Annotated in this window: 47 protein-coding genes and 3 pseudogenes; 22 read left to right on the forward strand and 28 right to left on the reverse strand. The window is 67.5% G+C overall.

The annotated features are described in order from the left end of the window. Positions 1-749: Fic family protein (locus CVA01_RS13175; RefSeq protein WP_244938312.1), on the forward strand; the 749-nt coding region annotated here is incomplete at its 5' end. Positions 750-1,065: 316 nt separating this feature from the next. Here CVA01_RS13175 and CVA01_RS13180 read toward each other — a convergent pair. Beyond that, positions 1,066-2,544, reverse strand: a complete 1,479-nt coding sequence (locus CVA01_RS13180) for a dicarboxylate/amino acid:cation symporter (RefSeq protein ID WP_141331339.1) — start codon at positions 2,542-2,544, stop codon at positions 1,066-1,068. A gap of 249 nt (positions 2,545-2,793) precedes the next feature. Here CVA01_RS13180 and CVA01_RS13185 point away from each other — a divergent pair, with 249 nt between their 5' ends. Next, entirely contained in the window at positions 2,794-3,597 is an 804-nt protein-coding gene (locus CVA01_RS13185) for a CPBP family intramembrane glutamic endopeptidase (RefSeq protein ID WP_174775647.1), read from the forward strand. 48 nt (positions 3,598-3,645) lie between these two features. On the opposite strand, the gene CVA01_RS13190 is transcribed toward CVA01_RS13185, so the two are convergent. The 3 genes from CVA01_RS13190 to CVA01_RS13200 are packed head-to-tail and all read right to left on the reverse strand — an operon-like array spanning position 3,646 to position 6,582. After that, positions 3,646-4,662 carry a GmrSD restriction endonuclease domain-containing protein gene (locus CVA01_RS13190; RefSeq protein ID WP_244938313.1) on the reverse strand — a complete coding sequence of 339 codons (1,017 nt, stop codon included), beginning with the start codon at positions 4,660-4,662 and terminating at the stop codon, positions 3,646-3,648. Then, positions 4,655-6,019 (reverse strand): glycosyltransferase 87 family protein, encoded by a 1,365-nt coding sequence (locus CVA01_RS13195; RefSeq protein ID WP_141331341.1) that lies wholly within the window; start codon positions 6,017-6,019, stop codon positions 4,655-4,657. Before CVA01_RS13195 ends, CVA01_RS13190 begins: the two co-directional genes overlap by 8 nt. Before the next feature lie 59 nt (positions 6,020-6,078). Then, positions 6,079-6,582 carry a Dps family protein gene (locus CVA01_RS13200; RefSeq protein ID WP_014008668.1) on the reverse strand — a complete coding sequence of 168 codons (504 nt, stop codon included), beginning with the start codon at positions 6,580-6,582 and terminating at the stop codon, positions 6,079-6,081. A gap of 148 nt (positions 6,583-6,730) precedes the next feature. Between CVA01_RS13200 and CVA01_RS13205 the strand changes: the two genes are divergently transcribed. Next, positions 6,731-7,549: a PaaI family thioesterase gene (locus CVA01_RS13205; RefSeq protein ID WP_014008667.1), complete on the forward strand. Its 819-nt coding sequence runs from the start codon at positions 6,731-6,733 to the stop codon at positions 7,547-7,549. Between the two features lie 207 nt (positions 7,550-7,756). On the opposite strand, the gene CVA01_RS13210 is transcribed toward CVA01_RS13205, so the two are convergent. The 6 genes from CVA01_RS13210 to CVA01_RS13235 all read right to left on the reverse strand — a co-directional run bounded on the left by CVA01_RS13210 (position 7,757) and on the right by CVA01_RS13235 (position 12,665). Next, positions 7,757-8,146 carry a DUF1304 domain-containing protein gene (locus CVA01_RS13210; protein WP_141331343.1) on the reverse strand — a complete coding sequence of 130 codons (390 nt, stop codon included), beginning with the start codon at positions 8,144-8,146 and terminating at the stop codon, positions 7,757-7,759. Between the two features lie 52 nt (positions 8,147-8,198). Further along, the gene (locus CVA01_RS13215) at positions 8,199-9,176 is read right to left on the reverse strand and encodes a zinc-binding dehydrogenase (RefSeq protein WP_141331345.1); all 978 of its coding nucleotides are present in this window, start codon (positions 9,174-9,176) and stop codon (positions 8,199-8,201) included. Positions 9,177-9,235: 59 nt separating this feature from the next. Beyond that, positions 9,236-9,658 (reverse strand): organic hydroperoxide resistance protein, encoded by a 423-nt coding sequence (locus CVA01_RS13220; RefSeq protein WP_141331347.1) that lies wholly within the window; start codon positions 9,656-9,658, stop codon positions 9,236-9,238. 1 nt (position 9,659) lies between these two features. After that, complete coding sequence (locus tag CVA01_RS13225) at positions 9,660-10,109, reverse strand: MarR family winged helix-turn-helix transcriptional regulator (protein WP_170209794.1); 450 nt, start codon at positions 10,107-10,109, stop codon at positions 9,660-9,662. A 202-nt stretch (positions 10,110-10,311) separates the two neighbouring features. Beyond that, a complete protein-coding gene (locus tag CVA01_RS13230) occupies positions 10,312-11,301 on the reverse strand; it encodes a CNNM domain-containing protein (protein WP_141331351.1) in 990 nt (329 codons plus the stop codon). Beyond that, positions 11,301-12,665, reverse strand: a complete 1,365-nt coding sequence (locus tag CVA01_RS13235) for a hemolysin family protein (protein WP_141331353.1) — start codon at positions 12,663-12,665, stop codon at positions 11,301-11,303. Before CVA01_RS13235 ends, CVA01_RS13230 begins: the two co-directional genes overlap by 1 nt. 100 nt (positions 12,666-12,765) lie before the next feature. Between CVA01_RS13235 and CVA01_RS13240 the strand changes: the two genes are divergently transcribed. Further along, positions 12,766-13,833, forward strand: a complete 1,068-nt coding sequence (locus CVA01_RS13240) for an aldo/keto reductase (protein WP_141331355.1) — start codon at positions 12,766-12,768, stop codon at positions 13,831-13,833. A 52-nt stretch (positions 13,834-13,885) separates the two neighbouring features. After that, positions 13,886-14,185, forward strand: a complete 300-nt coding sequence (locus CVA01_RS13245; protein ID WP_141331358.1) for a hypothetical protein — start codon at positions 13,886-13,888, stop codon at positions 14,183-14,185. 26 nt (positions 14,186-14,211) lie between these two features. On the opposite strand, the gene CVA01_RS13250 is transcribed toward CVA01_RS13245, so the two are convergent. The 4 genes from CVA01_RS13250 to CVA01_RS13265 all read right to left on the reverse strand — a co-directional run bounded on the left by CVA01_RS13250 (position 14,212) and on the right by CVA01_RS13265 (position 18,015). Beyond that, positions 14,212-14,748 (reverse strand): type 1 glutamine amidotransferase domain-containing protein, encoded by a 537-nt coding sequence (locus CVA01_RS13250; RefSeq protein WP_073884038.1) that lies wholly within the window; start codon positions 14,746-14,748, stop codon positions 14,212-14,214. 117 nt (positions 14,749-14,865) lie between these two features. Continuing rightward, complete coding sequence (gene exaC, locus CVA01_RS13255) at positions 14,866-16,407, reverse strand: acetaldehyde dehydrogenase ExaC (protein WP_141331360.1); 1,542 nt, start codon at positions 16,405-16,407, stop codon at positions 14,866-14,868. Positions 16,408-16,659: 252 nt separating this feature from the next. After that, a complete protein-coding gene (locus CVA01_RS13260) occupies positions 16,660-17,106 on the reverse strand; it encodes a DoxX family protein (protein ID WP_141331362.1) in 447 nt (148 codons plus the stop codon). Between the two features lie 102 nt (positions 17,107-17,208). Next, the gene (locus CVA01_RS13265; protein ID WP_170209795.1) at positions 17,209-18,015 is read right to left on the reverse strand and encodes a class I SAM-dependent methyltransferase; all 807 of its coding nucleotides are present in this window, start codon (positions 18,013-18,015) and stop codon (positions 17,209-17,211) included. A gap of 125 nt (positions 18,016-18,140) precedes the next feature. On the opposite strand from CVA01_RS13265, the gene CVA01_RS13270 reads away from it, so the two are divergent. Continuing rightward, the gene (locus CVA01_RS13270; RefSeq protein WP_141331367.1) at positions 18,141-19,367 is read left to right on the forward strand and encodes an NAD(P)/FAD-dependent oxidoreductase; all 1,227 of its coding nucleotides are present in this window, start codon (positions 18,141-18,143) and stop codon (positions 19,365-19,367) included. A 7-nt stretch (positions 19,368-19,374) separates the two neighbouring features. Here the strand turns inward: CVA01_RS13270 and CVA01_RS13275 are convergent, their stop codons facing one another. The 4 genes from CVA01_RS13275 to CVA01_RS13290 all read right to left on the reverse strand — a co-directional run bounded on the left by CVA01_RS13275 (position 19,375) and on the right by CVA01_RS13290 (position 27,165). Continuing rightward, on the reverse strand, positions 19,375-20,760 hold the full coding sequence (locus tag CVA01_RS13275) for a M1 family metallopeptidase (protein ID WP_014008653.1): 1,386 nt from the start codon (positions 20,758-20,760) through the stop codon (positions 19,375-19,377). 10 nt (positions 20,761-20,770) lie between these two features. Further along, positions 20,771-24,736, reverse strand: a complete 3,966-nt coding sequence (locus tag CVA01_RS13280; protein ID WP_218024589.1) for a Pls/PosA family non-ribosomal peptide synthetase — start codon at positions 24,734-24,736, stop codon at positions 20,771-20,773. Between the two features lie 31 nt (positions 24,737-24,767). Then, a complete protein-coding gene (locus CVA01_RS13285; protein ID WP_141331369.1) occupies positions 24,768-26,441 on the reverse strand; it encodes an ABC-F family ATP-binding cassette domain-containing protein in 1,674 nt (557 codons plus the stop codon). Positions 26,442-26,682: 241 nt separating this feature from the next. Beyond that, a complete protein-coding gene (locus CVA01_RS13290) occupies positions 26,683-27,165 on the reverse strand; it encodes an SRPBCC family protein (RefSeq protein ID WP_170209796.1) in 483 nt (160 codons plus the stop codon). Positions 27,166-27,223: 58 nt separating this feature from the next. Here CVA01_RS13290 and CVA01_RS13295 point away from each other — a divergent pair, with 58 nt between their 5' ends. Together CVA01_RS13295 and CVA01_RS13300 are read left to right on the forward strand one after the other, a co-directional pair. Then, the gene (locus tag CVA01_RS13295; protein ID WP_073884030.1) at positions 27,224-27,526 is read left to right on the forward strand and encodes a hypothetical protein; all 303 of its coding nucleotides are present in this window, start codon (positions 27,224-27,226) and stop codon (positions 27,524-27,526) included. A 26-nt stretch (positions 27,527-27,552) separates the two neighbouring features. Further along, complete coding sequence (locus CVA01_RS13300) at positions 27,553-27,918, forward strand: immunity protein CdiI family protein (RefSeq protein WP_141331373.1); 366 nt, start codon at positions 27,553-27,555, stop codon at positions 27,916-27,918. A gap of 174 nt (positions 27,919-28,092) precedes the next feature. Here CVA01_RS13300 and CVA01_RS13305 read toward each other — a convergent pair whose 3' ends face one another. Together CVA01_RS13305 and CVA01_RS13310 are read right to left on the reverse strand one after the other, a co-directional pair. Continuing rightward, positions 28,093-29,973, reverse strand: a complete 1,881-nt coding sequence (locus CVA01_RS13305; protein ID WP_244938314.1) for an ABC transporter ATP-binding protein — start codon at positions 29,971-29,973, stop codon at positions 28,093-28,095. Then, on the reverse strand, positions 29,973-31,766 hold the full coding sequence (locus CVA01_RS13310) for an ABC transporter ATP-binding protein (RefSeq protein WP_218024590.1): 1,794 nt from the start codon (positions 31,764-31,766) through the stop codon (positions 29,973-29,975). Before CVA01_RS13310 ends, CVA01_RS13305 begins: the two co-directional genes overlap by 1 nt. A 198-nt stretch (positions 31,767-31,964) precedes the next feature. Here CVA01_RS13310 and CVA01_RS13315 point away from each other — a divergent pair, with 198 nt between their 5' ends. Continuing rightward, positions 31,965-33,242: an alpha/beta hydrolase gene (locus CVA01_RS13315; protein ID WP_141331377.1), complete on the forward strand. Its 1,278-nt coding sequence runs from the start codon at positions 31,965-31,967 to the stop codon at positions 33,240-33,242. Positions 33,243-33,253: 11 nt separating this feature from the next. Here the strand turns inward: CVA01_RS13315 and CVA01_RS13320 are convergent, their stop codons facing one another. Further along, positions 33,254-34,558, reverse strand: a complete 1,305-nt coding sequence (locus tag CVA01_RS13320; RefSeq protein ID WP_141331379.1) for a thymidine phosphorylase — start codon at positions 34,556-34,558, stop codon at positions 33,254-33,256. A gap of 14 nt (positions 34,559-34,572) precedes the next feature. Here CVA01_RS13320 and CVA01_RS13325 point away from each other — a divergent pair, with 14 nt between their 5' ends. Both CVA01_RS13325 and CVA01_RS13330 read left to right on the forward strand, forming a co-directional pair. Further along, on the forward strand, positions 34,573-35,022 hold the full coding sequence (locus CVA01_RS13325; RefSeq protein WP_141331381.1) for a cytidine deaminase: 450 nt from the start codon (positions 34,573-34,575) through the stop codon (positions 35,020-35,022). A 238-nt stretch (positions 35,023-35,260) separates the two neighbouring features. Then, complete coding sequence (locus tag CVA01_RS13330) at positions 35,261-37,831, forward strand: acyltransferase family protein (protein WP_141331383.1); 2,571 nt, start codon at positions 35,261-35,263, stop codon at positions 37,829-37,831. A gap of 14 nt (positions 37,832-37,845) precedes the next feature. On the opposite strand, the gene CVA01_RS13335 is transcribed toward CVA01_RS13330, so the two are convergent. The 5 genes and pseudogenes from CVA01_RS13335 to CVA01_RS13355 form a co-directional block, all read right to left on the reverse strand. After that, complete coding sequence (locus tag CVA01_RS13335; protein WP_141331385.1) at positions 37,846-38,724, reverse strand: WKL family lipoprotein; 879 nt, start codon at positions 38,722-38,724, stop codon at positions 37,846-37,848. A gap of 14 nt (positions 38,725-38,738) precedes the next feature. Further along, positions 38,739-39,302 carry an NADPH-dependent FMN reductase gene (locus CVA01_RS13340; protein ID WP_073884024.1) on the reverse strand — a complete coding sequence of 188 codons (564 nt, stop codon included), beginning with the start codon at positions 39,300-39,302 and terminating at the stop codon, positions 38,739-38,741. 59 nt (positions 39,303-39,361) lie between these two features. Continuing rightward, positions 39,362-41,442: pseudogene (locus CVA01_RS13345) on the reverse strand (OPT family oligopeptide transporter). A gap of 19 nt (positions 41,443-41,461) precedes the next feature. Further along, a complete protein-coding gene (locus CVA01_RS13350; protein WP_141331387.1) occupies positions 41,462-44,089 on the reverse strand; it encodes an ABC transporter permease in 2,628 nt (875 codons plus the stop codon). Positions 44,090-44,094: 5 nt separating this feature from the next. Continuing rightward, positions 44,095-44,862 carry an ABC transporter ATP-binding protein gene (locus tag CVA01_RS13355; RefSeq protein ID WP_141331389.1) on the reverse strand — a complete coding sequence of 256 codons (768 nt, stop codon included), beginning with the start codon at positions 44,860-44,862 and terminating at the stop codon, positions 44,095-44,097. Positions 44,863-45,028: 166 nt separating this feature from the next. On the opposite strand from CVA01_RS13355, the gene CVA01_RS13360 reads away from it, so the two are divergent. Next, complete coding sequence (locus tag CVA01_RS13360; protein ID WP_141331391.1) at positions 45,029-45,892, forward strand: endo alpha-1,4 polygalactosaminidase; 864 nt, start codon at positions 45,029-45,031, stop codon at positions 45,890-45,892. 206 nt (positions 45,893-46,098) lie between these two features. Next, complete coding sequence (locus tag CVA01_RS13365) at positions 46,099-46,302, forward strand: cold-shock protein (RefSeq protein ID WP_014008634.1); 204 nt, start codon at positions 46,099-46,101, stop codon at positions 46,300-46,302. A gap of 87 nt (positions 46,303-46,389) precedes the next feature. Here CVA01_RS13365 and CVA01_RS13370 read toward each other — a convergent pair whose 3' ends face one another. Together CVA01_RS13370 and CVA01_RS15370 are read right to left on the reverse strand one after the other, a co-directional pair. After that, the gene (locus tag CVA01_RS13370) at positions 46,390-46,917 is read right to left on the reverse strand and encodes a GNAT family N-acetyltransferase (protein WP_141331393.1); all 528 of its coding nucleotides are present in this window, start codon (positions 46,915-46,917) and stop codon (positions 46,390-46,392) included. A gap of 107 nt (positions 46,918-47,024) precedes the next feature. Then, positions 47,025-47,405 carry a hypothetical protein gene (locus tag CVA01_RS15370; RefSeq protein WP_234946310.1) on the reverse strand — a complete coding sequence of 127 codons (381 nt, stop codon included), beginning with the start codon at positions 47,403-47,405 and terminating at the stop codon, positions 47,025-47,027. Positions 47,406-47,477: 72 nt separating this feature from the next. Here CVA01_RS15370 and CVA01_RS15375 point away from each other — a divergent pair, with 72 nt between their 5' ends. From CVA01_RS15375 to CVA01_RS13415, 9 genes and pseudogenes are all read left to right on the forward strand, one after another. Beyond that, positions 47,478-47,669 carry an NAD(P)-binding domain-containing protein gene (locus CVA01_RS15375; RefSeq protein ID WP_014008632.1) on the forward strand — a complete coding sequence of 64 codons (192 nt, stop codon included), beginning with the start codon at positions 47,478-47,480 and terminating at the stop codon, positions 47,667-47,669. Next, entirely contained in the window at positions 47,666-47,917 is a 252-nt protein-coding gene (locus CVA01_RS13380; RefSeq protein ID WP_170209797.1) for a class III extradiol ring-cleavage dioxygenase family protein, read from the forward strand. Before CVA01_RS15375 ends, CVA01_RS13380 begins: the two co-directional genes overlap by 4 nt. A 117-nt stretch (positions 47,918-48,034) precedes the next feature. Beyond that, the gene (locus CVA01_RS13385) at positions 48,035-49,024 is read left to right on the forward strand and encodes an MFS transporter (RefSeq protein WP_141331397.1); all 990 of its coding nucleotides are present in this window, start codon (positions 48,035-48,037) and stop codon (positions 49,022-49,024) included. 213 nt (positions 49,025-49,237) lie between these two features. Continuing rightward, positions 49,238-49,942 (forward strand): fasciclin domain-containing protein, encoded by a 705-nt coding sequence (locus tag CVA01_RS13390; RefSeq protein ID WP_141331399.1) that lies wholly within the window; start codon positions 49,238-49,240, stop codon positions 49,940-49,942. Between the two features lie 204 nt (positions 49,943-50,146). Next, on the forward strand, positions 50,147-52,246 hold the full coding sequence (locus CVA01_RS13395) for an MMPL family transporter (RefSeq protein WP_141331401.1): 2,100 nt from the start codon (positions 50,147-50,149) through the stop codon (positions 52,244-52,246). 153 nt (positions 52,247-52,399) lie between these two features. Continuing rightward, on the forward strand, positions 52,400-53,110 hold the full coding sequence (locus CVA01_RS13400) for a lipocalin family protein (protein WP_141331403.1): 711 nt from the start codon (positions 52,400-52,402) through the stop codon (positions 53,108-53,110). Between the two features lie 126 nt (positions 53,111-53,236). Next, entirely contained in the window at positions 53,237-54,451 is a 1,215-nt protein-coding gene (locus tag CVA01_RS13405; RefSeq protein ID WP_141331405.1) for a saccharopine dehydrogenase family protein, read from the forward strand. Positions 54,452-54,747: 296 nt separating this feature from the next. After that, positions 54,748-55,482: pseudogene (locus tag CVA01_RS13410) on the forward strand (IS6 family transposase). A gap of 65 nt (positions 55,483-55,547) precedes the next feature. Continuing rightward, a pseudogene (locus tag CVA01_RS13415) lies at positions 55,548-56,300 on the forward strand (IS3 family transposase); the annotation flags it as partial. Positions 56,301-56,386 lie beyond the last annotated feature (86 nt).

The raw sequence follows: 56,386 nt of genomic DNA on the forward strand, positions 1-56,386 counted from the left end.
CCCCTCTGTCCGTCCGCACCGCGACAGACGTGTGTAGCGTCCTCCAGAATGCACCGGTCTCGGTGCGCACCACCCCGGGCACCTACATCGGGGACGGGGCCTCAGGACTCCGGCGGTACACTCCTCCGTCCGGCCCCGACGTGATCAGCCAGCATCTCGCCGCATGGGAACGGTTCATCTACTCACCCCACGACCTTGATCCACTGGTCCTCATGGCGCTGCTGCACTACCAGTTCGAGGCCATCCACCCTTTCCCCGACGGAAACGGTCGCACCGGACGAATCCTCAATATCCTGCTTCTCATCCAGCAGGAGCTCCTGGATCTTCCTGTTCTCTACCTGTCCGGCGTCATCGTCAGCAGGAAGAACGAGTACTACGACCGACTACTCGCCGTCACCACCCACCAGGACTGGGAGGGGTGGGTCCTCTTCATGCTCAAGGCCGTCGAGGACGCTGCCCGCGACACTGCCGAACTGATCAATGACCTCCGCGCCATGCAGGAAATGACCTCCCTGCACATCCGGGATGCCCTCCCCGCCGCCCCGGCCATGGAACTGGCCGAACTCCTCTTCACCGTGCCCTATGTCCGAATCAGAGACATCGAAGCCCGGGGACTGGCCAAGCGGCAGACTGCCTCGAACTGGCTGAGCGCCCTCGCTGACGCCGGGATTCTGGAGGAGTCCAGGGCCGATGGACGGCAGAAGGTCTTCATCAACCGTCCCGCGCTGGAGATCCTCACCCGTTCCTGATGGCGTAAGCAACGAACCGCAATCGTGAAACCCCCGTTCAGGCCCGTGCTCGGGAATGCCACGAAGAACTTGGTGTCGACGTAGAGGTCACCCGACCCCGTATCGCCGCTCGGCTGACTGCGACATGGCGTGCTGCCCGTGATGGAGAGGTTGCCGAACCGGGAGCGTCCTGGCGTTAAACCACTCCTGCAGAACATGCTGCGCCATCGGGTTGTGCGTGGCGCCATCCGGCCGTGTCAGTTTCCCCGGCGAACTTACACAGCCGGGTGGCGCTGAACGAAGTGGATGGCGCTTGTGTGGGTTGCGCCCCGCCAGGTCAGCGCGAGGTGACGTCTGCGGTAACGGTGGCGCCGTCAGAGGTGGAGGGGGTGGACGCGACGACCGTGGTGGCGTCCTCATCGGAGGCAACAGCCTCATCGTCGGCCTCAAGGTCGAAGCCGTGCTCGCCGGCGGAGTCCCACACGTCTTTCTCCCAGATCCCGGCGCGCTTGGCGACGACCGTGGCCACCAGGGACTGGCCGGTGACGTTGACCGCGGTGCGCCCCATGTCGATGATTGGCTCGATGGCCAGCAGGAGGCCCACACCGGCCAGCGGCAGGCCCAGGGTGGACAGCGTCAGGGTGAGCATCACGGTCGCGCCGGTGGTGCCGGCCGTCGCCGCAGAGCCGATCACCGAGACAAAGATGATGAGCAGGTAGTCGGTGAAGCCGAGGTCGAGGCCGTAGAACTGGGCCACGAACAGGGCGGCGATCGCCGGGTAGATCGAGGCGCAGCCGTCCATCTTCGTCGTCGCGCCCAGCGGCACGGCGAAGGACGCGTAGGCGCTCGGCACGCCCATGGACTGCTCGGTGACGCGCTGGGTGACCGGCATGACACCCATCGAGGACCGCGTGACGAAGCCCAGCGAGGTCACCGGCCAGACGCGGCGGTAGAACCCGGTGACGGACAGGCCGTTGAACATCAGCACGGCCGGGTAGATGACCAGCAGGACGATCGCGAGACCGACGTAGATCGCCAGGACGAACTTACCGAGGGAGCCCAGGGCGTCCCACCCGTAGTCGGCGACGGCGTGGCCGATGAGGGCACCGGTGCCGATCGGGGCAAGGCGGATGATCCACCACAGGACCTTCTGCACCACGGTGAGCAGGGACTCGGTGATGTTGAGGAAAGGCTCGGCGGACTTACCGGCCTTCACCGCGGCGATGCCGAGGGCCAGGGAGATGATGAGCAGCTGGAGAACGTTGAAGCTCACCGAGATATCGCCGTCGGAGCTCGCCGAAGCACCGAGGCCGAGGAAGTTGGTGGGCACGACCGAGTCGATGAAGCCCATCCAGGAGCCGGTGTTGGACGGCTCGGCGGCGGAGGACGCTTCGATGTCCGTGCCGGAACCCGGCTTCATGATGACGCCGACGAGGATGCCGACGATCACGGAGAAGAACGCCGTGATGACAAACCAGATCAGGGTGCTGATCGCCAGGCGGGCGGCGTTGGCGACCTTGCGCAGGTTCGCCACCGAGGTGATGACTGCGGTGATGATCAGCGGCGGGACCATGGTCTTCAGCAGGGAGACGTAGATCGAGCCGGTCTTGTCGAGGAACTGGGCGAGCCAGGGGGAGTCGGCGTCGGGGACGTCGGACGCCTGGGCGCGGGCGATGAAGCCGAGGATGAGGCCGACCACGAGGCCGGCGATGACCTGCGCGCCGAAGCCGGTGAGCCAGGCGGGCAGGTGCCGACGCGGCGCGGCGGTACCGGTGGAGGCCGCGGGCGGGGCGTCGATGGTGTCCTGGTGGGACATGGGATTCTCCTAGTGAACAGATCTGTCTATATCGGCCCGTCACTCTACGCCTCCACCTGCACAGAGACAATGCTGCCGGTCTGGTGTTCCCGAGATCACTCCAGTACCGGGCGATGACGCACATCATCCCAGGTCAGTGGGTTCGAGAAGCAGTATGCTGGCAGCAACCTGTCAGTTCCGGACGAAGACCGTGATTCGACCCATATTCGTTAGGCGTGCAGGTCGCCGGGCCCGTAACGTCAGAAGGCAATGACCACCACCACTGCACACACCACAGCGGCCACCGGTGCTGACTCCACCGACGCCGCCCCCGACTCCATGGCCGCCACCATGTCCCTGGGAGGACGCTTCCGTGTCCGACGCGCCGACCTCATCAGCGTCGTCGCCGTCATCATGGGCCTGGCCACCATCAACGTCACCGCGCACCTGACCTCGCTGTCCACGGTCGCGGCGATCGTCCCGGTCGGCGTGGCCTGTCTGCTCGTCATCGCCAAGGCACGCGGTATGAGCTGGACCGATCTCGGCCTCGGCCGGGCCCACATCGGCAAGGGCCTGAAATACGGCATCGGCGCGGTCGTCCTCGTCGCCGCCGTCATCGCCCTGGCCCTGGCGATCCCGATGACCAGGGGTTTCTTCTTCAATGAGTCCTACGCCTCGCTGCGCACCGCGCTGATTGCCGCGCTGGTGATCATCCCGCTGCAGACCGTGCTGCCGGAGGAGCTGGCCTTCCGTGGCCTGCTCCACGGCCGGCTCCGTCGCCTCGGCGGCACCAAGGCCGTTTTCATCGGCGGCTCGATCCTCTTCGGCCTGTGGCACGTCGCCAGCTCGCTGAGCCTCACCGCCACCAACGTGGGCCTGACCGCGTTCCTCGGCTCGGGTACCGCCGCCCAGTGGGCCGGCGTCGGCCTGGCCGTCGTCGCCACCGCGGGTGCGGGCGCGGGCCTGACCTGGCTGCGTCACCACACCGGTAGCGTGCTCGCCCCCATCGGCCTGCACTGGGCCCTCAACGCCGTCGGCGCGCTGGCCGCTGCCGCCGCGTGGACCTTCCTGTGACCGCTGCATCCAGGTAGGATGCCCGGACGCCGGGGAAGCCCGGAGCAGTTACTCGCAGGCGACGCCGTCGTTGTCGCCGTCCATGCCCGAGCGGTAGCCGGGCTCGCCGCGGTACAGCGGGGTCACTCCCGCAGCACGGGCTGCGGAGCAGTTCGCGTAGTAGACACCGGCCGGGTCGGCCGGCACATCCTCCGCGGCGGGAGCAGCCGGCGCGGCAGGTTCCTCCACCGGAACCTCGGCCGGGGCACCGGCATTGTCCCCGGCCACCGGGGAACCACCCGCGGCGATCCCGTCGGCGCCACAGCCCGAGAGGATACGCACCATGGCGTCCTTCTCCGCCTGCGTGACCCACAGCGCATAGGCGGCCTTCACGTCGATCTGCATCGACACATAGGTGCAGCGGAAGGACTTGTTGGCCGGCAGCCAGGTGGCGGCGTCCCCGTCGCTCTTCTGCATATTCGCCGGACCGTCGACAGCGAGCAGGTTCGCCGGGTCATTCGCCAGCTGCTCGCGGCGCTCCGGGGAGAGCTGCTGTGCACCCTTCTGCCAGGCGTCCGACAGGGCGACGAGGTGGTCGATCTGCACGGCCGTGGAGGTGTCCTGACCACGGACGAAGTTGATGGTCCGGCCGGTGTACGGGTCGTCCAGGGTGCCGGTGAGCACCCGGCAGGTCCCGTCCTTGTAGGTGATGTCGGTGAGGTCGCGGGCGAGGATGTCATTGCGGGTGTCGCAGCCGTTGCGGTCCACGTCCGCCCACGCCTGACCGAACAGTGCCCGGTCATAGCCGGTTTTCGGGGCGCGACCCTTGACCTCGAGGGTGTCCAGGGTGGCCAGTGCCGGGGCGTCGGCGTCATCGGCGGAGGACGCGGCGTCCCCCTCATCCCCTGGATCTTCCGCATCCTCGGTGGGCTCCGACGACGGGGGCCCGGCCGGGGACGTCACCACCTCAGAGGTGGAGGTGACGGTGACGACGGTGGCGTCCTCATCCGTCGAACAGCTGACGAGGGCGGACGAAGCGAGAACGGCCGCCGAGAGACCGGCGACCGTCCGGAGGGTGTTACGCATCAGTGGTGTGGGGTTCCTTGACTTCAGCGGGTCCAGCATCTTCCGCAGGCCGGGCCCGCCACGCGGCGAGGCACAGCAACGCCAGGCAGATGATGCCTGAGATGCCCTGGATGTTTCCGTAGAGGAAGTCTACAATCCCGATGTCGCTGAACGACCACGGGCCGTTCTCCGGGAACACCTGGTAGTGGTGGTTCGCGCTCGTCTGGTAGTCCTCGTCGCTGAGCCGCCCGAAGGACAGGTTCGCGACCACGAGCAGCAGGGTCCCGGTCAGCGTCGGCCAGTCCCACCCGTCCCGGCGTCCGGTGACCAGGGCAGAGAGCTGGGCCGCGAGGAGCACGATCGCGACGATGATGCCGGTCCAGTGGTGTGTCACCGCGATCGGCGCCGAGATGCTCACCGCGAGTACCAGGGTCAGCAGGACGCTCACGGGGCGTCCGGCCGCCGACAGCCGCCACACCGCCCAGCCGGAGATCACGGCGATGACCAGCAGACCGGGGATCATAAGGGTCTGGGCGGTGTCGCCGTCCATGCCCGCGCGGGTCAGAATGCCGGTGAGCGCCTGGTTCGCCGCGTAGCCGGGTCCACCACCGCGCTCGCCGTTGAAGAACTCCTCGGTCCAGAAGAACGTCGAGTCCGAGGCTCGGAAGATCCAGCCGAGGCCCGCGGTCACGAGGAAAGCGACGAAAGAGCGGGCGAGGTCACCCCACTTCCTCGTCACGAGGAAGACCAGGGCGTAGGCCGCCGGGGTGATCTTGATGCCGGCGGCGATGCCCACGCCCGCACCGCGCAGCCACTTCGGTGTGTAACCCAGCAGGTCAGCGGCAACGAGCAGGACAAGGAAGACGTTGATCTGCCCGTACATCAGATGCACCTGCAGCGGCTCGATCAGCAGGGCGAAGCCCAGGGCAGCGAGCCCGGTGAGCGGGGCGAGACGACGCCAGAGAGTGGACACACCGGCCAGCACCGTGATCCGGTGGACCGCCATGGTCAGCACGGCCCAGGCGGCGGCCAGTGAGGCCAGCGTCCACACCATCTCCATCGTCTCCTCACCCATCCAGGTCAGCGGCACGAAAAGCACCGCGGCCAGTGGCGGGTAGATGAAGGCGAAGCCCGAGCGGGAGGGGAAATCGTCACCGTAGAGGGCGTTACCGTCGAGGATCGCCTGACCGGCGTCCACGAAGACACCGACGTCGAGCAGGTAGTTCTCCCGGACATGGGAGAAGATGCCGTCCAGCTGCCAGACGAGGCAGACAAGGCCGACGATTGTGATGACAGCGAAAAGCCCCCGCACCAGCGGTCGGGACGCTGTGCGCGGGGTATCTGCGGTTGTGGTCGGGGATGCGGTCGGGGCAGTCATTGACGGGAGAGTTTACCTGCCCTGACTCCCGTTCCGGGCACCCGCCGAGCCCCGAGGACCTACTGACCGTCGGGCAGGTCGCCGGAGGCGTTCTCCAGGTGGGCGCGGATGAACCACTGGAACTGCTCCATGGCACCGATCTGGCCGATGAACATGTCCTCACTGACCGGGTCGAGCTGGTCGAGGGCGGCATCCGCCTCACGGGAGTCGATGATGACCTTGTCGTAGATCTCGTTGAGAGCGGTGAGGTGCTGGACCGTGCTGCCCTTGTTGACCGGGTACTGGAGCGGCTCGCGGCCCGGCGAGTGGGAGTCCGGGGTACCGATCGGCTCGCCACCGAGGGCGGCGATGCGCTCGGCGACGGCGTCCGCGTTGGCACGGATCGCCTCGACCTCCGGGTCGAGCATCTCGTGGACACCGATGAAGTTCGGGCCGACAACGTTCCAGTGCGCGTGCTTGAGGATGAGGTGGAGGTCGTTGTAGGCGGTGAGGCGCTCCTGCAGGATGTCGATGACCTGCTTGGCATCGCCCTCTGACAGGCCCGGGACAGTGAAGTTACTCATGGTGTCTATCGCTCCTTCGTATGACGTGTGGTGATCTGCCGTGTCCGCTGTTCTCAACGGATCACGGCCCAGCCTATTCCAGATCACCGGGGAGCCGGTGGTTGTTCCACCCCCGAACAGGTCCATAAAAGGTAACGTGAACAGAACTATGTTGACTGTGCCGAAGAAGTTGAAGAAGCCGCTCCGCAAGCCGCTGAAGAAGATCGAGAAGACCGTCATGAAGAGGGTCTTCGGGTCCCCCCGTGCTTTCGAGCGTGGCCTGGCGATCTGGCCCCCACTGGCGGGCGACGGCGTGCGCGTCCACAACATCTCCGACGACTGGTCCTACGGCGAGGTCGTGCTGCATTCGGGGCCGTTGACACAGAACATGCACGGTGCAGCCTTCGGCGGAACCCTGTTCTCCATGACCGACTTCCTCTTCGGGACGCTGGTCATGAAACGTCTCGGCCGCGACTACGAGGCCTGGACCCGCACCGGCCAGTTCCAGTTCCTCGCCCCGGGTCGCGACGGTGCCCGGATGACGGTGCGCGTCACCGACGAGCTCTGCGAGGAGATCCTCGCCGGCATCGAGGACGACGGCTACTACAACGTCGCCTTCACCTGCGTCATCACCAACCGGGACGGAACGGTCGTCGGCGTCGGCCAGCAGGACCTGCACGTGCGTCCCCGCAAGGGCCGTGAAGCGTCGAGGACGCCCGGGGCGGCGCGCGAGACCGACGAGTCCATGGCGCCCCGGGAACCGAAGGGGATGACACTGGAGCACCTGGTCACCGCGGCCGCCTGGCGAGCCTGGGGACCGACCGGCAGCGGCGAGCACGGCCTGCTGACCTCGGTGCTCTCCGCGGCACGACGCATCCCCGAGCCCGAGGAGCAGGCCCGCTACGTGTGCGGCGAGATCCTGTCCCGCGACGCGCTGACCACCGGTGAACTGCTGGAGCTGGCGATCCCCCGGCGTCTGCTGGGATAGCGTGGGTCCGGCGTGGCACTCTCCGAGAGACCTTCTCAACCGGGTCTTACGCAACCAGGCCAACCCCGGGACCGTGTGGAGGAACGCCTGTCGGAGATCTGACGGTACGGTCTTCTGAGAACCGTGGTCGGTGGTCAGGCCCGGTCCGTTGTGACCGGTGACCTCAGGAGTCGGCGAGACAGTGCCCTGTCACCGGAGGTGGCGGGGTCACATGGCCGCGCCGACTGCGAGCAGCACGACCGCTGCCACGGGGAGCAGTCCCTGCTTCAGGGCCGCGCCACGCTTGTCCGGTGACGTCAACCAGAGCACTGCGGCGGCGCCGGACATGCTCACCGTGCCGGCCAGGGTCAGGGCCAGCCCGATACCTCCGGCAGTGGTGGTCACGGTCACGATGACGCCGACGAGGACCTCGACAGCCAGGAAAAGGTTGTAGAATCCCTGGTTGAAAGCCATCTCCCTGGTGCTGTCCGCCTCCTGCTCCGTGAGACCGAAGATCGCGCGTGCGCGGGGGGTGGTCCAGGCCATGGACTCCAGGTAGAAGATGAACACGTGGAGTAGTGCGGCCAGTGCTGCCAGTACGGCACCTGTGATGATCATTGCTGTTCGCCTCTGCTGTTCTTCCGGTGCTCTACGTTGTTGGTGGGGTCAGCTAGAACCGGAGCAGGACCTTGCCGGTGCGTCCGGAAGACATGCTGGAGATCATCGCCTCGCGGAAATCAGAGGCGTCGAAGATACCCTCGACGGGGAGGGTGACACTCCCTTCCGAGATCCGTGTGATGAGTTCTCCGAAGAGCTCAGACTTCTTCCCGGGGTTCATCTCCTGGCTGATCTTGCTGCCCCAGAAACCTCGCACGGTGATGTCTTTGAAGATCACCGGGCCGGAAGGGATCGTCATAGTCGGGTCACCCATCGCGCCGAAGCACACGAGGGTGGCGCCCTCTCCGAGTACGGAGACGAGATCGGCGGTCGCCTGGCCACCGACTGAGTCCAGTCCGGTCGCTACCCGCGCACCTCCGGTGATCTCCTGCAGCTTCTCTCGCCAGGCAGGGTCCTCGGTGGAGAGCACGTCAGTGATACCTTCCGCCGCGAGGTCGGCGACCGCTGCGTCACGGCGGACCAGTCCGATGACGTGGATGCCCCGTGCCTTGGCGAGCTGGGCGAGGATCCTTCCGACGGCTCCGTTGGCGGAGTTCTGGATCAGCCAGTCACCCTCATGCAGGTCTAGGAAGTCCAGCAGGCTGATCGCGCTGAAAGGCATCGACACCAGCTGCGCCGCACTGTCGTCGGACAACTGATCGGGAACGGGGATTGCCCCGGCGGCATCGATCAGCGCGTACTCAGACCATGTGCCGAAGGAGGTTCCACTGACCACCCGCTGTCCGGGCACGAGACCCGAGACGTCGGGGCCGAGGGCGTCGACGGTGCCGAGGACCTCCGTTCCGGCATGTGCGGGGAGGTCGGGAACGAATCCGTAGGTTCCTCGGATCGTCCAGATGTCGTGGTTGTGAACGGGGGACAGGACCACCCGGATCCTGACCTGCCCCTCTGAGGGCTCGGGTACGTTCTCTTCGGTGAGGCGCAGGACATCTTCGGGTTCACCGAAGCTGTCGTGGATGAGGCTACGCATTGACGTCTCCTTTGTGTGCTGTTGACGGTTGTCGTTCAGGTTGGTCGTTGAGGGTGAGGTCAGTCGTCGACGACGGAGACCGTCACGTCGATGTTTCCGCGGGTGGCGTTGGAGTAGGGGCAGACCTGGTGCGCGGCATCGGCCAGGGTCTGTGCTTCCTGGGTCGGCATGCCGGGGATCGTGACCTCGAGGTGCACGCTGAGCTCGAATCCGCCGTTGCCGTCGGATCCGATGCCGACCCGGGTGCCCACCGAGCTGTCGGCCACGGAGACCTTCTTCGTTCGGGCGACCATCTGGAGAGCGGAATGGAAGCAGGCCGCATAGCCGGCAGCGAAGAGGAGCTCCGGGTTGGCACCGTCACCACTGCCCCCCATTTCGATGGGGACGGCGAGATCCAGGTCCAGGCGTCCGTCGGATGTTACGACGTGGCCGTCGCGGCCGGCACCTGTGGCCAGTGCCTCTGCGGTGTAGAGCGGGGTCATGTCAGTCCTTTCGGGTAGGTGTGTGTGGAGGGGCCGGTTCCTGACGGCCGAGTTGCCGCAGGCTCCGGATGAGCCTGCCGGCGGTGTCGTCATCAGGGACTCCCATCGCCGCCGCGACCTCGCGGGGAATCCCGGACAGGGGTTCCCGGAGTCCCTCACCCGCGTCCGTGAGCTCGATGTTGACCACCCGTTCGTCTTCCGGGGCGCGGTGCCGGCTGACGTAGCCCGCCTGTTCCAGACGCTTCACCAGGGGGGAGAGGGTGCCGGAATCCAGCTGCATCTCCTCCCCGAGTTCGCGGATGGTCCGGGGCCCCTGGTTCCAGAGGACGTAGAGCACCAGGTACTGGGGGTACGTGAGGTTCCAGGGCTCGAGCAACTCCCGGTACGTGCGTGTGGTCTTACGGCTTGCGGAGTAGAGGGCGAAGCACAGCATGCGGTCGGTAGCTCCCATGCCCATAACTATTGCACACATCTTAATTGTGCACAATCCTCTGAAGGGATTTCGGTCCCTCGAGGTCGACCCGCGCGCGATGCGGCAACCGCGCCACCCCGGAATCAGCCTTGTACGGGCCAGGTACATGTCCCCGGACCGCAATGGGAACCGACACGCCCCTGACCCCACCGGACCGGGGCCCTCACGGCAGGGGCATGACCTAACCGACCGAGCCCGGAAGGACGACCGCGAGAACCCCGGACAGGACCACGACGCGTGGCGAACTGCCGCTCACCCCGATGATCTGCTCGCCTTTCTCCCGCATCCGCCGGAGCACCTCGTGCACCTGCAGCTCCGGGTCAAGGACCAGCAACGGGCGGATAATACCCGCCTCACTGACCAGGGACGTCCGGTCCAGCGTGAGAGTGTCGCGGACATGGACGAAAGCGCCCGCGCCCACGAGGACGCGCATCTGACCCGAGGCGCGGGCGGCGTCCTGCACCTCACCGACCGTCGCCGCAGCCGGCAGGACCGGAACAGACGCCCCGGGCAGCTCGCCCAGCGTCCGACGGGTCAGATCCAGTGCACCGATCACCCGGTCACGGTCCGCGGCATCCAGTGCACCGGTCTGCGCGGAGTGCTCCACGAGGTGACGCAGTGAATCGGCATCGTGCCCACCGGCGGCGGCACGGTCCACCGGTTCCACGCCTGACCAGCGCACCAGCCGGTTCGCCGCCCGGTTCATGGCGATCAGCAACGGTCGCAGCAACCACGCCAGCCCACGGGCGGGCACGGCGATCAGGCGCACCGCACGCTCCGGGAAGGCGATCGCCCAGGACTTCGGCGCCATCTCGCCGATGACCAGGTGCAGGAAGGTCACGACGAGCAGGGCGAGGATGAAGGAGACGGGGTAGGCGGCGGACGACGGCAGTCCCACCGCCTCGACCAGTGGCTTGATCCACGAGGAGACCGCCGGCTTGGTCACCGCACCGAGGGCGAAGGTCACCGCGGTGATGCCCAGCTGGGCGGCGGCGAGCATGACGGTGAGTTCGTCCATGCCGCGCAGGGCGGCGCGGGCGGAGAGCCGGATGGACGCCTGCTCCTCCAGCCGGTGCCGCTTCGCCCCCAGCAGGGCGAATTCGATCATGACGAAAAAGGCACTTGCCAGCAACAGTGCCAGGGTGACGAGGATGACGGTCACGGTGGTCATCACAGCTCCTCCGCGGGATCGACGGTCTCCACGGACTCCACGGACAGGGCCACCTCAGCGGGGACATGGCGCTCCACCGACCGGACCTCGGCGACGAGCACACGGACCGGAACCTCGTCCAGGACGTCGCGGGGGTCGGCGGGCAGGGCGATACGCACCACGTCACCGACCTCCGGGAGGTCACCGGTGTGCTCGATGACCAGACCTGCGAGTGTCTCGGCGTCCGACTCCGGCAGCAGGATCCCCAGCAGGCGGGCGACTTCGTCAAGGTGCTCGTCACCGGGTAGGACGCCGGGCACCTCACCCTGCGTCCAGGCGACGGCGACCTTCTCGTCATGTTCGTCGGTGAGTTCACCGACGATCTCCTCGGCGAGATCCTCGGCGGTGAGGACGCCGGATACACCGCCGTACTCGTCGACGACGCACGCCAGCCGGTCATCACTTTCCACCAGCGCGACGAGGGCGTCCGGCAGGCTCATCGCCTCCGGCAGGACCACCGCATCCCGGACCAGGTCCACGACCGGGGACGCCGGATCCAGCCCTTCGGCCAGGACATCCTCCAGGTGCAGCACTCCGTGGAGGACCTCGGCGTCCCCGGTACCGGAGACCACCGGGTAGCGGGTGTGCTCGACCGCCATACGTGCGCGGGCCCGGGCGACGGAGTCCGTGGCCGACAACTCACCGGTCTTCGACCTCGGCACCATCGCATGCTCGACCGTGCGCTCCGGGAAGTCCAGGATGCGCTCGACGACGCCGGAGACGTCGGCGGGGAGGTCGCCGGAGGTGCGGGCGTCCGCCACGATGCGTTCAAGCTCCCGTGGGGAGGCTGTCGAGTCGACGTCCTCCACCGGAGTGACGCCCACCAACTTCAACAGGGCGTTGGACGACCAGTCGAAGAAGGCGATGAGCGGGCCGAAGAGCTTCAGGTAGAGCGAGGTCGACCGGGCCAGGCCCAGCGCGAGGGGTTCCGGGGCGGCGATAGCCAGGTTCTTCGGGTAGAGCTCGGCGGCGATCATCTGCACGACCGTGGCGACGAGGAGGACCAGCAGGGCGATCGTCGCCGCGGAGACCCCGGTGAGGTCCGCGACCACGCCGCCGATCAGCGGCTCAGCGAGTTCACCGACGAGCAGGCCGGTGACAGTGATGCCCAGCTGTGCGCCGGAGAGCATGAAGCTGGTGCGCCGGGTGACGGTCAGGGCGCGTGCGGCCCTGCGGTCCCCGGCGTCCGCCCGGGCGGCGAGGCGTGACCGGTCGACGGACATGTACGCGAATTCCTGGGCGACGAACCAGGCGTTCAGTGCGATGAGAATGAGAACGGCGAGGATGCCGGCGGTGAGTGCCGCAACTGCGGTGGCGGTACTCACCTGGGTTCACCATCGTCCATGGTGGACGATCAACTCCTTGTGTAGGCGACGGTAGTGGTGAACGAAGTTTACACGATCTTTCCGCGTAGCCTCGGGTGCCATGAGCGATCCTGTGCACCCCGACATCTACCGCGCCGCCGACACCCGCTACACGGGCACCGACGAGCACCCCGCTGTCCCCTACCGGCGCAGCGGCATCTCCGGTCTGAAACTGCCGGCCATCACCCTGGGCCTGTGGCACAACTTCGGCTCGGACCGTCCGCTGCAGAACCAGCGGGAGATCCTGCGCCACGCCTTCGACCGCGGTGTCACCCACTTCGACCTGGCCAACAACTACGGACCCGTCCCGGGTGCCGCGGAGGAGAACTTCGGGCGGATCATGGCGTCCGACTTCCGGCCCTACCGCGATGAACTGCTGATCTCCTCCAAGGCCGGCTGGATCATGCAGGACGGCCCCTACGGTTTTGGCGGGTCGCGGAAGTACCTCGTGGCCAGCTGTGACGCGTCACTGAAGCGCATGGGCCTGGACTACGTCGACATCTTCTACCACCACCGACCGGACCCGGAGACCCCGGTGGAGGAGACCGTCGCCGCCCTGGACCACATCGTGCGGTCCGGCCGGGCCCTCTACGTCGGCATCAGCTCCTACTCCCCCGAGCTCACCCGGCAGGCCCAGGCGATCGCGAAAGACCTGGGGACGCCGCTGCTCATCCACCAGCCGAGCTACTCGATGTTCAACCGGTGGATCGAGGACGAGCTGCTGGCGACCTGCGCCGACCAGGGCATGGGCGTGATCGCCTTCTCCGCTCTGGCACAGGGACTGCTCACCGACCGGTACCTCAACGGGGTGCCGGAGGATTCCCGCCTGGGACGCCACAACATGGACACCGGGTTCCTCACCGACGACACCCTGCTCGCCATCCGCGCGCTCAACGACATCGCCGCCGGTCGCGGGCAGACGCTCGCCCAGATGGCGATCGCCTGGGTGCTGCGCCGCCCGGAGGTCACCAGTGCGCTGATCGGGGCGTCCTCCGTGGAGCAGCTCGATGACTCCCTGGACGCGCTGAAGAACCTCGACTTCACGGATACTGAGCTCACGGAGATCGACCGGTACGCGGTCGACCGTGGCATCAACCAGTGGGCGAAGGCGACGGACTCGACGCGGTAGTCGACGACGCAGGGCTGGTGATTCTCAGGGAGAGTGGGGCACTATTACTCCCATGCGTAGAATCCTCCTGTCCCTGACCGTCGCCGTCGGCATCGCCGCCGGCACAGCGGCCCCCGCCGTCGCCCAGGGAGCGACCTCGTCGAGCACTGACCTGCCGGGGATCATCGGCAGCTCCGACCCGATCTTCACGGAGGGGCCTCTCGGCTCCCTCTTCACGGACGCCGACTACTCCCCGTTCCTTGTCGCCACGCTGGCTGCCGGTGCCGGTGCGGCAGGGGTCACCTGGGCTGTCCAGCAGCGCCTCATCGCGAATCCGCTGCCCGGCATCATCCCGGGCCCGCCGGCCCGGTAGCCGCGGCAGACCCGACAAGCACAGACCTACCGGCCGAAGTTCTCCACGATCGCGGCATTGAAGGCGTCGACATCGGCCTTGGTGCGCGAAGTGATGAGCAGACCCGCTCCCCCGTCGTCGATGCAGACCTCCTCGTCGACCCAGGTCGCGCCGGCATTGACCAGGTCGGTGCGCAGGGTCGGTGACGAGGTGAGGGTGCGGCCGGTCACGGCGTCCGCGTCGGTGAGAATCCAGGCGCCGTGACAGATGGCGGCGATCGGCTTACCCGCCGTCGCCATGCCGCGGACCAGCTCGACGGCATGCTCATCGAGGCGCAGCTGGTCGGCGTTGCTGACACCGCCGGGCAGGATGAGCCCGCCGAAAGACGCGGCGTCCGCGTCGGCGGTGATCATGTCCGGGGTGAAAGCGGTTCCGCGCTTACCGGTGATGATGCTGTCCTGAGGCGCGACAATGAGGACGCGGCCGCCAGCCTGTTCCACGGCGTGCTTCGCCTGGCTGACTTCCGTGTCCTCGAAGCCGGTGGTGGCCAGGATCGCGATGGTCCACTTACTGAGATCGCTCATGCCACCTGATGGTACGCCCGAGTCCCGTGATTCCCATCACCAGACTCCGTAACCGTCGCCCCGGACACACCCGCACACGGGGGCCGGGGCAGGAACAGGCGGGGACCGGGCAGTTGATCAGAAGAGACCGTTGGGGTTCTCGTCGTAGGACCAGAGCAGGTTCTTCGTCTGCTGGTAGTGGTCCAGCATCATCAGGTGGGTCTCGCGACCGATACCGGACTTCTTGTAGCCGCCGAAAGCCGCGTGCGCCGGGTAGGAGTGGTAGTTGTTCACCCACACACGACCGGACTGGATGGCGCGTCCCGCCTGGTAGGCGGTCCGGCCGTCACGGGCCCAGACGCCGGCGCCGAGGCCGTAGTCGGTGTCGTTGGCGATCGCGATGGCGTCGTCGAAGTCCTGGAAGGTGGTGACGGCGAGGACCGGGCCGAAGATCTCCTCCTGGAAGCAACGCATGTTGTTGCTGCCTTTGAGGACGGTCGGCTCGACGTAGAAGCCGTTCTCCAGGCCGTCGACGGTACGGACGCTGCCGCCGATGAGCACCTCGGCACCCTCCTCAGGGCCGGACTTGAGGTAGCTGGAGATCTTGTCCATCTGCTCCAGGGAGGCCTGGGCACCGATCATGGTCTCGGGATCCAGCGGGTTACCGACCTTGACCTGGCGGACGCGCTCGACGGCGAGCTCGAGGAACTCGTCGGCGATGGACTCCTGGACCAGTGCGCGGGACGGGCAGGTGCAGACCTCACCCTGGTTGAGGGCGAACATCGAGAAGCCCTCGAGGGTCTTCTGACGGAAAGAGTCGTCGGCGTCCATGACGTCACCGAAGAAGATGTTCGGGGACTTGCCGCCGAGCTCCAGGGTGACCGGGATGAGCTTCTCGGCGACAGCCTTGTTGATGATCTTGCCGACCTCTGTGGAACCGGTGAAGGCGATCTTGTCGATGCGGTCCGAGGCGGTCAGAGCCGCGCCGGTCTCCTCGCCGAGGCCATTGACGATGTTGAGGACGCCGTCGGGAAGCAGGTCGGCGATGAGCTCGGCGACCACGAGGATGGACGCCGGGGTCTGCTCGGCCGGCTTGAGGACGATCGCGTTACCGGCGGCCAGTGCGGGGCAGATCTTCCACGCCGCCATGAGGATCGGGAAGTTCCAGGGGATGATCTGGGCAACGACACCCAGCGGCTCGTGGAAGTGGTAGGCGACGGTGTTCTCGTCGATCTGGGAGAGGTGGCCTTCCTGGGCGCGGAGCGCACCGGCGTAGTACCGGAAGTGGTCCACGGCCAGGGGCAGGTCGGCGGCGAGGGTCTCACGGACCGGCTTGCCGTTGTCCCAGGTCTCCGCGACGGCGAGCATCTCGAGGTTCTCCTCGAGGGCATCGGCGATCTTCAGCAGGATGCGGGACCGCTCCTGGACGCTGGTCTTCCCCCAGGCGGGTGCGGCGGCGTGGGCGGCGTCGAGGGCCTTCTCCACGTCCGCGGCCTTCGAGCGGGGGACCTCGCAGAAGACCTTGCCGTCGACGGGGCTGATGTTCTCCATGTACTGGCCGTCAGCGGGCTCGACCCACTGGCCGCCGATGAAGTTGCCGTAGCGGGGCTTGAACGAGATGAGGGATCCCTCGGTGCCGGGTGCTGCGTAGACGTTGCTGCCCTGTGCGGTGATGGTCATGAGACTGGCTACCTCCGTGGTGGACCGGGCTTCTCCCGGGTCGACTGATGATGGATTGCGTGACCCAACCTATCGGGAGTTGTGTGTGATGGCGACCACTATAAGTTCATATACTCGCCGCCGTCACACAGCTTCACCTATCGCCGCAGGACGCCGCCCCTTAACTGTCAAGTTGGCAAAAGAACACCCCGTCAGGCCTTCCCGGAACGGGGGCGACTTGCGGGGGTGAGGCAGGGGTTGCGCAGCAGAGACCTACGCAGCCTTCCGCCGGGCGAGGATGAGGTGGTCCAGGCTGTAGCGACCGCCGGCCACCGCGCCGACCAGGGCGGCACCTGCAGCAAGGACGAGGACCAGCTCGTAACCGCCGGCGTCGACGAAGATGGTGCCAGCGTCGGAGTGGACGAACCACCAGGCACCGATCATGTCGATGACCACCAGCACCGCGACCACCGGAGTGAACAGGCCGACGATGAGGAGGATGCCGCCGACCAGCTCCACGGTCGCCGCGAAGATCGCGGCCGCGGTAGCCGCCGGAACGTCCATCGACTCGAAGAAGGTCGAGGTGCCGTCAATGGTGTTGGTGAAGAACTTCTGCCAACCGTGGGCCAGGAGGGTCACACCCACGGCAACCCGGGCAATGAGGATGACGATGTCAGAGGTGGTACGGGAGAAGGTGTCGGTCCCGGTGGCGGAAGCCATGGCGTCCTTTCAGAAAGTAAGTAATGAACGGAGACCACCCTAGGGCCGCAATTGTTGACGTGTCAACTATGTGTCTGTCGTGTCACACCCCGGAACTTCCGGTCAGAGTTTTCCGACGCGCACCGTCACCGGCCACGACACCTGCCGCGGGCGCCCGTTGTCACCCCAGATCCGCACGATGTCGGCGCTGAAGTTCTGGAAGAGGTCCGCCCTGCCCGCCTCCTCGGCCTTACGCACCGCCGACCACGTGCCGATGTACCCGAGGAATCCCTCCGGATCGAGGTCACGGTCGATGCTGAGCTCCGGTGCATCCAGCTCCTCGAAGGGGAAGTCGATGGTGCGGTAGCCCTCGTCGACGTAGCGTCGTTCCGGATCCCAGAACGGGCCGATCTCGTCGTAGTAGAACCGGCCGAACCGCTCCTGGAGTTCCGCGTCCGCGATGCGCAGCACGCCGTAGCTGACCAGGGCGATCAGCGCTCCCGGCGCGGCGATGCGGCGGGCCTCGGCGTAGAACTCCGGCAGATTGAACCAGTGCGCCGACTGCGCCGCAGTGACCAGGTCCACCGTGCCGTCGGCCACCGGGAGGTTCTCGGCGCGTCCGACCTCGTAGGTCACATTGGGCTTCGCCGTGGCCGCCCCGATCTGCGACTCACTGGGGTCGAAGGCCAGCACCCTGTCGAAATTGTCCGCGAGCTGGGTGGACAGCTGACCGGTGCCGCAGCCCACGTCCACCGCGGTACCGGTCGAGGGAGCGAGACCGGCGAGGAAGGCCGAGACCTGCGTCGGGTACTCCGGGCGGTAGGTCGCGTACTCGGCGCCGCCGGTGAACCAGTTGCTGGGGACGTTCGCGGCGCCCGAGGTCTCCGAGGCGTTGCCGGAGGTGGGACCGTTGGCGGGTGAGTCAGTCATGCCGCCAGCGTACCGGTGGCTTCGACGAGGTGAGCACCGCACGCGGTGTCACCGTGCCGACCCAGTCAACCGGCCCTGTCCGCAGGGGCTGATTCCACGTCCGGGTCACGCGTAGCCTCGGAACTATGACACACAGTGAGCTGCAGGCAACCTACGATCACATCATCGTCGGCGGCGGCGTGGCCGCCGACAAGGCCGCCCGTGCCATCCACGGGCGCACACCGGACGCCGCCGTCCTCATCCTCACCAGGGATCCCGAAGGCCCCGTGTCCCGACCGGACCTCACCAAGACCCTCTGGCTCGACGAATCGACCGGCCTCGAAGACATCGACCTGGGCACCGCCGGGGACACCGGCGCCCAGCTGGTCACCGGTGTGACGGTCACCGCGGTCGACCCGTCCACCCACACCGTCACCACCGACGGTGGGAACACCGTCACCTACGGGACGCTGCTGCTGGCGACCGGTGCGTCCGCCCGCACACTGGAGGACGCCAAGGGTGGCGACGACAGCCGGGTCACCTACATCCGCAGCGTCAGCGACTACCGTGACCTGCGGAGCAAAGTCTCGGAGGGGACCCGGGTCGCCGTCGTCGGCGGCGGTTACATCGGTTCCGAGATCGCCGTCGCACTCAACGCCATCGGCGCCACCGTGGACGTCTACACCCCGGACGACCGGTTGCTCGGGCACATGTTCCCGGCCTCGGTCACCGACCATCTCGAGGAGGTTTACGCCGACAAAGGCGTCACCGTGCACCACGGGTTCCTCCTCGACCACCTCGACGCCTCCGGCGAGACGCTGAAACTCGTCCCGGAACACGGGTCCGCCGCGTCCGCCGATCTGGTGGTCATCGGCTTCGGCGCGGTGTTGGAGACCGGCCTCGCCCAGGACGCCGGGCTCACGGTCGAGGACGGTGCCGTCGCCGTCGATGCCTCCCTGCGCACGAGCGACCCCGATATCTTCGCCGCCGGCGACATCATCGGATTCACCGATCCACTGCTCGGACGTCGTCATGTCGAGCACGTGGACAATGCCGAGCAGTCCGGTGAGATCGCCGGAAAGAACATGGCCGGCGACACGGCCACCTACGACTACACGCCGCTGTTCTTCTCCGACATCTTCGACGACGGCTATGAGGCGGTCGGCACGCTGAGCACGGACCTCGACACCCTCGAGGACTGGAACGACGACCACACCGCCGCCGTCATCTACTACCTGGACGGCGGGATCGCCCGGGGCGTCCTGCTGTGGAACACCTGGGACAGCGTGCCGAAGGCCCGCGAGGTCATGACCGCCTCCGCCGCCGGGATGCTCACCGGCGAGGACCTGCGCGGCGCCATCGCCGTCGGGTAGGTGGAACCTATTCCGCAGGCAGCTCCGGCAGCTCCGGCAGCGCGGTGCTGTGCAACCACGCCTGCCAGATGCCGTCGAGCGGTTCGGTGCTCACCGAGTCGGCCAGTGCCGTGAACTCGTCGGTTGTCGCCAGGCTGTGCTTCCTGGTCTCCGCCCAGGTGCGCAGCAGGGCCCGGAACGACAGGTCACCGAGGGTGCGTCGGAGCGTCTCGAGAAGAAGCGCACCCCGCTTGTAGACACGGTCGTCGAACAGGTCGGCGGCGCCGGGGTCCAGAAGCTGTAGATCCTGCGGCAGTTCCGCCAGCCGCGCATGGTGGAAGCCGGCGCACTCCGCGATCGACGGCCCGTCCGACTCCTGCGACCAGATCCACTCGGAGAAGCAGGCGAAGCCCTCGTTGAGCCAGATGTCCTCCCAGCGGGCGAGGCCGACACTGTTGCCGAACCACTGGTGGGCGAGCTCGTGCGCGATGAGTCGCTGCTCGGACTCCTCGCAGTGGTTCAGGCCGAAGGTCGTCATGCCCTGTGCCTCCAGCGGAATCTCCAGGTCCTCGTCAACGACGACGACAGTCAGATCCTCCTGCGGGTAGTCGCCGAACCAGTCCTCGAAGACCGCCACCATGTCGGGTACCGGGGAGAAGGCCTCGCGCACGAGGCCTGAGTGGGCAGGCGGGGCGATGAGCCTGGCGGATCCGGCGCCTTGCGGGGCGTGTCCGGTGAGCGACCGTGCCCCTGCACGCACCGCGCCGACGACGACATCGCCCACGGTCGTGAGGCGGAACGCGTACTCCGTGTACTCCCCCACGTGCGCGGCGAGCAGGTACGTCGCGGTCGGGACATGGCTCTCGAAGTGCCAGGCCTTCTTGCGTCCCGCGGAGGTCACGCGACCCGGCACACCGGTCACCGCGACGAAGAACTCCGGGTCACAGGTGAACTCGATGTCGTAGGTGCCTCGGTCGTCGACCCGGTCGTTGCAGGGGAACCACGTGGGCGCACCGCACGGCTGCGAGGCGACGAGCGCACCGTCGGTGATTTCCTCCCAGCCGACCTCGCCCCAGTGCGACCGGCGCGGCGCCGGCTTGCCGGCGTAGTCGATGACGACGGTCAGCGAGGTTCCCGGCTGCAGAGACGGACCGAAGCGCACATGCAGCGCGTCCTTCCCGTGCTTGAGCTGCTTGTGCACCTTCCCGTCGACACGCACCTTGCCTACGCGCAGCCCGACGAGATCGAAGCGCAGGTCCCGGGTCTCCTCGAGCACCCGCACGTCGAACTCGGCACGTCCCTCGAGGCGGTTGGTGCGCGGGGTGTAGTCGATGGCGAGCGTCGTATGAGCGACGGAGAACCGCTGGTCACCGGAGTGCGGGAGGTAGGGGTGTGGAGCAGAGGTGTGGGGCATCGGACCGATCCTATGTCGTTGACTGGTAGGCGCGCACCTTCACGGCCTTCCAGGGGCCGATCGGGTTGCCGCTCCACCGGGAGCCGACGGGCACGCCCTCACCGCGCATCACCAGCGAGGCCGGACCGACCGTCGCATGCGCACCGATCGACGCGGCGGGCAGGATCACACTGTGCGGGCCGAGCGTCGCCCCGTCCTCGAGCTCGACACGGTCCATGCTCATGATGCGGTCGTGGAACAGGTGCGTCTGCACCACACAGCCCCGGTTGACAGTGGAACCGTCACCGAGGGTCACCAGATCGGGTTCGGGCAGCCAGTACGAGTCGCACCACACGCCCTTGCCGATGTGCGCACCGAGCGAGCGCAGCCAGACCGCCATCGCGGGCGTCCCTACGGCGGCACGGGCGAACCAGGGTGCGGCGAGCATCTCGGTGAAGGTGTCACTGACCTCGGTGCGCCACACGAAACTCGACCACAACGGCTTCTCCCCGGCCCGGATCGGCCCCACGATCGTCCACTTCACGACAGTGGTGACCGCTGCGGCGACAGCGCCGGCGGCGAGCATCACGATGCCGGACAGCAGGAGCGTCCACCACGGCCCGACCGAGGACCAGAGCCAGGTGAAGACGCAGAGCACCGCTACACCGAGCAGGCAGGAGACGATCACCGGCACGATGCGGCACAGTTCCCACAAGGTGCGCGCGACCTTCAGCCGCGTCCCGGGGTTGTAGGTGCGCTCGTCGTCACCGGTCTGCGCCGCGCGGCGCAGGCGGGTCGGCGGGGAGCCGAGCCATGACGAACCCGACTTCGACTTGTCCGGGGCAACAGACAGCACGGCGACCAGCGAACGCTTGGCGACCTTGTGCCCGGGGCCGGCCATGCCCGAGTTGCCGAGGAACGCCCGTTTACCGATGCGCACCGGGGCGATCCGCAGCCATCCGCGATGCAGTTCATAGGATGCGACCATCGTGTCGTCGGCGAGGAACGCGCCCTCGTCGATGCGGGTCATCGTCGGCAGCAGCAGGACGGTGGACGCCTCGACGTTCTTCCCGACCCGGGCGCCCAGCATGCGCAGCCACACCGGGGTGAACAGGCTCGAGTAGATCGGGAAAAGGAAGTTGCGGGAGGCATCGAGCAGGCGCTCCGTGGTCCACACCTGCCACCCGATGCGGCTGTGCACCGGAAATGTCCCCTCCGTCAGACCGACCGCGCACAGACGGACGAACACCAGGACGATCCCCGCGTACACGAGGCCGACGGCGAGCACCGCCGGCACCAACCAGACAAGCGAGCCGAGCAACGCCTGCCAGGGGGTGTCTGCACCGGCGATCCCGATCGAGAGGACGGCGGCTCCCGCCGTGAACGCCACGAACGGCTGCAGGGCCAGACCGACCGACGAGACACCGTAGGCGATCTTCCACGCCGACGACTGCATCGCCTTCTTCTCCGGCCATCTGCCGGCGATGCGCTTCGCACCACCGGTACGCACGGCGGGCGATCCGCTCCACCGCTGGCCCGACTTCACACGGCCGAACACCGCGGAACCGGGCGAGATCTCCGCCCCGTCGTCGATCCGGGTGCCGGGAGCGAGCGTCGACCGGGCGCCGACGGTGACATTGCGTCCGATGCGCACCGGGCCGACGCGCAGCAGGTCACCGTCGATCCAGTACCCGCTGAGGTCGGTCTCGGGCTCGATCGCCGAGTTCCGGCCGATCTCCAGCATCCCGGTGATCGGCGGCAACGTATGCAGTGACACATCGCGCTCGACCTTCGCGCCGAGCATGCGGGCGTACACCGTGATCCACGGTGCCCCGGCAAGACCGACGGCGTCGATCTGGGCCGCGAACTGCTCGGCGAGCCAGAGTCGCATGTGGGTGACACCGCCACGCGGGTAGTCCCCCGGGACGAGTCCGCCCAGCAGCAGACGGGCCGCGGCCGCAGCGATACCCATGCGACCGAAGGGCGTCGCCACGACGACGATCATGACGATGAGCAGCCACCAGGGCACACTCGGCAGGACGCTGAAGGCGTCGCCGTCGACCGAGGTGAGGATCGTTCCCGCGGTGAGGAGGTAGACGAGCCACCTCACCCCGCCCACGATGAACAGCGGGACGCCGGCGAGCGTCTGCAGCCACTGGGTACGACGCGGTGTCGGAACCGGGCGGTGGTAGGTGTCAGAGGTGGTCTGCGCGTCCGTCGCGGCGACCGCTGCCGCCATCGCCGCCAACCGCGGCACATCATAGACGTCAGCGACGGCGAACTCGGGCACCCTGGTGCGGATCCGGCTGACGAGCTGGGCGGCGGCGAGGGACCCGCCGCCGAGGTCGAAGAAGTTGGCGTCGGTGCCCGGGACGGGCATGCCGAGGACAGCCTCCCACTGTTCCACCAGCCACTGCTCGGCCTCTGTCCGGGATGCGTCACCCTCGCCCGTACTGTCGTGTCCCGCGCCGCCGGTCGCCGAGGGCGGCAGCGGCCACGGGAGTGCCGCACGGTCCACCTTGCCGGAGGTCCGCGTGGGCAGTTCCTCGACGACGGCGAGCAACGGCATCACCCCCGCCGCGAGACGGGAGGCGAGATGTTCGCGGGCCGCGGCGCGGTCGAGGTCACGGTCGCCCTCGACGACGAGGTAGCCGACCAGCAACGGCACCCCCGCCTCACTCTTCCGGACCGCAGCAGTCGCGGCCGTCACACCGGGCAGGTCCTGCAGCGCATTCTCCACCTCGCCGAGTTCGACACGGCGTCCACCGACCTTGACCTGGTCGTCGGCACGACCGACGAAGATCAGGCCGTCCTCCTCGTAGCGCACGAGATCGCCGGAGCGGTAGGCACGCTCCCAGCCGAGAGAGGGCATCGGTGCGTATTTCTCCGCGTCCTTCGCGGGGTCGAGGTAGCGGGCGAGTCCGACGCCGCCGATGATGAGTTCGCCCTGCTCCCCGGGCGCGACCCTCCCGCCCTCGGCGTCGACGACGGCGAGGTCCCAGCCGTCGAGGGGAAGACCGATGCTCACCGGCCCTTTCTCGTCGAGTCGGCAACCGCAGGCGACGACGGTCGCCTCTGTCGGGCCGTAGGTGTTCCACACCTCACGCCCCTCCTCCACCAGGCGCGCGGCAAGTTCGGGCGGGCAGGCCTCGCCACCGAAGATGAGCAGCCGGACGTTCTCGATCGCCTCGGCGGGCCACATCGCGGCCAGCGTCGGCACAGTCGAGACAGCCGTGACGTTCTGGCGGACGAGCCAGCCCGCGAGATCCACTCCGCTGCGTACCAGCGAGCGTGGCGCCGGCACCAGGCACGCGCCGTGCCGCCAGGCGAGCCACATCTCCTCGCAGGACGCATCGAAGGCGACCGAGAGCCCGGCGAGCACCCGGTCACCGGGGCCGAGCGGGTCGTCCTGCAGGAAGAGAATTGCCTCCGCGTCGACAAATGCCGCGGCCGAGCGGTGTGTGACCGCGACCCCCTTCGGCACCCCGGTGGATCCGGAGGTGAAGATGATCCAGGCGTCGTCATCCGGGGTCGGGTCGTGGGACGCCTCGGCGTCCTGCGTGCCCTGCACGTCCCCGTTCTCACGCGGCACATAGCCGCCGTTACCGACGATGCCGACGGCCTGTGCCTCCCCGAAGACGAGACGGGCCCGCTCATCGGTGTCGTCGACATCGACCGGAACGTAGGCAGCCCGGGCGAGCATCACGGCGAGAATCGAGATGTAGAGTTCCTTCGATCCGGAGTCGACGCGGATACCGACCCTGTCCCCCGGTCGCACCCCCGCCGAGCGGAGCACCGCTGCCTTCGCCTCGACGGCGTCGAGCAGTTCGGTGTAGCTCAACGCCCCCGATCCGTCATCGATGGCGGATGCCTCGGGATGGTCCTGTGCTGTCGCCCGGAGAATGTCGATGAGCGTCCGGGGTGGCGCCGCGAGGGCACCGCGAGTCAGGGGAGATTGAGAATCACCGGTGAGTTTCACGACGTCAGTCAAGCACACGCAGGTGAACTTCTGATGACGTGCACGCCAACTACAGTTCCAGCCGCGCCCCCGACCACCGCTCACGCAGCCACCGGTCGTGGGAGGCGACGACAACCGCCCCCGGGTACTCCGGAATCGCCTCCTCCAGTGCAGTGACCAGGGACAACGAGAGGTGATTGTCCGGCTCGTCGAGCAGCAGGACCTCCGGTGGATCCGCGAGCAGCACCGCCAGGGCCACCCTGCGCTGCTGGCCGAGGCTGAGTTCCACCAGCGGTCGGTTCTCGTCGCGCGGGTGGATCAGCCCGAACGTGGACAGTGGCACCTCCTCGGCCAGCTCCTCACCGACAAGGTCACGGTAGGCGCGCTCGACTGTGCGGTCGTCGCCGCGGTCGTGCGGATCCGGCAGGTCGACGTCCTGGGTCAGGTAGCCGGTGCGTACCCCGGTGACCGTGAGAGACCCGGCGTCCGGAGTGAGTTGTCCGGCGAGGACCGAGAGCAGCGTGGACTTCCCCGACCCGTTCGGTCCGGTGACCAGGAGCTTCTCGGTGCCGTTGAGGGTCAGCGATGGCCCCGGGAGGCGTCCTTCCACGGAAATGCAGGACGCCACGACGACCGGCCCCTCGGCAGGTTCACGGGTGGTACCGGCCGATGCCGCCGTGAGACCGGCGAAGGCCAGCTCCTTCGGGGGCTTGCGGACCTGCTCCTCCTCGAGTTTCTCCAGGCGCGAGCGGGAATCGTTGACGCGGCGCGAGACGACCTTCGCGTTGCGGTCGGCGTAGAACTTCTTCGCCAACTTCCCCTCGGTCCGGGGCGGGGCGCCGACGTGCCCGACGGTGTGGTTGTCGCGCACACCGGCACGCAGGCGCTTCAGTTCCGCCTGCTCATCGCGGTACCGGCGTTCCCAACGAACGCGGACGTCTTCGCGGGCGGCCAGATAGTCGCTGTAGTTGCCGGTGTAGCGGGTCACCCCGCCGTCCTGGCCGACCATGCTCGGCGCGGGGTCCAGATCCACGATGCCGGACGCCGCGATGTCCAGGAACGCACGGTCGTGACTGGCGAAGAGTACCGGCCCCTTCCACGCGGAAAGGACGCTGACCAGGTAAGTCGTCGCGGCGTCGTCGAGATGGTTGGTGGGCTCGTCGAGCAGGAGGATGTCCGGCCGGTTGAGCAGCAGCCACGCCAGGGACAGGCGCGCCTGCTGACCTCCGGAGAGTTCCCCGGTGGGACGGTCGGTCGGGATGTGCGACAGGCCGAGGCCGGCGAGCGTGGCCGAGATCCGGGCGTCGGTCTCCCAGATGTCGAGGCGTTCGGCCAGGTCAATGGCTTTTGTGTAGGCCTGCTCGTCGTAAGGGTCGGCGGCGGACTCCAGGTCACGGGCGACCTGACGCTCGACGGCGACGGCGGACTCCAGAGCCTGCTCGATCGTGTCGGCCGGGGCGAAGGGCGCCTGCTGGTGCAGCAGACCGACGCGGGCCCGGTGACTGCCGGAACCGGTGTCGATGGTCCCGGCGGTCGTCGCACCGCGCGGCAGTGAACCGTGGACGGCGTGCAGCAGGGTGGACTTGCCCGAGCCGTTCTCACCGATCAGACCGATGCGCTGACCTGGGGCGACGGTGAAGCTGAGGTTTGTGAGGATGTGCGTCCCCGCGATCTGGGCAGACAGGCCGTCGATACGCAGGACGGCGTCCGGGGTGGCGGTGTGCACGGAGGTGGCGGACAACATGGCGGAACTCCCTGAGTGGAGAAAAGGTGTGCCCCGCCGGGCTGTGCTCACCGGCGCCCGGAGCTGTTCGCTCGACGGGGATCCGGGGGCGCCTCAGGCGCGGGACGGTTCAGGGATTCTACTTCCGCATGTGACTCACGCTAGCAGCGGTTGTCCGCACCGCGCAACGGCAGGTCGGTCGCATGCCTGCTGAGACGGCCTCATGGTGCGTGATGCGGACGTCACTCAGTCGCGCGGCCGCTCAGCCCTCGACGAGTGACCGGAGAGTGTGGAGCGTCTCGGTGATGCCGTAGGTGGCGGCGTCCCGCCGGTCGGCTTCCTGGGCGGCGGCGTCCTCCCCGTACTTCTCGACGAAGAATGCCTCACCCTGCTCGGTGAAACGGGTGAACTCGGTGAGGACGGTGGCGTCGTCGCGGCGGTTCACCGGCTCCAGGCGGTAACCCCACACCGTGCCGGACGAGGTGACCCGCCAGGAGAACTCGCGGCCGGGCTCGCAGACCACGACCTCGGACACCGTGCTCCACTCCCGGTCCTCGGTCCGGTTGTGGCCGGTGAACGTCGCTCCGACGCCCCGGGCGGCCGGATCGATGGCGGCGGCGTCGTTCCACTCCGCGTTGTAGCACTGGGCGCTCCATTCGCCGGTGCGGGTGATGTCGCTGACCAGGTCGAAGACCTCGGCCGGGGACGCGGCGATGGTGATGGAGTCGCTGAGTTCGTATGCCATGGCGTCGAGGGTAGTCGGGGCCTGTCCGGCCGGGCGCTTCCCCGCTACCGTGGACGCCATGACCACCACATCACGCCGTCGGCGACTTACCACCACAGCACTCGCCACCGGCCTTACCGGCGTGCTCGCCGTCACCACCGCCGGAACCGCCGGTGCTGCAGACCTCCCGTCCAGCTCGGAGGTGCAGTCACAGGTCAACGGCGCAGTCGAGGACTCGGTCGAGTACGGCGGCTACGTCGCCGGCAGTGTAGGGGCCTTCTTCCGACTGCCTGTCGAGCAGGCCATCTACGGCAGTGCGGCCGCCGGAGCGCTCGCGCTGTGCCTGGTTCTCCCCTCCTCTGACGGCAACTGCGTGATCTGAGGCCGAAGAGAACACAGAAGGACGCCATGTACATCAAGATGATGAACGAGTACTCGGTCGACTGGCCGTTCTGGAACCCGGCTGGCAGCAATCCCGACCTTGACCTGCCCTATCTGCTCTCCGACATGGATGATCCCCTCCCCCACCTTCCGGATGATCTCGCAGCGCACGTCCGATCCTGGACCAGGCAGTTCGCAGAGAACTATGAGCGGCACTTCCGGTGGCCGTCGCAGGAGATGGCCCGGGCTCACGGGGAGGAGGGACGCCGCCTCCAGGCGGAAGTCACGGCAGCTCTCCCCGTGGACACAGTGGTGCTCGACTACTGGGAGACCGGCTACGCCGACGATGCCGAAGACACCGGTGATTTCTCCGCGGGCACCTACACACACTGACGCCACCACCCCCGGGCTCCAGGTCGGGTGCCTCAGGGTGGATCAGGCGGCAGGTGTCGAGTTAGCACCCTCACCGGCAGAAAAACGGGCGGTTCAGCTGCCTGTGAGGGGGCAGAGTCGACATCGGGAGACAACGGGGGCGACGGGAAGTGACGGGGCAGCGCGGGGACAGGTCTACTCCGCGCCCCCTGTACCGGCCGCGTCAGCCGGGTCGACAATGTCCACGTCATCCCCGGCACCACCGGCGGCGAACTGGCTGCGGTACAGGTCCGCATAGGCGCCGTCGAGTTCCAGCAGCTCCTCATGGGAACCCTGCTCCACGATCGCACCCTCGACCATCACGAGGATCCGGTCGGCGTCCCGGATCGTGGACAGCCGGTGCGCGATGACGAATGAGGTCCGGTCCGCCCGGATCGCGTTCATCGCCTGCTGCACCAGAACCTCGGTGCGGGTGTCCACCGACGATGTCGCCTCATCGAGGATCAGCAGCTCAGGGGCACGCAGGAAGGCGCGGGCAATGGTGATCAGCTGCCGCTCTCCGGCAGAGACCGAGCCACCGTCCTGGTCGATGACCGTGTCATAGCCCTCCGGCAGCGCATGGACGAACCGGTCGACATAGGCCGCCTTCGCCGCGTCGATCACTTCCGGGTCCGTGGCCTCCAGCCGGCCGTAGCGGATGTTCTCCATGATCGTGCCCTCGAACAGCACCGCGTCCTGCAGCACCATGCCGGTGCGCGAGCGCAGGTCAGCGCGGGTCATGGCGCGGGTATCCGCACCGTCGAGCCGGATGGAACCACCGGTGACCTCGTAGAACCGCATGATGAGGTTCACCAGTGTCGTCTTACCGGCACCGGTCGGACCGACGATCGCGATCGTCTGCCCCGGCTCCACGGTGAGGTCAAGGTCCGTGATCAGGGGCTCGGTGTCCGCCCCGCCGTAGCCGAAGGAGACGTCCCGGAACTCCACCCGGCCCGGCTTCTGACCGGTGGTGAGCTCCGGCGTCACCGGATCGGCCGGGTCGGCGTCCTCCTCGTCGGCGTCGAGCAGCTCGAAGACACGCTCGGTGGAGGCGAGCCCGGACTGCAGCATCGTCATCATCCCGGCGACCTCCGACAGCGGCTGGTTGAACTCGCGCGAGTAGGTGATGAACGCCGTCGCCGCACCCAGGGTCATCGACCCGCCGGCGACCCTCAGCCCGCCGGCCACCGCGATGACCACGTAGGACAACCAGGTGAGGAACTGCATCAGCGGCATCATCGACCCGGACAGGAACTGCGCCTTCGCGCTCGCCCGGTACATCGACTCATTGCGGCGGGTGAATTCCTCGGCCATCTCCTCCTGCCGACCGTAGGCGACGACGAGGTCGTGCCCGGTGAAGGACTCCTCGACATGACCGTTGACCCGACCGGTCTCACGCCACTGGGAGCCGTACTCCTTCTGGGCCCGACCACCGATCACGCCGACGATCACGGCGGTCAGTGGCAGCACGAGCAGCGACAGCAACGTGAGCTGCCAGGACACGGTGAACATCATGACCAGCACACCGATGATCATCATCACCGAGTACACCAGCTGGCTGATCGCCTGCTGGAGCGCCTGCTGGATGTTGTCGACGTCATTGGTGGTGCGCGAGAGGATGTCGCCACGCTGGCGGGTGTCGTAGTAGTTCAGCGGCAGGTGGTGGATCTTGCGCTCCACCCGCGCGCGCAGCTCGATGACGACCGCCACGACCACCCGGTTGAGCACGAACCCCTGCAGCCAGTTGAACACCCCGGCCACGACGTACATGCCCAGCACGATGCCGATGAGCTCACCGAGCCGACCGTAGTCGATCCCGGCACCGGGCTCGCCGCTCCACATCGTCCTGACACCGTCGTAGATGACGTCCACGGCGTAGCCGAGCACCTTCGGCGCCCACACCGACAGGACCACACACACGGTGAGCAGGAAGAACACCCACGCCATCGCGGCCTTGCGTGCGCCCAGCAGACCGAGCATGCGCTTCGTCGCCGACCAGAACGACCGGATCTTCTGGGGCTGCTGCATCTCGTCCATTACTCGTCACCTCCGTTCACGGCACCGGTCAACTGCGACTCGACGATCTCCCGGTAGGTGCCGCTGGATTCCAGCAGCTCCTCATGGGTACCGCGGGCGACGATACGGCCGGCCTCCAGCACGAGGATCTGGTCGGCCTCCCGGACGGTCGAGACGCGCTGGGCGACGGTCACCACCGCCGCGTCCGTGGTGCGCGGGGCCAGGGCCTCACGCAACGCCGCATCGGTGCGGACGTCGAGGGCGGAGAAGGAGTCGTCGAAGACGTAGATCTTCGGGGACGCCACGAGGGCGCGCGCGATACACAGGCGCTGGCGCTGACCACCGGAGACGTCCGTTCCACCCTGGGAGATGGAGGACGCCAGGCCCGTCGCGGCGACCGCGTCCTCTGTACCGTCGGCGTCCTCTCCTTCCCCGGTGGAGCGCTCGGCGACGAAGCGGTCGGCCTGGGCGATGCGCAGGGCGTCCCACAGCTCGTCATCGGTGGCGTCCGGAGCGCCGAAACGCAGGTTGGAGGCCACCGTCCCGGAGAACAGGAAGGCCTTCTGCGGCACCAGGCCGACGCGCTCCACGATCGCGGCACGCGACATCCGGTCAACCGGTGCGCCGTCGAGGAGCACTTGACCGGCGGTCGGCTCCAGCAGCCGCGGAACAAGGTTGACCAGGGTTGTCTTGCCCGACCCGGTCGCCCCGATCACCGCGGTGGTCTGGCCGGGACGGACCGTGAAGGAGACGTCGGAGAGCACCGGCTTGTCCGCACCCGGGTAGGTGAAGGAGACATTGCGGAACTCCAGCTCGCCGCGCAGTTCCCCGGGATCCTGCGCCGTGGCCGGCTCCGCCACGGTCGGCTCATGGCCCAGGACCTTGCTGATACGCCCGGCGCAGACGATGGCGCGCGGCAGCATCATCGCCATGAACGCGCCCATCATCACCGCCATGAGAATCTGCAGCAGATACTGCATGAACGCGGTCAGCGACCCGACCTCCATATTGCCGTCGCCGACGCGGTGCCCGCCGAACCACAGCACCGCCGCGGTCGCGACGTGCAGCAGGATCATGATCACCGGGAACATCAGTACGAAGACCTGGCCGACCTTCTCGGAGACGCGGCCGATGTCCAGGTTCGCGTCCCGGAACCGGTCGGTCTCGTGCTTCTCGCGGACGAAGGCGCGGACGACACGGATGCCGGTGATCTGTTCACGCAGGACCCCGTTGATCCGGTCGACCTTGTCCTGCATGACTTTGAACAGCGGCACCAGCTGGGCGATGAGCAGGGCCACGACGGCGAGCAGCACCGGCACGGAGACCCACACCAGCCATGACAGGGCGGCGTCCTCCCGCAGGGCCATGACGATGCCGCCGATACACATGATCGGCATGGTGACCATGAAACTCAGCGCCATCGAGGTGACCTGCTGGACCTGCTGGACGTCATTGGTACCGCGGGTGATCAGCGTCGGCACACCGAATTCGCCCATGTCACGGGCGGAGAACCGGTCGACACTGCGGTAGACGTCCCGCCGGATGTCGCGTCCGATCCCCATCGCCACACGGGCTGCGCACCAGGTCGCGCCGACGGCGGCGATGACCTGACCGAAGGCGACGGCGAGCATGACACCACCGGTGGACCAGATGTAGCCGATGTCTCCGGTGGAGACACCCTTGTCGATGATCCGCCCGTTGAGATTGGGTAGGTAGAGGGTGGCCAGGGCGGAGATGCCCTGGAGGATGAGGACCGCGGTCAGCAGTCCCAGATAGGGCCGCGAGTAGGCGCGGAGAAGGCGTAGCAGCTGCACATCTTCGATCATAGAGTCGGGACCGGACAGGTACGACACGGTAACGGGTGGCAGCTACGCATCACCGCCGGTCAGAGACTCCAACTGTCGTCTGGTAATCCTCGCGTGCCTGCACACCTCCCGTCACCGCCCAGTCACCACACCAGACCCCCGCACCAGTCACCGCACCAGTCACCGCACCAGTCACTGAGGAACCCCATGGCCCCGTCCGCACAGTCCCGTCACCGCACCGCGTCCCGCACCCCGCGCTCCGTCCGCATCGCCGCCACCGTCGTCGCCGCAGCCCTGCCCGTCACCGCGGTCGCGGTCAGCCTCGACGGTGGGACGCCGGGCGCCACGGCGTCCCCTGCCCCGGCCGCCCCGGCGACCGGCCCTGCCGTGATCAACGACGCCTTCCCCACCCGCGACGCCGCGGACACCGACACCTACGTCCCCTCCGACGAGTCGGTCTGGCGCGACGCGGTCTACGACGATGCCGGCAACCGCCTGCCCAATGTCGAGGAACTCGAGGTCCACTCCCCCGCCATGGACCGCGACATCCCGGTCGTGACGATCCGGGCGAAGGAGGACGCCGCCAACGCCCCGACGATCTACCTGCTCAACGGCGCCGACGGCGGGTCCGGCAAGGCGAACTGGCTGTCCCAGACCACGGCGATCGACTTCTACGGCAACCGGATCGGTAACGTCAACGTGGTCATCCCGATGTCCGGCGGCTTCTCCTACTACACCGACTGGCAGCAGGAGTCCGTGCTCGACGGCGACGGCAACGGCAACGGCAACGGCGGCGTCCAGAAGTGGGAGACCTTCCTCACCTCGGAGCTTCCCGGCGCGATGGAGCAGGGCCACCTCGGGACCAGCAGCGACAAGCGGGCGATCGTCGGCATGTCGATGACCGGGTCGACGTCCCTGGTCTACGCCGAGCACAACCCCGGCATGTACGACGCGGTCGGCTCCTACTCCGGCTGCCCGGCGACCAGTGGTGCCGGCGCGACGGCGGTGGACGCCACGCTGGCCATGAAGGGCACCGGTGTCACCTACGAGCAGATGTGGCGTGACCGCAACGGTGCGACCGCCCGCTACAACGACGCACAGGTCAACGTCGCCGAACTGGGTGATCAGCAGAACATCTACGTCTCCTCCGGTACCGGACTGCTCGGTGAGCACGACGTGTGGTCCTCCCCCGACGTGAACCGGAACCTCATCAACGAGTCAACTGTCGCCGGACAGGGTAGCCCGATCGAAGCAGTGACCAACGGCTGCACCCATATGTTCAAGGCGGCGGCGGACAAGGCCGGCGTCTCCGACAACATCACCTGGAACTTCCACAACACCGGCACCCACCAGTGGGCCTACTGGCGCGAGGACATGTACCAGTCCTGGCCCACCCTCTCCGCCGGCCTGTTCGGCCCGGAGTCTGTCGCGTATGCCCAGGCGGTCGGAGACCAGGCGTACGACGACTACCACGCCTCGCTCTGATCAGGAGTTGATCAGTCGCCGATTCTCTCCAGGACCACGGATTCCCGGGGTTCCGGTTCTTCACCGGTGACCGTCCAGGCGTCCTCGAGGGACGCCAGTGCCCGGTCGAACCGGGCGGGATCGTCGGTGTGCAGCGAGAACAGGGGCTGCCCGGCGCGGACCCACTCGCCCACCACAGTGTGCAGCTCGATACCCGCCCCGGCCTGCACCGGGTCCTCCTTGCGCGCCCGGCCCGCCCCGAGTCGCCAGGACGCCACCCCGAATGCCAGTGCATCGGTGTGAGTCAGCCACCCGTCCCGGTCAGCAGTGACCTCGTGGGTGTGCGTGGCGGTGGGCAGGTCGGAGTCCGGATCCCCGCCCTGGGCGGTGACCATGGCCCGCCAGGAGTCCATGGCCCGACCGTCACACAGTGCGTCGGCCGGGTCAGCGTCCACGCGCACGGCAGTGAGCATCTCCCGCGCCAGCGCCACGGTCAGCTCCACCACATCCTCCGGCCCACCACCGGCGAGCACCTCGACGGCCTCACGGACCTCCAGGGCATTTCCGACGGTGCGGCCCAGCGGCCGGAACATGTCGGTGAGCAGCGCGGTGGTCGTGACCCCGGCGTCCTGCCCGATCTCCACCATCGTGGAGGCGAGCAGGCGGGCGCTCTCCCGATCCTTCATGAACGCACCGGAGCCGACCTTCACATCGAGGACCAGCGCGCCGGTGCCCTCGGCGATCTTCTTGCTCATGACCGAGGACGCGATGAGCGGGATGCAGTCGACGGTGCCGGTGACGTCGCGCAGGGCGTAGAGCCGTCGGTCAGCCGGGGCGAGGTCCTCCCCCGCCGCGCAGACCACGCCGCCGACATCACGCATGATCTCCCGCATCCGTTGTGTGCTGATCTGCGCCTGCCAGCCTGGGATCGACTCCAGCTTGTCGAGGGTGCCGCCGGTATGACCGAGGCCGCGCCCGGACAGCTGCGGTACCGCCACCCCGTAGGACGCCACGAGCGGCGTGAGCGCGAGGGTGATCTTGTCGCCGACGCCACCGGTGGAGTGCTTGTCTGCGGTGGGCTTACCCAGGTCATCGAAGTTCAGCCGGGTGCCGGAGTTCACCATGGCGGTGGTCCAGCGGGCGGTCTCCGCCCGGTCCAGGCCGTTGAGGTAGACCGCCATGGCCAGTGCCGCCATCTGCTCCTCGGCGACGACGCCACGGGTGTACGCGTCGATGACCCAGTCGATCTGCGCGTCGGCGAGCCGGTGGCGGTCACGCTTGGCGGCGATGATGTCGACGGCGTCGAAGGGCTCCGGGTGATGGTCGGGCGTGGTCATGCCACGATGGTGCCATGTCTGCTGCCTCGACTGCCCCCTCCGATACCGCGCTGCTGGGCTTCGCCCGCGATGCCGCCACCCGCGCCTACGCCCCGTACTCGCAGTTCAGTGTGGGGGCTGCTCTGCTGCTGTCCGACGGGTCAGTGGTGACCGGCTGCAATGTGGAGAACGCCTCCTACGGGCTGGCGGTGTGTGCCGAGCGGGTCGCGGTGGGCCGGGCGGTGGCGGACGGGTTGCTGGGGACGGGACGTGCTGCGGGCACCACGATCGAAGCCGCCGCGGTGGTGGGCCCCGGGGCGGCGCCGTGTTTCCCCTGCGGGGCATGCCGGCAAGTGCTCCACGAGTTCGGGTGCGCGCGGGTGGTGGTGGAGGGTGAGGATCCGAAGGCCGACACCCCCGCCACTCCCCTGTCGCTGCACTTCTCTGAGCTTCTGCCGCGCGCTTTCGGCCCCGGGGATCTGTGATGCTGCCGTCGGCGTCCGGACCTTGTGCATTGCGTCCTGAGGTTGTGCGCCCGGAGGCTGGAAAATCGACACAACCTCCGGACGCTGAACAGAAGATCCGGACGGCACCGGTGCCCTGACAAGGTATGGGGGGGACGGGCCAACTGCGTCGCTTTAATGTCGGTGCCGAGAGGACTAGATTTGGCACTTCAGTCACACCACATATCCCACGTACCCAACGGAAGTCTTCGCTCGTCAGATGGCCCAGAAAACGCCGCCCGTCATCGTCCTGTCCGCCCAGGTCAGCGCACCGCCGGCACCCCGGTGGACCCCGCCGCCGACCGCCGGGGCGAAGGATGAGACGACCCCCACCCCTGCCATCGTGCTGGCAGCTCCGACAGGCGCACCACTGCCTCCGGGGGTGACGCCGCCAACCGCGGCACCCGAGGCGGCCGCTGAGGAGATGGTGGAGGACGCCCGGAACGCCGAGGCCGGTGAGGACGCAGCAGACGCAACGGATGCCGACGCCACCGACGCCTCTGACGCGCCGACGGTCCTCTTCGCGATCCCGCAGGCTGCGGTCCCCGGGCCGCCGGTCGCCCCGGTGTTCGCCGACGAGAAGTCCGAAGACGGGTCCGGGGACGATGCGGACGCGGAAGTGGACACCGCAGACGCCGACAACCAGCCGACAGAGCACTTCGCCGCGCAGTCTCCTGCCCAGCAAACAACGCAGAAACCTGCTCCATCGGTCGAGCACGCCCCGTCGGGCATGTGGCCCGCGCAGAACCCGGCGGCCGCAGCCGCAGTCGTCGGAGCTGCCACGACAGGAGCCGCCGCTGCCGCCACAACCACGGAAGCAGAAACCACCGAGACCACCGAGCCGCCCGAGGACGAGTACGCCTCACAGGCCGAACCCGCCTACACCGCCGAGGACCCGGCACCGGTCAAGCCGCTGAAGCCGGGCCGCATCCGCCGCGTCCCCGGTCTCGACGGACTGCGCGGCATCGCCGTGCTCGCCGTGGTCATCTACCACTTCTTCGGCGACGCCCTGCCCGGCGGCTTCCTCGGTGTGGACATCTTCTTCGTCCTCTCCGGCTTCCTCATCACCGCCCTGCTCGTCCGCGAACTCGGCGCGACCGGCCGGATAAGTCTCAAGGAGTTCTGGCGCAGGCGTGCCAGGCGCATCATCCCCGCGTCCGTCACCGTCCTCGTTCTCGCCACCGCCATCGCCGGATTCATCGGCGGAGATGTGCAGGTCGGGCTGGTCCCGCAGTTCCTCGGTTCACTGTTCTTCGCCAACAACTGGGTGCAGATCTCGCAGTCGCACAGTTACTTCGCGGACACGACGCCGCAGATCTTCATGCACTACTGGTCACTGGCCATTGAGGAGCAGTTCTACGTCCTCTGGCCGCTGATCTTCCTCGGGCTGCTCTGGGCCGCCCGCCGCTTCGGCCGCAGCGTCTCCTCCGGTGACCGGACCTTCCGCCTGCCGGCCCTGTTCGCGACAGTCGCGGGCCTCGCCTCGCTGCTGGTGATGATCCTGCTGTACAACCCGGACGAGGATCCGAGCCGCGTCTACTTCGGCACAGACACCCACGCCTTCGGGCTGCTCGCCGGTGTGGTCCTCGCACTGCTGGTCACCACCGCGTCCCCCAAGGCCGTGGACTCGTGGCCGCTACTCAGCCCGACCGGCGCGTCCGGCATGCCGACGACGCGCTCCCGGCTGACCGGTGCGGCCGGGTGGACGCTCGGCTCGCTGGCCTTCCTCGGCCTCATCGCGATGCTCGTCCTGCTGCCGGACACCTCCCCGGTGACCTACCGCGGTGGCCTGTTCGGGGCGTCCCTGCTGACCGTCGCCGTGATGATGACGGTCCTGCGGGACGCCGGCCCCGTCGCCTGGATGATGCGGATCCGCCCGCTGCGGTACTTCGGCGAGCGCTCGTTCAGCCTCTACCTGTGGCACTGGCCGGTCATCGTCTTCCTCGAGGCGAAGATGCAGCAGCCCGGTTCGGACACCCCGGACTGGCTCGTCGGCCTCATCGCCGTCGTCATTTCCCTGGTGCTCTCTGAGGCGTCCTACCGGTTCGTGGAGAACCCGCTGCGCCGTCAGGGCTACCGCCGCGTCGTCGCCGCGATGGGTTCGACGAAACTGCTGGTCGTGCCGATCGCCATCCTCGTCATCGCCCTGTTCGCCGGCTCCGCGCTGGGCGGTTCGCCGTCGAAGTCGGAGCTGGAGCGCCAGCTCGATGAGATCGCCGACCTGCAGAATTCCCCGGCTCCGCCGCCCCCGCCGGGTGCCTCGACCCCGCCCGGGCTGCCGGACGGCACCGAGATCACCGGTATCGGTGACTCGGTGATGCTGGCTTCCACCGTGGCACTGCAGCAGCGGTTCCCCGGCATGACGATCGACGCCGAGGTCTCCCGCCACTACTCCGGTGGTGAGGGCTCCATCCAGGCGATGGTCGACGACGGGTCCATGGGCGAGTACGTCGTCCTCGGCTTCGGGACGAACGGCCAGGCCTTCGACGGCGAGCTGGACCAGATCCGGGACATGCTCGGCCCGGACCGGAAGATGATTCTCGTGGTGCCCTTCGGCTACGTCGACGGGATCCAGGACGCCGCGGACCAGGTCATCGCCTATGCGGCGGAGAATCCGGACGTCTACCTGGCACCGTGGTGCCAGCAGGCCGTCGACCACCCGGAGGACCTCATCGGCGACGGTGTGCACCCCGACGAGCAGGGGCAGCAGCTCTACGCCGATGCGGTGGAGGACGCCCTGCGCCAGGCAGTGGCCGGTAAGCAGGACACCTCGATCAGCTGCCCGATGTAGCCGGGCAGCGCAGGTTACAGCTGCGCGGCGAGCTGCGGCGCAGCGGTGACCGGGTCGATACCGGCACCGCGCAGGGCCTCGATCGCACCCTGGGGGTTGGTGCGGAACTGGTCGGCGGTCGCCTGGGGGATACCCATCTCCACGGCAGCGGCGACGGTGGCGTCCGGGTTCGCGGCCAGCTTGTCGGCGGTCGCCTGGTCCACACCGGCACCCAGCAGTGCACTGCGGATGCCCTCGTCACCGGCCGGGGCCGGGGCAGCTTCCGGAGCGGGCTCAGGTGCCGGGGCAGGGGCCGGAGCCTCCTCCACGGGTGCAGGGTTCTCGGCCGGGACCTCTTCCGGGGCGGGTGCGGGGGCGGGATCGCCACCACAGAACACCGGGAGGTTCTCTTCCCCACCCTCGGCGACCTGGCCGACCAGGGTGCAGGCCCAGGCACGGGAGATCTTCCACTCGCCGTCCTGCTTGACGAACTCGGCGTTGTCCACGGTGATCGGATCCTGCTCAGGCAGGGTCAGGGTGGCCGTGGCCAGGGCGATCTCGGGGGTGTCGCCGGGCAGCACCGGGTCGACGACCGCGAAGGTCGCGCCGGAATCCTGGGCGGCACGGGTCATCTGGTCGAAGAGCTCGCCGGCCTCGGCACCGTCCTGGACGGTACCGGCCTTCTCCTCCACCGGCAGCGCGGGATCGAGCGCACGGTTGAGCAGGTCACCGAGTTCCGCGGCGGTCGGCAGGGGGGCCTGCGCCTGCGTCGTGGTCGGGGCGGACGTCGCCGAACTGGCCGGGGCGTCCTCGTCCCCGTCAGAGGAACAGGCGGTGACCACCAGTGCGGCGGACACGGCGAGGGCAGCGGCAATGGTGCGGGTGCGGTGACCCGCCGGCGAGGAAAACTTCATCTGGCGAGTGTAACTTAGTCAGCCAGCTTCTCGCGGACGACCGCGAAACCCTCCGCCCAGGCGAGCAGGTCGGTGAGCAGGGCGCCGAAAGTGCCCGCGGAGACGTCCTGCGGGGTGAACTTCCCCTCGGTGAAGTCCGTGAACAGGGAGAACGATGCGGTGGCCCGCACCGTCGCCGCCCGGAAGTTGGCGAAGGCAAGACGCCACGCCTCGACGGCGCGCACGCCCTTGTCCGCACCGTAGGACGCGAAGGCGACCGGCTTGTTGGCGAACTCGGAGCCGATGAAGTCGATGGCGTTCTTCAGCGGGCCGGGCACGGAGTGGTTGTACTCCGGGGTGACGACGATGTAGCCGTCGAAGGGCTCCACGGCCGCACCCCAGGCCTTCGTGTGCTCGTTGGCGTACATGTGCGCGCCACCCGGGATCTCCTCGTCGAGGACCGGGAGGTCGTAGTCGCCGAAGTTGACGACCCCGTTCTCCACACCCGCCTCATCGAGCTGCGCCTTCACCCAGGCGACGACCTGGGGGTTGAGGGCGCCGGGGCGGGTCGATCCTGCGATGATGCCGATACGGGTCATGGAAAGCTCCTTGAAGCTGGGCGTGCAACGGTGGTTGAAACATCAACCACGCTAGTCAACTACGCGTCAACCTGCACCCGCCGCTGCGACCAGCGGTAGACGAGCACGATGATCAGCGCGAAGATCACCGCACCGGCCCACTGGGAAGCGTCTGCCCAGCCGTCGGGCATGATGCCGAGCGCCTCGGAGTCGCCGGTGGCGGCGATGATACCGGCGTTGACCACGCCGAACAGGGACTCACCGACGATCAGACCGGTCGCACCGAGGACGCCGACCCGCTTGGCGTTGGTGGCGTCCTTCACCTTCCCGGACATCGCCGCACGGTCGGCCCAGCGGTTGTACAGCCAGCCGATGAGCGCACCGAGCGGGATGATCAGGGTGAGCGAAACAGGCAGGTACATGCCCATCCCGACAGCCAACGGCGGCAGGGCGAGGCGGCGCGGGCGGGCCTTCGTGGTGCGCGAGAGGACCTCGTCGACGATGATGACGACGATGCCGATCAGCACCCCGAGACTGATCTTGGACCAGTCGAGGGAGTCGCCGAAGATGCCCTGGGCGATGGCGGACAGCAGGCCCGCCTGCGGGGCGGCCAGCGCGTCCTCCCCGGCGCCGGGGCACCGACGAAACCGAAGGCGGACGCCATCAGCCCCATGATCGGCGGGATGATCAGCGAGCCGAAGAAGACACCGATGACCAGGCCGACCTGCTGCTTCCACGGCGTCGCTCCGACAAGCTGACCGGTCTTGAGGTCCTGGAGGTTGTCGTTGGAGATCGTGGCGACGCCGAAGACCACCGCGGCGGTGAACAGTGTGTAGGCGACCAGGGAGGTCGGGTCACCGCCGTTGTCGTTGCCGGTGACGGCCTTGATGAGCAGGGCGGCGAGCAGCACGATGATGACGCCGATACCGGAGATCGGGCTGTTCGAGGAACCGATGAGGCCGGCCATGTAACCGCAGACCGCGGCGATGACCAGGCCGAGGACCAGCACGAACAGGACCGAGAGGGTGATCAGTGAGCCGGTGTGGTGGCTGATTCCGGTGCCGTCGAGGAAGACCCACAGCAGCAGGCCGATCGGGATCATCAGGGCGACGATGACGCCGACGACGGTCTTCACCGGGATGTCGCGCTCGGTGATGTCGACCTCCTGGCCGGCGCTGCGGGCACGGGAGGACGCCAGGGACTCGCGGATGCCGCGGATCACCGGGCCGAGGATCTTCGCCAGGGTCCACACCGCGGCGACGGCCATGGTGCCGGCACCGACGAAGCGGACGTCGTCGGCGAAGGTGCCGGAGACGACCTCGGAGATGTCACCGGTGCTCGGCAGGTCACCGCTGGTGAAGACCGGCAGCAGGACGCCGAAGGAGATGAGCAGGCCGACGATCATCGCGATACCGACGGTGATGCCGACGAGATGGCCCACGCCGATGAGGGCGAGTGAGAGACTGGAACCGACCATGGTCCCGCCCGCGCCGAGCTTGAAGGTGGTGGACAGTTCCGCGGCACTGACCTTGAGGGCCGCGAGCAGCGCCATCACGGCACTGCCGATGCCGCCGACGACGAGGGCGAGGAAGCCGTCGCGGTTGGACTTCGCGGCCTCGGAGTTGGCGTGATCGCCGCCCTCGTTGTTCGCCGGGTCGCCGACCTTGAGCACCTCGGCGGCGGCGACACCCTCAGGGAAGGGCAGGTCGGAGCCGGTGACCAACGCCCGACGCAGCGGGATGGAGTACATGACGCCGAGGATTCCGCCGATGAGGCAGATGAGCATCGTGGTCCAGTAGGGGAAGCCGGTCCACCAGCCGATCATGATCAGTCCGGGGAGGACGAAGATGATCGCGGAGAGGGTGCCGGCCGCCGAGGCGATGGTCTGGACGATGTTGTTCTCGGCGATGGTGTGGTTGCGGACCTTGCGCAGGATCGCCATGGAGATGACCGCGGCGGGGATCGAGGTGGCGAAGGTCAGGCCGACCTTGAGTCCGAGGTACACGTTCGCCGCGGTGAACACCAGGGTGATCAGACCGCCGATGATGATCGCGCGGGTCGTGAGTTCCCGGACCGGTGAGGGCGGGGTCGGGGACGCCGGGGTGGCGTCGGTTCGTGAAGTCATTGCTGTGACCTTAGTGGTCCACCTGGTGAGATGCATCACCCCGACCCTGTCACCGTCAGTCGGCGATGGCCTCCAGCGGTGGCGTCCTCGCCGCCTTCACCGCAGGCCACGCCGCCGCGACGACGCCGATCACACCGGAGGCGACGATCATGCCGACGACCTGACCCCAGGGCACCGCGATGGTGTCGAGTCCTTCACCGGCGAGCACCTTGAGGAAGGCCCAGCCCAGTGCCAGTCCGACGACCACGCCGACCACCGCACCGTAGAGCGAGATCTGCACGGCCTCCAGGGTGATCATCCGGCGCACCTGACCCCGCGAGGTGCCGACCGCGCGGAGCATGCCGATCTCCTGGCGTCGTTCGATGACATTGAGCGCCAGCGTGTTGACGATGCCGAGCACCGCGACGATCACCGCCAGGGCGAGCAGCGCGTAGAGCACGTTGAGCATCTGGTCGACGAACACGGCCTGCGTCCCGGCGAACTCGGACGGGGTGAGCACCTGCACCACGATGAACTGGTCGGTGGCGTCCTCCAGGCGGTCACGCAAGTCGTCCAGGGGGATATCGCCGTCGACGAAGGCGGCGAAGAGCATCGGCTGGGAGTACATCCCCGAGCCGAACTCGCCGGCGTCCATGTGGGGTGCGATGGATGCCCAGGAGATGACCTGGTCGCCGAGGAGGTCGTTGTCCTCGTAGGTGCCCAGCAGCGCGACGGTGCCGATCTCACGGGCATCCGCCCCGGGCACGGCGGTGTCCAGCGGAACCTCCTCACCGATCGTCCAGCCGTTGCGCTGTGCGGCGGACTCGGAGGCGATGAAGCCCTCGCCGGTGAGATCCACCGAGCCCTGCACCTCGGTGACCTCGCCGGTGACACGCGGGTCGCCGACGAAGTAGCCGGAGCCGAAGCCGGAGCTGACGATGGAGTCGCTGGCCGTGCCGCCGAGGGTCACCGGCGCCAGACCGAAGCCGGAGACCTCGGTGACGCCGTCGACGTCGCGGGCGGCGTCCAGCGCCTGAGTCGGGATGGGGAAGGACCCGTCGGAGGGGCCGTAGAGCACCAGGTCGGAGCTGACGGTGTTGTCGACGAGGCCGCTGATCGAGGCCTTCATCGAGGCACCGAGCATCCCGAACACCGCCACCAGGGCGATGCCGAGGGTCAGCGCGAAGGCGGTGGTCGCGGTGCGGCGCGGGTTGCGGGAGGAACTGGTGGACGCCAGGCGTCCCACCGAGCGGAACGGTGCGCCGATGACCCGGCCGATCGCGGGGACGACCGGCACGGCCATCGCCGCGGAGACCAGGAAGGTCCCCAGCAGGACGCCGAGTGCGCCGAGCCCCACCAGTACCGCGCGGTTACCGGTACCGGAGTCATCGAACAGAACGCCGGCCAGTGCGGCGACTACACCGAGGACCAGCAGAACTGCGCCGGTGACGGTGCGTCCACGCAGGGAGGACGCCGAGGACATGTCACCGGAACGCATCGCCTCCACCGGGCGGACCGCACCGGCACGCCGGGCCGGGGCCCACGCGGAGACGACGGTGACGAGGACGCCGAGGATCAGCGGGGTGACCACGGAACCGGCGGTGGCCTGCACTCCTGTGTCCGGCAGCCCGGCGCCGGTGGAGCCGATGACCGTGTAGATGAGCTTCGTCAGGCCGGCTCCAGCGGCGACGCCGACGAGTGCGCCGATCACGCCGACGACCACCGCCTCGCCGACGACCGAGGTGGTCAGCTGTCGGGAGGAGACACCCAGTGACCGCAGCAGCGCGAACTCGCGGGTGCGCTGGGCGACGATCATCGAGAAGGTGTTGGCGATGATGAAGGTGCCGACGACCAGGGCGACAAGGCCGAAGGCGATGAGGAAGTAGTTGACGAAGCTGAGGGCCTCGTCGATGGCGTCCGACTGCTCGTCGGCGGACTGCTGGCCGGTCTTCACCTCGACACCGTTGACGCCGGCGTCCGCGAGATCCGTGGTGACGTCGGCCTTGAGCTGTTCCTGGCTGACACCCGGGTCGGCGGCGAGCGCGAACCCGGTGGCGGTACGCCCGTCGGTGAAGGTGGACAGGTAGGCGTCCTGCTCCATCATGAGGCCGATGAAGCCGCCGCCGTCGACGTCGATGTCGTAGATGCCGGAGACGGTGACCTCGTGGACGCCGCCGGTGTCGACGACGGTGAGGGCGTCTCCGACAGAAATGTGGTCCTTATCGGCGGCACTGGAATTGACGACGACCTGGTCGTCACCGACCGGGGCGTCCCCGTCGGTGAGCGTGGTCGCCGGACCGACCTGGTCATTCCCGGGGTACCAGGCGGTGGCGAAGGCCGGTGCGCCGCCGGTCTGGAGGGTGGTGCCGTCGTGGGAGACGACGACGGTGGTCTGGGTCGAGTTGTTGACTTTCGCCACGCCCGGCGCGTCGGCGAGGATGTCGCCGATCTCGAGCGGGAGGGGGCGTCCGGTGGCCTCATCAGGGGTGACGGTGACGTCGACGCCCTTCGTGGTGGATTCGGACAGCGTGTCGAAAGTCCTGGACAGTGACGCGGTGAACATCAGCGCGCCGGAGATGAAGGCGGTCCCGAGGACGACCGCGAGGACGGTGAGTACGAGCCGGACCTTGTGGCCGGCGAGGTTGCGCAGGGAGACCCGGCGCATGGTGGACGCGGCGCTGGATGCCGCGCGGGCCGTGGACATGGCGGTCACAACTCCTCGATGCGGGACATCACGGAGAGAATGGATTCGACGGTGGGCTGACGCAGTTCTTCGACGATCCGGCCGTCGGCGAGGAAGAGGATGCGGTCGGCGTAGGCCGCCGCCTTGGCGTCATGGGTGACGATGACGACGGTCTGGCCGTCGCGGTCGACGGAGGCGCGCAGGATGGCGAGGACTTCCGCGGACGAGTTCGAGTCGAGGTTGCCGGTGGGCTCGTCGCCGAAGATGATCTCGGGACGGGAGACGAGGGCGCGGGCACAGGCCACGCGCTGCTGCTGGCCGCCGGAGAGCTCGGCGGGGCGGTGGGACAGCCGGTCGGTGAGCCCGAGACGGCCGGTGACCTCGTCGAACCAGGCGCGGTCGACCTTCCGGCCGGCGATGTCGGTGGGCAGGGTGATGTTCTCCTCGGCCGTGAGGGTCGGCACGAGGTTGAAGGACTGGAAGATGAAGCCGAGCCGGTCGCGGCGGGTCTTCGTCAGCTCCTTGTCTTTCAGGGACGCCAGGTCGGTGGTCCCCAGCCAGGCGGAGCCGGAGGTGGGGGTGTCCAGCCCGGCCATGCAGTGCATGAGGGTGGACTTTCCGGAGCCGGACGGGCCCATGATGGCGGTGAACTCACCGGCGGCGAAGGAGACGGAGACGTTGTCGAGGGCGGTGACCTTCGTGTCCCCGGAGCCGTAGATCTTGGTGAGGGCGTCCGCGCGGGCGGCGGCGGTATCGGTGCTGCTGGTGTTGTCGGCGGTAGTTGCGGTGGGCATGATCGATCCTCTCGTGAGGTCTGGAGGGCGCGTCCGCCCGTGGTCATGTATCCACCGTAAGGCCCGGGGGCGGGGGTGCGCCTCCGGGAAGACCCCTATTTGTGACCCTGAGTTGCCGACCCTGGGTTCCCCCACCCCGCACCGGCCGTATCCTTGCAGGGTGACCATGACCTGCCCCGCCACCGTCAGGACCCCGACGGTTCTGGCCGCCGCTGCCGCGGCGGTGTGCCTGGTCGTCGCGGCGTCCTCCTGTTCTGCGGAGGACGCCGACGGCGCAGGCGGTACAGGTGGTCCTTCCCTGCCGCCGTCGGGCGGGATCGACTACCAGCTCGGCGGGGCCTACGAACCCCCGGCGGGGACGACTGTCGTGGTCCGCGACGCCTCGGCGGACCCGGTCGAGGGCGTGTACTCCGTCTGCTACCTCAACGCCTTCCAGTCCCAGCCCGGCACAGCCGATTCCTGGGGCGACCTGCTGCTGCGGAATGCGTCGGGAGCCCCGGTCGCCGACCCGGACTGGCCCGACGAGTTCCTGCTGGACACGTCCAGCGCTGTCCGGCGCGCGGAGATCGCCGACCGTCTGGCCCCGGAGATCAGGGGCTGCGCGGACGCCGGATTCGACGCGGTGGAATTCGACAACCTCGACTCGTCCCTGCGTTCAGGGGACGCGGGCACGGAGCGGGCACCGGGGCTGACGCCTGGGCTGACACCTACGGACAACCTCGCGCTCGCCCGACTGTTGACGGACGTCGCACGCGACGCGGGGCTGGCGTCCGCCCAGAAGAACGCCCCGGAGCTGGCCGGGGAGGGAAAGGACGCCGGCTTCGGGTTCGCGGTCGCCGAGGACTGCGGTGCCTACGGGGAATGCGCGGAATACACCGCCGTCTACGACACGGTGCTGGACATCGAATACGCGGACGCCACGGAGTTCACCGGGCTCTGCCGGTCCGGTGACCTGCCGGAACAGACGGTGCGTCGGGATCTCGGTCTGGTCACCCCGGAGGAGCCGGACTACGCCTTCGACCGCTGCTGAGCCTGTCGGCGGCTTGACGTGGAGATACCCGACACGTACCGTTGAGCGTCAGTTGCAGTTTCTGAGTAGTTTTTCCCTTCCGCTCGCGGAAGGAATCAAGTTCGCGGGAGTTGTCGTACTAGGACACGAACTGGTTCCTCACGGAGCATTCGGTCGACCCTGCAGGTGACAGTCGTCATCGGCAGCACACTAAGAAGGGAAACAATATGAGCACCGGTACCGTCAAGTGGTTCAACGCTGAAAAGGGCTTCGGCTTCATCGCTCCGGACGACGGATCCTCCGACATCTTCGTCCACTACTCCGCCATCCAGAGCAGCGGTTTCCGCAGCCTCGAAGAGGACCAGAAGGTCTCCTTCGAGGTCGAGGCCGGCGCCAAGGGCCCGGCCGCTGCGGACGTCACCGTCCTCTAGTAGCACATCGACCGCATCACGGTCGAGCGGAAACCCCCGGCACCCGATTCTTCGGGTACCGGGGGTTTCCCCATGCCTGAGAGTTGATCAGGCGTCCACATCGTCCGGCAGCACCGCGAAGACGAGGGTGTCCGTCCACTCCCCCTTGCTCCACCAGTTGGCGCGGAAGTGCGCCTCCTGCGTCATGCCGACCCTGGTCGCGAGCTTCGCGGAGGCGGCGTTGCGGGCGTCCATCTGGGCGACGACGCGGTGCAGGCCACGGCCGAAGGCATGGTCGATGACGGCTGTGACCGCCTCGGAGGCGATGCCCCTGCCACCGGCGTCCGGGTCGAGAACCCAGCCCATCTCGGCGTTGCCGTAGGTGGTGGTCCAGATCATGACGTCACCGACAGGCGTCCCCCCGTACTCGATGACCAGGGCGAGCGTGCCGGTGGGACCGAGCAGGTCGGTCTTCATCAGCCGGTCGCCGAGCCGGTTGAGGGTGTACTCCCGGTTCCACGGCTCGTCGAGGAGCAGTGCGGTGACCTCGGGGCGGGAGTAGAGGTCGTGCATCCATTCCTCGTCGCCGGGGAGGTAGGTGCGCAGGGTGAGGCGGTCGGTGCGGATCGGCTCCATGGGTGCCACGGTAGGTGACGTGGTGGTCTCCTGCAGGGGCGGCGCGACTGCGGCACGATGGTGAGGCAGGTCGCGACAACGACTCTTATAAGTAGTTGACGTGTCAACTATATTGAGATCATCGGATCACGGGGCCTGAACACCCCACTAAGGACACTCACCATCATGACCACCACCGCTTCCACCGTCACCGTCTTCGGCAAGGGCAACATGGGCTCCGCCATCGCGGGGATCTTCCGCGACGCAGGCTCCGAGGTCCAGGTCCTCGACTCCAGCGCCGGCGCCGACACCACCGTCACCGGCGAGATCGTCGTCCTCGCCGTGCCGTACCAGGCACTGTCCGGTATCGCCGGCACCTTCGGCGCACAGCTCGCCGGGAAGACTGTCGTCGACATCACCAACCCGCTCGACTTCGCCACCTTCACCTCCTCCCCGCCGCCGACTCCTCCGCCACCGCCGAGCTCGCCGCGCTGCTGCCGGAGGCCCACGTCCTCAAGGCATTCAACGTCAACTTCGCCGCCACGCTCGCCGCGAAGGCCAACGGCTCCGAGCCGACCACCGTGCTCGTCGCCGGTGACGACGCGGCCGCCAAGGAGACCTTCTCCGCCACCGTCACCGCCGGTGGCCTACGCGTCCTCGACGCCGGCGCCCTTTCCCGCGCCCGCGAGCTCGAGGCCACGGCCCTGCTGCAGATGGGCCTCGCCGCCGCCGGGCAGATCTCCTGGACCAACGGCTTCGCGGTCGTGAAGTGACCACCTCGGCAGCTCCCGCGGCGGCCTTCGACGCCTGGGCACTGGAAGCCATCCAGCGGGGCGACCTCGACACGCTGGCGAACTTCCGGACGCTGGCCCCGGGTATGCCTTACACACACCCGACAGCGGACCACTTCCTGCCACTGTTCATCGCACTGGGCGCGGGCGACGGGCGGACAGGCAAGCTGGTCGACGGGGTGGACGGCTACGCGGTCGGGTTCTCGCGGAGGTCCTTCGCGCTGTACTGAGGTGATGTTAGTCGCGTCACAAGGGGGTGCAGGTGGGCGGGCCGGTCCGGTTGCACTCACCGGCGGTTGACCCGTCAACCATCTCCCCTACCACGATCACGGACCCCGGAAGGATCCATGACCTCTCCGACAACCACCCTCACCAGCAACGATGACGACTCCTCGGAGGCGGCCACCGACGTAGCCACCAAGAATGCCGCGTTCTCCCGGTCGCGCTTCCCCTTCATCGCCGGACTGCTCGTCGCGGTCATCGGCCTGGCCGTCGGCATAGGCAGCGCCCTCATCGGAGTGAGCAAGGGGTCCGAATGGGGCTGGACCTCGGGCACGACCGTGGCCTGCATCCTCGGCAGGCTCGTCGTCCTGCTGTTCTGGGGCTGGTACGAGCTGCGTGTCACCTCGCCGCTGGTCGATCAACGCACCAGCGCACACCGGCCGATCCTCCTCACCAACATCGCCGCGGTCCTCATCGGATTCGGCATGACGGCACAGTCCATCGTGGTCCCGCAGCTGCTGCAGATTCCGGAGGCCACCGGCTACGGACTGGGCCAGTCCATCCTCGCGGCCGGGCTCTGGATGGCGCCCGGCGGCCTGATGATGATGCTGTTCTCCCCGGTATCCAGCACCATGATCACCCGGTTCGGCGCCCGGGTAACCCTGTCCGTCGGTGCTGTCATCGTCTCCGCCGGCTACCTCGTCGCGGTGCTCCTCATGGACGCTCCGTGGCAGCTCATGGTCGCCAGCATCGTCGCGCGCTCCGGAGTCGGTGTCGCCTACGCGGCGATGCCCACGCTGACAATGGGCAGCACCCCCGCGGCCGACGCCGCTTCGGGTGTCGGCGTCAACGCTCTCATGCGGTCGGTGGGCACCACCGTCGCCGGAGCCGTGATGGCGGCGATCCTGACCAGCAGCGCCATCGACCTGGGCGGCACGGTAATTCCGGATGCGACCGCCTTCCGGCTCTGCTTCCTCGTCGGCGCGCTCGCCGCGGTCGCCGGGGCACTCGTGGTCCTCCTCGTCCCGCATCACCGTCAGGCCCGGCTCGAGACCCGTGGGGGCGCCGACCATGCTGACCTGCCCGGTCAGGAGCAGCCGCTGTCAGTACAGTGAGCGCGATGCCGCACATCACTGTGAGTTTCTCCCCGGGCAGGTCCAGGGAGAAGACGCTGGACGTCGCCCGCTGGGGGTGAGAGCGAACCCGTCAGCGGCGGCACCATGAAGACACGTTGACCTGCCCGGGCCCGTTCCACACCAGGTCTTGACTGAACAATATTAACTAACTAGGTTAGTGATTTAGCGGATGAAACCGTACCTAGCCCGACCGTGGCTCTGCGTGACGGAGTTCTCTCGTACATCACCGGGTATCCCGCCCGGCCCTACCAGACGGAGAAGACCATGAAGAAGTACCTTGCCGCAGCCGGAGCGGTTGCCCTCGCGCTCTCTCTCGGCGCCTGCAGCGATGACAGTGACGACAATTCCACAGCCACCACCGGGGTCACTGAGTCCACCGAGTCTGCCGGGGCCGGCGAGACCAGCACCCCCGAAGACGGCGAGGAGGGGATGGAGACTGACATCGTTGACACTGCAGGCACTACCGGCGAGTTCACCACACTGATCACGGCAGTGCAGGCCGCCGGACTGGAGGACACGCTCCGCGGTGGCGGACCGTTCACCGTCTTCGCCCCCACGGACGAAGCATTCAGTACGCTGCCGGCCGGCGCACTCGACGATCTCCTCGCTGACCCGACCGGTGATCTCGCCGACATCCTCAAGTACCACGTTGTGGACGGCGCGGTCATGGCCGAGGATATCGCCGGTATGGACGGGGAGACTGTCACCACCGTGCTCGGAGAAGATCTCACCGTCGAAGTTGACGGAGACAAGGTCTACCTTGTGGACGGCACCGGCAACCGCGCCACAGTCACCGCGACGGATGTGAAGGCTTCCAACGGGGTCATCCACGCTATCGACGGCGTGCTCATGCCGTCCGGCGACGGTCAGTCCGACGACAGTGGTTCGGACAAATGATTCCACGACAGCCCCGGTCAGAGAAGTCAATGCTGTTCAGGAACACCACGCCCTGATGCACAACCCCTACCGCTGTGACAGCACAACGCGGCCGGCAGCGGTCATTGACCGTCCACCGTGCCGTCCGGCCCGCCCGTGAGTCCCGGCTCCGGGGAGTTCTGGCTTTCTCCGGCACATACTGACATCAAGTGAAGCGAGTCCATCATGCCGTACGCTCCACCCGCCGGTTCCCGCACCTTCTGGAGGAGGGCAGTTGCCGCGTCGCTCATCCTGATGTGGCTGGGCGTCGCCGCCGTCGGCGGTCCGAAGTTCGGTGAGATCAGCGAGGTGGCCACCAACGACCAGTCCTCGTTCCTCCCGGAATCCGCTGAATCGACGAAAGTCAGCGACCGACTCGGGGATTTCCAGGACTCCGGTTCCGCCCCGGCGATCGTGGTCGTCACCGCAGAGTCTGACGGGGACCGGGTCGATCCGGCAGAGCTACGAAATCTGCCTGAGCAGCTCTCAACCACCGTAGACGGTGCGGCCGGCACCACCGGTACCGCAGCGACCGAGGTCAGTCCTCCGGTGCCGTCCGACGACGGGGAGGCGGTACAGATCATCGTGTCACCACCGGAGGACGCCGCACCGGCGGACACTGTCGCTGCACTCCAGGGCACCCTGGACTCCGAACTACCGGACGGCCTGCAGGCACAGGTCACCGGACCCGCCGGATTCAGTGCCGACCTGTCGGCGGCGTTCGCCGGAATCGACGGCCTGCTGCTGCTCGTCGCCGTTGCCGCGGTACTGGTCGTCCTCGTACTGGTGTACCGTTCCCCGTTCCTGCCGCTGATCGTCCTGCTGAGTTCCATGGTGGCGCTGTGCGCGGCGGTGCTCGTCAATGTGGCATTGGCGAGAGCCGGGGCCGTGATGATCAACGGGCAGATCCAGGGCATCCTGTTCATCCTGGTCATCGGTGCAGCAACAGACTACGGACTGCTGTACACCGCCCGGTACCGGGAAGAACTCGGTCGCCACGACAACAGCTGGTCCGCCACCGTTGCGGCTCTCCGGGGCACCTGGCAGCCTGTACTGGCCTCCGCGGCCACGGTGATCGCGGGACTGCTCTGTCTGCTCCTGTCGGACCTGGCCTCGAATGCCGGACTGGGGCCGGTGGCGGCTGTCGGCATTGCCGCAGCGTTCTTCACCTCGCTGACATTCCTTCCCGCCGTGCTCGCCCTGTGCGGCAGACGGGTCTTCTGGCCGAGGATTCCCCACACGACTGCGGAACAGGAGGACTCCCCGGGTCCGGCTCACAGCGGAATCTGGGACCGTGTTGCAGCACTCGTCGCCCGTGCTCCCCGCCGGATCGCCGTCGGCGTCGGCCTGGTGCTCGTCGCCGGGTGCGCCGGCCTGATCACACTGGACGCTGACGGGGTGCCGACCAGTGACTACGTCATCGGCCAGAGCGACGCCCGGGACGGACAGGCGGTTCTTGACCGACATTTCCCGGCCGGCTCGGGCGCGCCGACGTATGTTCTGGCCCCCGAGGAGAACAGTGACGTGGTCCGGACCTCAGTCGGGGCACTCGGCGGTGTGGCAGCCGTGGCCCCGGGACCGGAGACCGACGCTTCCGTGGTCGACGGCGATGTGCTGCTGGAGGTGACACTCACCGATTCCCCGTACTCCGGTGCGGCGGAAGACACTGTGCAGGAGATCCGGGACCGTGTGGGCGACCTCGGTGCCATGGTCGGCGGGACGACTGCCACGGAGTTGGACACCAGGGAAACCTCGGTCGCCGACCGTGCCACGATCATCCCGGTCGTGCTGTTGGTCATCACGGTGATGCTTGCACTGCTGCTGCGGGCCGTGGTGGCACCACTGGTCCTACTGGCGACCACTGTGCTGAGCTTCGGGACGGCACTGGGTACCGGCGCGGTTCTTTTCTCGCTGTTCGGATTCAACGGCTCGGACCCGTCGGTGCCTTTGTACGCCTTCGTTTTCCTGGTGGCGCTGGCAATCGACTACAACATCTTCCTGATGACCCGGGTGCGCGAAGAATCCATGGTCCACGGCACAGCGGTCGGCGTGAGCCGAGGACTGGTCGGTACCGGTGGTGTGATCACCAGCGCCGGTATCGTACTGGCCGCCACCTTTGCGGCGCTGCTGGTCATACCGATCCAGTTCCTGGTGCAACTCGCGGTCATCATTTCCCTGGGAGTCCTCATCGACACATTCCTGGTCCGGTCATTCCTGGTGCCGGCACTGACCCATCTGCTCGGCGACCGGATCTGGTGGCCCGGGAAGACAGGTGGCAGACAGTGATTTCACCGCATTGACACTGCACACGTTGTGTATCCGCTCCCGGAACACATTCCCACCGGCGACGCGCGGCAATAAGTGCCCGTGAATCCAGGTGACGAATGTGTGCTGTTACGACAATTTTCTCGTACCCGAAACTTTTCACAAGGAGTCATCATGAAGTTCTTCACACACAGCAGATCTGCTTCCGTATACGTCCTGTTGTCCGCGATTTCCCTGGCCGCCGGAACAGGTCTGGCGGCGGCGGCCCCCGGCGTTGACTTTGCTCCCGGTTCCGACATCACTGACGGAGGAAGAGTAGGTGCCGGTTCCTCCGACCTGCGCCTCCCCGAGGGCACGGCCGTGGGATCGGTCGGCGGCGACGAGCTCAGCCAGGTCCCGGTCCTGGACCCCCAGCAGTACCAGGGCAGGTGGTACCAGGTCGCTGCAGTGCCTCAGCCGTTCACCTTGCAGTGCACCTCGAATACCACCGCAGACTACCGCGTCATCGACTCCGACACTATTTCCGTGGACAACACGTGTAGCACGTTGGCCGGCGGACAGTCGACGATCTCCGGACAGGCCCGCGTCCAAGAACCCGAGAATCCGGGATCGCTCAGAGTTGCCTTCGACGGTATTCCCGGACAGTCACTCGACGGCCCGGTGAACTACCGCGTGACCTATCTCGAGGAGGACTACTCACTCGCCATTGTCGGCGATCCTCAGCGATCCTCCGGATTCGTTCTCAGTCGAACGCCATCTCTGACCTCGGAGCAGTGGAATACAGTGAAAAGAGTTACCGCCGAGCGCGGTTGGTGGAACTGCGCTTTCCTCACCACGCCGCAGGCAGAGGGTCGACAGGATACTTCGCCGCTGTGCCTCTCCTGACAGGCCCGCGCCCAGCCACGACTGCCCGACGTCGTCGGCAACGGAGCACCGTGGTCGCCAGGCACACCTAGACTTGTGCGCACTGCACACATCTACGGCTGTCCCCCATAAGAACCGGAAGGCACGATGACAGAGAAAGACGACCACCCCACTTGTCCAGAACGTCCGTATGACGTCGTGTTGTTCGGCGCGACCGGCTTTGCCGGCGGGCTCACCGCCGACTACCTGGTCGAGCACCTTCCCGAATCGGGCAGGATGGCTCTGGCGGGACGCAACCGCGACAAACTGGAGGCGGTGCGGGACAGGTTGACCGGCATCAACCCGGATGTCTCCGACATCGGGTTGCTGCACGCCGACTCCACCGATCCTGCCTCATTGACCGAGGTCGCGCGGTCGGCGAAAGTCGTCATCACCACGGTGGGGCCGTATCTGGAGTACGGTGCTGCCCTGGTCGCCGCCTGTGCCGAAGAGGGAACAGACTACGTCGACCTGACCGGAGAGCCGGAGTTCGTCGACCGGATGTTCCTCGGGAATGACGCCACAGCGCAGAAGACCGGAGCCCGGCTCGTCCACGCATGCGGATTCGATTCGATCCCCCATGACCTCGGGGCGCTGTACACCGCGAGGAATCTTCCTGCGAATGCACCGATGGAGATTCGCGGTGTCGTGCGGACCAACGCGTCCTTGTCCGGCGGGACCCTGCACTCTGCGCTGAAGCAGTTGTCACGCCTACGACCGATGTGGCAGGCGGCGTCACAGCGACGGCGGGCCGAGTCTACTTCCGCTGGGCGTCGAGCCCGGTTGACGGTGGGGTTCCCGCGACGTGACCGCGTTACGGGGACCTGGTTGATCCCCCTGCCGACGATCGACGGTCAGATCGTCACAAGATCGGCACTCACCGCCCCGTCCGCTGACGACTACGGGCCTGACTTCAGCTACTCGCACAATGCAGGCGCGAAGAAGCTCCGCACGGTCCCTGCGTCCCTTGTCGGGTTCGTGGTCGGCATTGCCGCGGTGCAGATTGCTCCGGTGCGCCGGGCAATCGCACGGAGGATCGCCGCCGGTGAAGGGCCGTCACAGGAGCGTCGGGACAGAACCTGGTTCACCGTGGAGTTCGTGGGTACCGCTGCGGGGAGAACCGTCCATACCCGCGTGAGAGGCGGAGACCCGGGCTACACGGAGACCGCCAAGATGCTGGCGGAATCTGCGCTGTCGCTGGCCTTCGACGACAATCCGGCTCTCGCCGGCCAGCTCACAACCGCGACGGCCATGGGAGGAAACCTCATCGACCGACTGACGGCTGCCGGAATGTCTTTCGAGGTGCTCAGTCACACTCCGTGATGCCCCAGAACCTCGGTTGTATCAGGAGGTCGACCTTTCCTTTCGCGGTATGGAGCCCTCATCGGGCAGAGACAGCACCTTACCGGCGACCTCATCACCGGCACCTGTCTCGCCGCACCCCTGAACTCAGGCTGCGGGCCCCGATGAGGTCGGCGAAACCGCCCCACTTCAGCCGAGACGACGGACTCTCAGGACGCCGCTGCCGTCCATCCCCGCGGCGTTGTGATCAACAGCTTCCTGCCCACAGTGTCGGGTGCTGTTGCAAAGTTGGGTTGCCGTCGGCAGGATCAGCGGTCATGGGCATTTTCTCCGGTCGGTACTACCCTCAAGACGTCATCCTGTGGGCAGTGCGCTGGTATTGCCGCTACGGGGTGTCCTACCGCGACCTGGAAGAGATGCTCACTGAACGTGGTGCACCAGTGGATCACACCACCATCTACCGGTGAGTGCAGAACTACGGTCCCGAACTGGATAAACGGACCCGCTGGTACCGCAAAGGATCTGTAGCCTTCGCCGACTCCTGGCGAGTGGATGAAACCTACATCCGGGTAGGTGGAAGGTGGTGCTACCTCTACCGGGCCGTCACCAAGGACGGCCGGACTCTGGACTTCTACATGTCCACCCGACGCAACACGACAGCAGCAACGCGATTTTTGGGAAAAGCGCTGCGTAGCACTGGTCACCGTGTCCGCAACGGTGAGGAACCCAGTGGTCCTCGGGTCATCTGCACCGACAAAGCACCCACCTACGCTGCAGCGATCAAGGAACTGATCGACGAGCATAAGCTGTCGAGGACAGTAGTTCACCGGCAGGTGAAACACCTCAACAATGTGATCGAGGGAGATCACGGCCGGCTCAAGCGGATCCTGGGTTCCAAAGGTGGCGGGTTCAAGAATCCGGTGTCGGCGTACAGGACACTGCAGGGTATGGAGGCGATGCACGCGCTACGCAAAGGCCAGGGCAGGGTGTTCGCCTTCGGGTGTCCGAACCCGGATGCGGTGATCGTCGCCAAGGCCTTCACAGGCGCCTGAGAGATCAGGGCTACAGGGTTGTGGACCGCCTTCTCGATCAGCGTCCAGGCACCGCCCGCTCCACTTTGCAACAGCACCCCGAGAAGACCCCCGGCAGACGACCCCGGAGAACCTTCAGCCCCGAGTACAAGCACGAGGCTGCCCGACTGGTCATCGACACCGGCCGCACGATCGCCGAAGTCGCCCGGGAGCTGGGTGTCGGTTCCCAGTCGTTGGGCAAGCGGGTTGCCGCCGAACGAGCCACCGAGGCCGGCGAACCGACCGGGGAACTGACCCTGGACGAACGCGCCGAACTCAAAGCCCTGCGCCGCCAGGTCGCCGAGCTGCACAAGGACAACGAGTTCCTGGGAAAAGCAGCAGCCTTCTTCGCGAGCCTTGCCAACGACCGACGAACGGTACGAACTGATGACCGCGGAGAAGGCGAACTGGCCAGGCTCACTCGCATGGCGCGACTCCTGGGAGTGTCCCGGTCAGGGTTCTACGCCTGGGCGAAACGGCAGGCCGCAGAACCCGGCACACAACGCCGTGCACGCGACGAACTCGATGTGAAGGTCCGCAAGGTCTTCGCCGAGTCCGATGACGTCTACGGAGCTCCCAGAGTCCACGCCCAGCTCGCCCGTGAGGGGACCTTCGTTGACCGGAAGACCGTCGCGACATCGATGCTGCGCCAGGGCCTGGAGGGCATCAGTCCGAAGAAGTTCACTCCGGTGACCACGATCCCCGGTGTGGACACCTACAAGATCCCTGACCGGGTCAAGAGAGGCTGGGACCAGGGCGGGCTCAACCGCGTCTGGATTTCAGACATCACCTACCTGCGCACGGGACTGCTGCACGGATAGGTGACAGGGTGTAGTCACGCCGTCAGTGCGACGGTCGTGTTCATGATGGTCTCGAACTCGATAGG

The organism is Corynebacterium variabile, from assembly GCF_006539825.1.
Classification (GTDB): Bacteria; Actinomycetota; Actinomycetes; order Mycobacteriales; family Mycobacteriaceae; genus Corynebacterium; species Corynebacterium variabile.

What these genes read in the sequence shown, in the direction of transcription:
- CVA01_RS13295 (WP_073884030.1), top strand. Translation starts at nt 27,224, where the DNA reads ATGACCACCACATCACGCCGTCGGCGACTTACCACCACAGCACTCGCC.
- exaC (WP_141331360.1), bottom strand. Translation starts at nt 16,407, where the DNA reads ATGACCATCACCGCACAGGGCAGCAACGTCTACGCAGCACCCGGCACC.
- CVA01_RS13220 (WP_141331347.1), bottom strand. Translation starts at nt 9,658, where the DNA reads ATGACCCCGCTCTACACCGCAGAGGCACTGGCCACAGGTGCCGGCCGC.
- CVA01_RS13265 (WP_170209795.1), bottom strand. Translation starts at nt 18,015, where the DNA reads ATGACTGACTCACCCGCCAACGGTCCCACCTCCGGCAACGCCTCGGAG.
- CVA01_RS13370 (WP_141331393.1), bottom strand. Translation starts at nt 46,917, where the DNA reads ATGGAGCCGATCCGCACCGACCGCCTCACCCTGCGCACCTACCTCCCC.
- CVA01_RS13400 (WP_141331403.1), top strand. Translation starts at nt 52,400, where the DNA reads ATGAAGTTCTTCACACACAGCAGATCTGCTTCCGTATACGTCCTGTTG.
- CVA01_RS13300 (WP_141331373.1), top strand. Translation starts at nt 27,553, where the DNA reads ATGTACATCAAGATGATGAACGAGTACTCGGTCGACTGGCCGTTCTGG.
- CVA01_RS13285 (WP_141331369.1), bottom strand. Translation starts at nt 26,441, where the DNA reads ATGTTGTCCGCCACCTCCGTGCACACCGCCACCCCGGACGCCGTCCTG.
- CVA01_RS13245 (WP_141331358.1), top strand. Translation starts at nt 13,886, where the DNA reads ATGCGTAGAATCCTCCTGTCCCTGACCGTCGCCGTCGGCATCGCCGCC.
- CVA01_RS13205 (WP_014008667.1), top strand. Translation starts at nt 6,731, where the DNA reads ATGTTGACTGTGCCGAAGAAGTTGAAGAAGCCGCTCCGCAAGCCGCTG.
- CVA01_RS13405 (WP_141331405.1), top strand. Translation starts at nt 53,237, where the DNA reads ATGACAGAGAAAGACGACCACCCCACTTGTCCAGAACGTCCGTATGAC.
- CVA01_RS13240 (WP_141331355.1), top strand. Translation starts at nt 12,766, where the DNA reads ATGAGCGATCCTGTGCACCCCGACATCTACCGCGCCGCCGACACCCGC.
- CVA01_RS13360 (WP_141331391.1), top strand. Translation starts at nt 45,029, where the DNA reads ATGACCTGCCCCGCCACCGTCAGGACCCCGACGGTTCTGGCCGCCGCT.
- CVA01_RS13195 (WP_141331341.1), bottom strand. Translation starts at nt 6,019, where the DNA reads ATGACTGCCCCGACCGCATCCCCGACCACAACCGCAGATACCCCGCGC.
- CVA01_RS13215 (WP_141331345.1), bottom strand. Translation starts at nt 9,176, where the DNA reads ATGCGTAGCCTCATCCACGACAGCTTCGGTGAACCCGAAGATGTCCTG.
- CVA01_RS13290 (WP_170209796.1), bottom strand. Translation starts at nt 27,165, where the DNA reads ATGGCATACGAACTCAGCGACTCCATCACCATCGCCGCGTCCCCGGCC.
- CVA01_RS13210 (WP_141331343.1), bottom strand. Translation starts at nt 8,146, where the DNA reads ATGATCATCACAGGTGCCGTACTGGCAGCACTGGCCGCACTACTCCAC.
- CVA01_RS13395 (WP_141331401.1), top strand. Translation starts at nt 50,147, where the DNA reads ATGCCGTACGCTCCACCCGCCGGTTCCCGCACCTTCTGGAGGAGGGCA.
- CVA01_RS13330 (WP_141331383.1), top strand. Translation starts at nt 35,261, where the DNA reads ATGGCCCAGAAAACGCCGCCCGTCATCGTCCTGTCCGCCCAGGTCAGC.
- CVA01_RS13365 (WP_014008634.1), top strand. Translation starts at nt 46,099, where the DNA reads ATGAGCACCGGTACCGTCAAGTGGTTCAACGCTGAAAAGGGCTTCGGC.
- CVA01_RS13275 (WP_014008653.1), bottom strand. Translation starts at nt 20,760, where the DNA reads ATGCCCCACACCTCTGCTCCACACCCCTACCTCCCGCACTCCGGTGAC.
- CVA01_RS13270 (WP_141331367.1), top strand. Translation starts at nt 18,141, where the DNA reads ATGACACACAGTGAGCTGCAGGCAACCTACGATCACATCATCGTCGGC.
- CVA01_RS13340 (WP_073884024.1), bottom strand. Translation starts at nt 39,302, where the DNA reads ATGACCCGTATCGGCATCATCGCAGGATCGACCCGCCCCGGCGCCCTC.
- CVA01_RS13190 (WP_244938313.1), bottom strand. Translation starts at nt 4,662, where the DNA reads ATGCGTAACACCCTCCGGACGGTCGCCGGTCTCTCGGCGGCCGTTCTC.
- CVA01_RS13350 (WP_141331387.1), bottom strand. Translation starts at nt 44,089, where the DNA reads ATGTCCACGGCCCGCGCGGCATCCAGCGCCGCGTCCACCATGCGCCGG.
- CVA01_RS13225 (WP_170209794.1), bottom strand. Translation starts at nt 10,109, where the DNA reads ATGGGAGCTACCGACCGCATGCTGTGCTTCGCCCTCTACTCCGCAAGC.
- CVA01_RS13185 (WP_174775647.1), top strand. Translation starts at nt 2,794, where the DNA reads ATGACCACCACCACTGCACACACCACAGCGGCCACCGGTGCTGACTCC.
- CVA01_RS13200 (WP_014008668.1), bottom strand. Translation starts at nt 6,582, where the DNA reads ATGAGTAACTTCACTGTCCCGGGCCTGTCAGAGGGCGATGCCAAGCAG.
- CVA01_RS13315 (WP_141331377.1), top strand. Translation starts at nt 31,965, where the DNA reads ATGGCCCCGTCCGCACAGTCCCGTCACCGCACCGCGTCCCGCACCCCG.
- CVA01_RS13250 (WP_073884038.1), bottom strand. Translation starts at nt 14,748, where the DNA reads ATGAGCGATCTCAGTAAGTGGACCATCGCGATCCTGGCCACCACCGGC.
- CVA01_RS13260 (WP_141331362.1), bottom strand. Translation starts at nt 17,106, where the DNA reads ATGGCTTCCGCCACCGGGACCGACACCTTCTCCCGTACCACCTCTGAC.
- CVA01_RS13325 (WP_141331381.1), top strand. Translation starts at nt 34,573, where the DNA reads ATGTCTGCTGCCTCGACTGCCCCCTCCGATACCGCGCTGCTGGGCTTC.
- CVA01_RS13180 (WP_141331339.1), bottom strand. Translation starts at nt 2,544, where the DNA reads ATGTCCCACCAGGACACCATCGACGCCCCGCCCGCGGCCTCCACCGGT.
- CVA01_RS13305 (WP_244938314.1), bottom strand. Translation starts at nt 29,973, where the DNA reads ATGGACGAGATGCAGCAGCCCCAGAAGATCCGGTCGTTCTGGTCGGCG.
- CVA01_RS13230 (WP_141331351.1), bottom strand. Translation starts at nt 11,301, where the DNA reads ATGACCACCGTGACCGTCATCCTCGTCACCCTGGCACTGTTGCTGGCA.
- CVA01_RS13385 (WP_141331397.1), top strand. Translation starts at nt 48,035, where the DNA reads ATGACCTCTCCGACAACCACCCTCACCAGCAACGATGACGACTCCTCG.
- CVA01_RS13355 (WP_141331389.1), bottom strand. Translation starts at nt 44,862, where the DNA reads ATGCCCACCGCAACTACCGCCGACAACACCAGCAGCACCGATACCGCC.
- CVA01_RS13320 (WP_141331379.1), bottom strand. Translation starts at nt 34,558, where the DNA reads ATGACCACGCCCGACCATCACCCGGAGCCCTTCGACGCCGTCGACATC.
- CVA01_RS13335 (WP_141331385.1), bottom strand. Translation starts at nt 38,724, where the DNA reads ATGAAGTTTTCCTCGCCGGCGGGTCACCGCACCCGCACCATTGCCGCT.